Here is a 57,671-nt window from a genome sequence, read left to right as displayed (position 1 = left end):
GGTAATTGACCGCCGGGGATGAAGTCGTTCTGTACGTCGATAACCAGTAGGGCTGCACGTGAAGAAATTGGCATGGGTGGGGTTCCTCCTTGGAAAGTCAGGTGCAAGCATAGTGACAACTTTGCTCGCGTGCTAAGTCGGATTTATTAAATGGCTGCGTTTGTGACAGTGAGGGGCAGTTGGATCGGCGGTGTGGCCTTCGCGGGCAAGCCTCGCTCCTACAGGTTATGTGTCGGTCGCACGTTATGTATCCGACACCATTCCCCTGTAGGAGCGAGGCTTGCCCGCGAAGAGGCCGGTCCAGACGCTAAAGAAGCTGAAGCCAGTCCCGCATTTGGCCGAACCGCTGCCTTACTGCCGGCACTGATGCCTTGTTATAGTTCGGGCCTCATATTCTGCCCGGTAAAGGATCACTGCCATGCCTCAATACACCGCCTTCAGCGTCGAACTGGCCGATAACATCGCCCATGTGCAGATCAACCGCCCGGAAAAGATCAATTCGATGAACGCCGCGTTCTGGAGCGAGATCATCGAGATTTTCCAGTGGATCGACGATACCGACGAAGTCCGGGTGGTGGTACTCAGTGGTGCTGGCAAGCATTTTTCTTCCGGTATCGACCTGATGATGCTGGCCGGTGTGGCCAATGAACTGGGCAAGGATGTCGGCCGCAATGCGCGCCTCCTACGGCGCAAGATCCTCGCGCTGCAAGCGTCGTTCAATGCCGTCGACAACTGCCGCAAACCGGTGCTGGCGGCGATTCAGGGTTATTGCCTGGGCGGCGCCATTGACCTGATCTCGGCCTGCGATATGCGTTACGCCGCCGAGGACGCGCAATTTTCCATCAAGGAAATCGACATCGGCATGGCAGCCGATGCGGGCACTTTGCAACGCTTGCCACGGATAATCGGTGACGGCATGCTGCGTGAACTGGCTTACACTGGTCGCACCTTTGGCGCCGACGAAGCGCGCACCATCGGCCTGGTCAATCGCGTCTACAGCGACACCGCCAGCCTGCTTGAAGGCGTGATGGGCATTGCCCGTGAAATTGCCAGCAAGTCGCCGATTGCTATCACCGGCACCAAAGAGATGATCAGCTACATGCGTGACCATCGCATCGACGACGGCCTCGAATACGTCGCCACCTGGAACGCCGCCATGCTGCAATCTACCGATCTGCGCGTGGCTATGGCCGCCCATATGAGCAAACAGAAACCCGAATTTCTGGATTGATTAAACATGATTTCACGCTGGACCACTGCAGTACTGGACACCGATCAACCCGGCGGTTGGGCCGTGGCACGCAGCCCTGAAGGCTTTTTGTTCGATGACAATGGCGCGCTGTTTCCACGCGAATGGCTCAAGCGCCAGGACCTGTCGATTCTCGCCGAGCATGGCATCGGTCACCTGGATGGCGAACCGGTCTACCTGCTGGAGCTGCGCAGTCACAGCGAAGTGCCGGGCTGTAACTGGAAAGGCCTGCGAGCGTTCATGCTCGAGGGCGATCACACCGTTTACAAGGTTCTAGGCTATGCCGCGCAAATCGGTACCTGGGCCCGTGAACATCGTTTTTGTGGCAATTGCGGGCAGGTGATGAGCCAGGTGCCGCGTGAGCGGGCGATGTACTGTGAACCGTGTGATATACGCCACTATCCGCGCATTTCACCGAGCATGATCGTGCTGGTGACCCGTGGCGACGAAGTTCTGCTGGCCCGTTCGCCACGTTTTGTCACCGGGGTCTACAGCACCTTGGCGGGGTTTGCCGAGCCGGGCGAGTCGGCCGAGGATTGCCTGATTCGCGAGGTCCGCGAAGAGGTGCAGATCGAGGTCAAGAACATCCAGTACATGGGCAGTCAATGCTGGCCGTTCCCGCATTCGATGATGCTCGGTTTTCACGCCGAGTACGCCGGGGGCGAGATTGTCTGTCAGGAAGACGAGATCGAAGACGCCCAGTGGTTCAACGTGCACGAGCTGCCGCCGTTGCCGGCGTCTCGCTCGATTGCCCGTTACCTGATCGACGTCTATGTGGCGCGGCGCTTAGGTCACGCTGAACCAGTGCTGCCAGGCTAACCGGACGGTCAAGCCGAGCACCACGGTGATGAACACCGGGCGAATGAACTTCGCACCGCCGCTGATGGCGGTGCGCGCGCCGAAGAAGGCGCCGACCATCACCGACAGGCCCATGCTCAGGCCGATGATCCAGTCCACCTGCCCGGAAAATATGAACACCGACAGCGCCGCAATGTTGCTGACGAAGTTCATGCTGCGCGCCACGCCGCTGGCCTTGACCAGGTCGATGGGGTAGAGCAGCAGGCTGCTGACGGTCCAGAACGCCCCCGTTCCCGGTCCGGCCACACCGTCGTAGAAGCCGAGGCTGAAGCCTTGGCTCGATTGCCACTTTTTCTTGATTGGTGCGTCGCTGTCCAGCGGCGCCTTCGGTGTGCCGCCGAACAACAGATAAAGGCCGCAGGCGAAAACGATCACCGGCAGCATCTTGTTCAGCCATTCCGCGGGCAAGTAATGAGCGACCACGGCGCCGGTGAGAGCACCCACCAACGTGCCGACGATGGCGTGCGTCCATTGCCGAGGATGGAACAGCTTGCGTCGGTAGAAAGTGAAACTGGCAGTGGCCGAGCCGAAGGTCGAACTGAGCTTGTTGGTGCCCAGCACCAGGTGCGGCGGCAGGCCGGCGGTCAGCAGCGCCGGAGTGGTCAACAGACCGCCACCGCCGGCGATGGCGTCGATGAAACCGGCAATGAAAGCGACGAGGGCCAGAACGGCCAGGGTAGTGAGGTCAACGCTGAGTTCGAAAGGCATGGAATGGGCTTATTCGGCAGGGCGCAGGAAGAGGGGCTGCGAGGAAGGCCGGTATCTTACCCATATCCCAACTCTGCGGCGACCGGTCTGGCGCAATGCATGCGCATGATCGGGTACGGCCCAATTGTCATGGCTGCACACAGTCTCTGTAGGAGCTGGCGAAGCCTGCGATCTTTTGATCTTGATCTTGAAAAAACAGAGCAAAGTCAAAAGATCGCAGGCTTCGCCAGGTCCTACAGGGATTGCGTGCAACCTTAGATTTTGTGCTGCGGCCCATTACCAATCTGCCACACAAACGGCGGTTCAGTCCCGTTAATCGCCCAGTCCCCGACAATCCTCGCCTTGTAGATCACCGGATTGTGCGATGACACGGTCCGCGCATTGCGCCAATGCCGGTCCAGCGATTTGCCTTCACGAACATCCGAAGCGCCCAAGGCATTGAACAGCGCCGTGGTCGCGCGCTGGATCAATTCCGAGACTACTACCTGAGCCTTGGCCGACTCAATCTCCGCTGCCACATTCGCCGCGCGCTCCAGCGCTTCATCCCCGGAGAACCGCGCCAGATAAGCCCGTTGTGCCGGTTGCGCAGCCTTCAACGCACTGGCTTCGGCGGCATACACCCACGCCGCCACTTCACCCACCACCTGCTGCACTTGCGAATCCTCGCTGACCCGTTGTGCATTGCCATGGCTGTAGATGCGTTTACGCTCGCGCACCTGATGCGCCACATCGCGCAACGCGGCACGGCCAATTCCGGCCAGGGTCGCCAGCAGCACCAATTGATAAAACGCCGTCTGGTATTTGAAGCGGGTAGCGAAGTCGATGATGTTCTCGGCGTCCACTTCAGCCTCGATAAACCGCGAGGAGCCGCTGCCCGTGGTGCGCTGGCCGAAACCGTCCCAGTCATCGCTCTGCACAATTCCCGGTTGGCGTGTGCGGACGGCGGCGATCACATCGCCGCCGGTATCGCTGCGCTGGGCATAGACGTCGATCCAGTCAGAGAAAATACTACCGGTGCTGTAGAACTTCTCGCCGTTGAGCCGCCACCGATCGCCGTGGGGCGAGACCTTGGTAATCACATCTCCGATCGTCACGGCGCCGATTTCGGTCCAGGCATTGCCGGCGATGTCACCCTCGACAAAGCGTTTGAACCACAGATCCCGGCCCGGCCCCGGCGGTGAGTTCAAACGGTCCTCGGCAAAGGCGAAATGCCCGCGCAGGGCTTGGGGTACGTTGGAATCGGCTTCGGCCAGTTCGATCAGCAATTCGAACAACTGCGGCAGAGACGCGCCGCCACCGCCGTATTCAACCGGCACCCGCACCGCGCCGAAGCCAGCCTCCTTGAGCCATTGAATCGGTTCGTAAGGCAGGCTGCGGGTTTGTTCGCGTTCAACGGCACCGGCGGCGATGCGCTGGAAGATTGGCCGAAAACGTGCGGCCAGCGCTTCATAGTCGGCGCCGATGGACAGCGGGTTGATTACTTGATGTTCGGTCATGGGACAGCTCCTTGGGACGGCAGTGAGTACCATAGGGGATTGCACGGTCCATGCCGAAGCTCGCAGACCTTGGTTTATTGGATGTTGTGGATGTCGGCGTGGCCTGAATTGTTGCTGTGCCAACAGTGCATCAGCAAATTGCTTCAGGTGCACCCGGATCCCTGTGGGAGCGGGCTTGCTCGCGAAGGCGGTTTAACATTCAACATCTTTATTGGCTGGCATACCGCTTTCGCGAGCAAGCCCGCTCCCACAGGGATCTCGCTCGACTCAAGACGGTAGTGTCACAAATCGTGATTCAGCGCTGGCACGGTTGCTGCTCTGGCCTCAGGACTTCCCTGAAAACCCGAGGACACGCCAATGAGTCAGCAAGCCGTCAAATTTGCCTACTGGGTACCGAACGTCAGTGGCGGGCTGGTGGTCAGCAAGATCGAGCAGCGCACCCACTGGGGCATCGACTACAACCGCAAACTGGCGCAACTGGCCGAAGAGGCGGGGTTCGAATATGCCCTGACCCAGATTCGTTTCACCGCCGGTTATGGCGCCGAGTTCCAGCATGAATCCGTTGCCTTCAGCCATGCGCTGCTGGCCGCCACCACAAAATTGAAAGTCATCGCCGCGATCCTGCCGGGGCCATGGCAACCGGCGCTGGCGGCCAAGCAACTGGCAACCATCGATCAACTCACCAACGGCCGGGTGGCGGTGAACATTGTCAGCGGCTGGTTCAAGGGCGAGTTTCAGGCTATCGGTGAACACTGGCTGGAGCACGATGAACGTTATCGCCGCTCCGAAGAATTTATTCGCGCATTGAAGGGCATCTGGACCCAGGACAACTTTACCTTTCGCGGCGACTTCTACCGCTTCGACAACTACAGCCTCAAACCCAAACCGCTGGGCCAGCCGGAAGTCTTTCAGGGCGGCAGCTCCCGTGCGGCCCGGGACATGGCGGCGAGGGTTTCGGACTGGTACTTCACCAACGGCAACACCCCCGAAGGCATCAAGGCCCAGGTCGATGACATTCGCACGAAAGCGGCCGCGAACAATCATTCGGTGAAGGTCGGCGTGAATGCCTTTGTCATCGCTCGCGACACCGAAGAAGAGGCGCGGGCGGTGTTGGCGCAGATCATCGATCAGGCCGACCCCGAAGCTGTGAATGCCTTTGGCGATGCAGCGAAACAGGCGGGCAGGGCATCGCCCGAGGGTGAGGGCAACTGGGCCAAATCGACGTTTGAAGACCTGGTGCAGTACAACGATGGCTTCAAGACCAATTTGATTGGCACGCCACAGCAGATCGCCGAGCGGATCGTCGCGTTGAAAGCAGTGGGCGTGGATTTGGTGCTGGCGGGGTTTCTGCACTTTCAGGAAGAGGTGGAATACTTCGGGAAGCGGGTGTTGCCGTTGGTGAGGGAGCTGGAGGCCAAAGCGGCTATCAGGCATCAGACTGCGGTCGCCTGAACACCATAAAACCCTGTGGGAGCCGGGCTTGCCCGCGATGACGGTTTCACATTCAACAAATAAGTTGTCTGTAACTTTGCCATCGCGGGCAAGCCCGCTCCCACAGTGGATTTCGGTGAAGTTACAGACCGAGGTCGGAAAGACTTGGGTGATCATCCGGCCGGCGGCCCAGCGGCCAGTGGAACTTGCGGTCGCTTTCCTTGATCGGCATGTCGTTGATGCAGGCGTAACGGTTGAACATCAAGCCGTTCTCGTCGAACTCCCAGTTCTCGTTGCCATAGGAACGGAACCAGTTGCCCGAGTCGTCATGCCATTCGTAGGCATAACGCACGGCGATACGGTTGTCGCCATGGGCCCAGAGTTCCTTGATCAGCCGGTAATCCAGTTCCTTGGCCCATTTACGGGTCAGGAAAGCTTTGGCTTCTTCACGGTTATGGGCGAACTCGGCGCGGTTACGCCACTGGGTGTCCAGGGTGTAGGCCAGGGACACCCGTTCCGGGTCGCGGGAGTTCCAGCCGTCTTCGGCCAGGCGAACTTTTTCGATGGCCGATTCACGGGTAAACGGCGGCAATGGCGGACGAACTTCGGCAGTAGACATATAAAGTCTCCCTATCAAATTAACGTTCAAGCACGTTGTCGGGCTTATTAAAAGTGTTACAGGTCCAATAACTTTCGCGCCATGCATTGCGCATTATCGGCGGCACTGTGATCACCCATCACAAGCGCTACGGTAATGGCACCGTCGATCAGGATCAGCAGCTGTTTGGCCAGCGTCTCCGGGTCGTGTGCGCCATGTTCGGTACAGAGCTTGCGCACGTAGTCGAGCAGCTTCTGTTTGTGGTCTTTGGCGACCAGGCGAACCGGGTCTTGCGCATCGCCGGTTTCGCCGCTGGTGTTAATGAATGCGCAACCGCGAAAGCCTTCGGAGTCGAACCAGGTCTTGAGCACGGTAAACAGGTTGAGCAGCCGCTTGGCTGGGGTTTGCGCCTTGCCGACTTCGCTTCGATACCAATTCATCCAGCGCACATCGCGGCGTTGCAAGGCCGCGACGGTGAGCTCCTCCTTGTTGGCGAAGTAGCGGTAAATACTTTTTCTGGAAACGCCGGCGGTTTTCACCAGAAGATCCATGCCGGTGGCAGCGATGCCACTTTTGTAGATCAACTTTTCGGTGACATCCAGAATGATGTCGCGTGTGTCGTTGCTAGTGATTTCGTTCATGTTGCGAACAGTAGAATGATCGTTCTTCTTGGTCAATAAATTATTTTTGGCGACTGTGAAATTGCCTTCGCGGGCAAGCCTCGCTCCTACAGAGGAATGCAATCAACCGTAGGAGCGAGGCTTGCCCGCGAAGAGGCCATTACAGACAGTAACAAGACCCAAACCCATCCATGGTGTAAGCTCTCGGACTCTTCGGATTCGACCCTTTGCGAGCCCTATGCCGTCGCTTTTCAAACGCTCTCTGCTGCCTAAACTGCGCAGTTTTCCGCTGACCGCCGATGCCGTCACCATCCTCTCTGGCGCCGCCGAGTTCCGTCGTTGCCTGCTGGAACAAATCGCCCAGGCAACCCAGCGCATCTATATCGTCGCGCTGTACCTGCAACAGGATGAGGCCGGGCAGGAAATCCTCGATGCCCTGCACGCCGCCAAACTGGCGCGCCCGGAACTGGACGTGGTGGTGGTCGTGGACTGGCTGCGTGCCCAGCGCGGTTTGATCGGTGCCGGCAAGCAGCCGGGTAACTCGGCCTGGTATCAGGAAACGACCCGCACCCACGAAAGCGTGGTGCCGGTGTACGGCGTGCCGGTGCAGACCCGCGAGCTGTTCGGCGTGCTGCATTTGAAGGGCTTCGTGATCGACGATTGCGTGCTCTACAGCGGCGCGAGCTTGAACAACGTTTACCTGCACAAATTCGACAAGTACCGCTTCGACCGTTATCACCTGCTGCAGAATCATGCGCTGGCCGATTCGATGCAGCACCTGATTCAGCATGGTCTGATTGCCTCAAAAGCGGTGCATCGCCTCGACCTGCCAAACCTGCCGACCACCCGCAGCCTGCGCAACGACATCGGTGACCTGCGCAGCCGCCTCAAGCACGCGGCGTACGACACCACGGTGGGCAGCACGGCGAAGGGCGGTTTATCGGTCAGTCCATTGCTCGGTGTGGGCAAGAACAACCCGTTGAGTCGGGTGATCTGCGAACTGATCGCCAGCGCTCAACATCAGCTGACCATCTGCACCCCATACTTCAACCTGCCGCTGGCAGTGACCCGGGAAATCAACCGGGCCCTGGCTCGTGGTGTGAAGATCGACATCATCGTCGGCGACAAAACCGCCAACGACTTCTACATTCCGCCCACCGAGCCGTTCAAGGTGATCGCGGCGCTGCCGTACCTTTACGAGATCAGCCTGCGACGCTTCGCCAAACGGCATCAGCGCAGCATCGACAGTGGCAAGTTGAACCTGCATTTGTGGAAGGATGGCGACAACACCTATCACCTCAAGGGCATGTGGATCGATCAGCGCTACACCTTGCTGACCGGCAATAACCTCAATCCCCGAGCGTTCCGACTCGACCTGGAAAACGCGTTGCTGATCGATGATCCGAAAGGTGAATTGCTGGAGCCGCGTGATAATGAGCTGACGGAGATTTTCCAGCACACCAGCCGAATCGAGCGGTATCAGGATCTGGAAACGCTGCCGGATTACCCGGCGGGAGTGGCCAAGTTTCTCAAGCGTGTGAGTCGGGTACGGATCGAGCGGTTGTTGTATCGGATTTTGTGAGGGTTAACACGGCGGGGCGGGTGTGTCGCCGGTGAGAATGCCTTCGCGAGCAAGCCCGCTCCCACAGTGAGTTATGTGTCGGTCACACAATTGTGCATCACTCAAATCCACTGTGGGAGCGGGCTTGCCCGCGAAAGCGGTGTGTCAGGCGACATCAATGTTGACTGTTATGGCCCCTTCGCGAGCAAGCCCGCTCCCACATGGATTTAGGCTGCCCACAGGGATCTGCACCGGGCTGGTGGCTGCGCTAATATGCCCACCACTCAAACAACAAGGCTCGCCACGGTCAATGTCGGAAAAAGACACCATCTCCATTCAACTGGTGCGTGAAGCGCTGTTGCAAAGTTGCGCCCCGGGCGCTGCCACCGAAGAGGTGTTGAACAAGGTCGGCATTGATCCGGCGTTGCTGGAAACCACCGACGCCCGTGTTCCGGCCACCGCCTATGCACGGTTGTGGCGCTTGCTGGCCCGGCGCGGGGACGATGAGTTTTTTGGCATGGACCCGCGCAAGCTCAAGTCCGGCAGCCTGGAGTTTCTGTGTCGCTGCTCGATGGTCCAGCCGAGCCTGGCCGCCGGGTTGACTTCGGGCCTGAGCTTCCTGTCGTTGATGCTAGAACGCATGCCCGCGCAACTGGTTCGCCAGCAAAGCCTGGCGGAAATCGTCCTGCTGGAAGACGACGAAGACCCGCGCCGCGCCTTCACCTATTTCACTTACTGGATGATCGTGCATGGCGTGGCCTGCTGGCTGGCGGGGCGGCGGATACCGATTCTGGCCATTGAGTTGCGTTGCCCGGCGCCGGATTTTTGCGATGACTATCGGGTGATGTTCTCCGAGAACCTGCGGTTCGACCGGCCGCGCACGCGGATGATTTTCTCGGCCGATTGCCTGGATTTGCCGATCAAGCGCAGCGCTGAAGAATTGAAGCGATTCCTCGCCCATGCGCCGGCGAACATTCTGGTCAAGTACCGCGATCCGGAGAGTCTGGCCAGTCGGATCAAGCACGATCTGCGGCAACTGCCTGCCGAGCATTGGCCGGAAACCGAGGCGCTGGCGCAGCAACTGTGCATGTCGGCCTCGACCCTGCGCCGCCGCCTGGCTGAAGAGGGGCAGACGTATCAGGGACTCAAGGACAGCGTGCGTAAGGAACTGGCCATTGTCTGGTTGGCCGAACCGGCTATCAGCTTCGCCGAAATCGCTACTCGTTTGGGGTTTGCCGATGCGAGTTCGTTCTACAAGGCGTTTCGCAAGTGGTCGGGGTCCAATCCGGGGCATTATCGGAGTTTGATTCTTAACGAAGCCAGTTGATCCGGATTGTGTGGTGCCTGAGCCGGCGCCATCGCGGGCAAGCCCGCTCCCACAGTGATATGCGGTGACCATAAATGTTGTACACGCCGCAAAACCTGTGGGAGCGGGCTTGCCCGCGATGGCGTCCGTTCAGGCGACGCATCCCTTGAACCTTGGCCAAACCAGTCACACAACTTGATAGCTTTGACCATTGTCCCGCGCCCCGCGCAGAGCGAGTATTTGCCTGTTATTTACGGTTCCCCAACCTAATAAAAATACACAGGGATTCTGGCAATGCGCGATTACTTGTCTGCTACGTCACAGTTCAATTATCAGCACACCGTCGATGCCGCGCTCACAGGGTCGTTGAGTGCGCTCAATGCCTGCGTCGAGTGTTGCGACCGGCATGCCTTGCCGGGGCGCATCGCGCTGTTCTGGGAAGGCCGCGACGGTGCCAGCGCGACCTACACCTTCAGCGACTTGCAGGACAAGGCCGCGCGGTTTGCCAATTTCCTGCTGGCCCAGGGCGTGAAGAAGGGCGATAAAGTCGCCGGCCTCTTGCCACGCAATATCGAATTACTGATCACCGTGTTCGCCACCTGGCGCATCGGCGCGGTCTATCAGCCGCTGTTTACCGCCTTCGGCCCGAAAGCCATCGAACATCGCCTCAACAGCTCCGGTGCCGCCGTCGTGGTGACCGATGCGGTCAATCGCCCGAAACTCGCTGAAGTGGCTGACTGCCCGACTATCGTCACCGTTGGCGGGCCCAAGGGCCAGGGCATCGTGCGTGGCGACTTCAGTTTCTGGGCCGAACTGGCGAACTACTCCAACGTCTGCGAACCGGTATTACTGACCGGCGAAGACCCGTTCCTGTTGATGTTCACCTCGGGCACCACCGGCCCGTCGAAAGCGTTGTCGGTACCGCTCAAGGCGATCGTCGCGTTCCAGAGTTACACCCGTGACGCGGTGGACCTGCGCCCTGAAGACGCGTTCTGGAACGTCGCCGACCCGGGCTGGGCCTACGGCATCTATTTCGGCGTCACCGGGCCGATGGCGATGGGGCATCCGATCACCTTTTACGATGGCCCGTTCACCCTCGAAAGCACCTGTCGGGTGATCAACAAATACGGGATCACCAACCTCACCGGTTCGCCGACCGCGTATCGCTTGCTGATTGCCGGTGGCGACGAGTTCGCCCGCTCGATCAAGGGCAAACTGCGTATTGTCAGCAGCGCCGGCGAGCCGCTGAACCCGGAAGTGATCCGCTGGTTCGCCGATAACCTCGGCGTGGTGATCCACGACCATTACGGCCAGACCGAACTGGGCATGGTCTTGTGCAACCACCACGGCCTCGATCATCCGGTGCACGTCGGCGCTGCCGGTTTCGCCTCGCCGGGTCACCGCATCGTAGTGCTGGATGACGAATACAAAGAGCTCGGCGTCGGCCAGCCAGGAATCCTGGCCATCGACCGTACCCAATCGCCGATGTGCTGGTTCGGCGGCTACGAAGGCGCACCGACCAAGGCCTTCGTCGGCAACTATTACCTGAGCGGCGACACCGTCGAGTGGAACCCGGACGGCAGCATCAGCTTCGTCGGCCGCAGCGACGACGTGATTACCACCTCCGGCTATCGCGTTGGCCCGTTCGACGTGGAAAGCGCGCTGATCGAACACCCGGCAGTGGTCGAAGCCGCCGTAATTGGCAAGCCCGACCCGGAGCGCACCGAGCTGGTCAAAGCCTTCGTTGTGCTCAGTCCGCAATACCGCGCCGAACCTGCACTCGCCGAAGAGCTGCGCCAACACGTGCGCAAGCGTCTGGCGGCGCACGCGTACCCCCGTGAAATCGAATTTGTCAGCGAATTGCCGAAAACCCCAAGCGGCAAATTGCAGCGCTTTATCTTGCGCAACCAGGAAATCGCCAAGGCTCAAGAGGCCACCGCGAAGAACGTTTCAGCTTGAATCCAAGGAAACAATGATGCAGATCGAAAACAAGGTTTTTCTCATCACCGGTGGTGCCTCTGGCCTCGGTGCCGCCACCGCTGAAATGCTGGTGGCTGCCGGCGCCAAAGTGATGCTGGTGGACATGAACGCCGAAGCCGTCGCGGCTCAGGCTGCACGTCTTGGCGCGCAAAGCGTGGTGGCGGATATCAGCAATGAAGCGGCTGCGCAAGCGGCGGTGCAGGCGACGGTCAAAGCCTTTGGCGGCCTTAATGGTCTGGTCAATTGCGCCGGCATCGTTCGTGGCGAGAAGATCCTCGGCAAGAATGGCCCCCATGCACTGGCCAGTTTCAGCCAGGTGATCAACGTTAACCTGATCGGCAGCTTCAACATGCTGCGCCTGGCAGCGGCGGCGATTGCCGAAACCGAAGCCGACGAAGACGGTGAGCGCGGGGTGATCATCAACACCGCATCGGCCGCGGCCTTCGACGGCCAGATCGGTCAGGCCGCGTATTCGGCGTCGAAAGGCGCGATTGTCAGCCTGACCTTGCCCGCCGCCCGTGAACTGGCGCGCTTCGGCATCCGCGTGATGACCATCGCCCCGGGCATTTTCGAAACGCCAATGATGGCCGGTATGACCCCGGAAGTGCGCGAATCCTTGGCCGCCGGCGTGCCGTTCCCACCGCGCCTGGGCAAGCCGAGCGAGTACGCCGCGCTGGTCAGGCATATCATAGAAAACAGCATGCTTAACGGTGAGGTGATCCGTCTCGACGGTGCCCTGCGCATGGCCGCCAAATAAGGAGGATTAAACATGACACTTTCCAACGATCCGATTGTTATTGTCAGCGCCGTCCGCACCCCGATGGGCGGTTTCCAGGGCGAACTGAAGAGCCTGACCGCGCCGCAACTGGGCGCCGCAGCTATTCGTGCTGCCGTTGAGCGCGCCGGTATCGCCCCTGAATCCGTAGAAGAAGTGCTGTTCGGCTGCGTGCTCTCCGCCGGCCTCGGCCAGGCGCCGGCGCGGCAAGCGGCACTCGGCGCCGGGCTGGATAAATCGACCCGTTGCACGACACTGAACAAGATGTGCGGCTCGGGCATGGAAGCCACGATTCTGGCTCACGACATGCTGATCGCCGGTAGTGCCGATGTGGTTGTCGCTGGCGGTATGGAAAGCATGTCCAACGCGCCATTCCTGCTGGACCGCGCCCGCAGCGGTTACCGTATGGGCCACGGCCGCGTGCTCGATCATATGTTCCTCGACGGTCTTGAAGACGCCTACGACAAGGGCCGCCTGATGGGCACCTTCGCCGAGGATTGCGCTGAAACCAACGGTTTTACCCGTGAAGCTCAGGACGCGTTTGCCATTGCTTCGACCACCCGCGCGCAACAGGCGATCAAGGACGGCCGCTTCACCGCCGAGATCGTGCCGCTCACCGTGACCGTCGGCAAAGAACAGGTGCTGATCAGCCACGACGAACAGCCGCCGAAAGCCAAGCTGGACAAGATCGCCTCGCTGAAACCGGCGTTCCGCGATGGCGGCACCGTGACCGCGGCAAACTCCAGTTCGATCTCCGACGGCGCGGCGGCATTGGTGCTGATGCGCCGTTCCGAAGCAGAGAAACAAGGCCTGAAACCGCTGGCGGTGATTCATGGTCACGCTGCATTTGCCGACACACCGGGGCTGTTCCCGGTGGCACCGGTGGGCGCGATCAAGAAACTGATGAAGAAAACCGGCTGGTCCCTGGACGAAGTCGAATTGTTCGAAGTCAATGAAGCCTTTGCGGTGGTCAGTCTGGTGACCATGACCAAACTGGAAATCCCCCACGAGAAGATCAACGTCCACGGTGGTGCCTGCGCTTTGGGTCACCCGATCGGTGCGTCCGGCGCGCGGATCCTCGTGACCTTGCTCTCGGCCTTGCGCCAGAAAGGCCTGAAACGCGGTGTTGCAGCGATCTGCATCGGTGGCGGTGAAGCCACGGCCATGGCTGTGGAATGCCTGTACTAAGGCCCGCATGGTTTCTGTAGGGGCAATTACATTTTTAAGGACTTGGCATGATTCCCAATGACGAACAACTTCAGATCAGCGACGCGGCCCGGCAGTTTGCCCAGGAACGGCTGAAACCGTTCGCCGCCGAATGGGACCGTGAACATCGCTTCCCCAAGGAAGCCATCCGCGAGATGGCCGACCTGGGTTTCTTCGGCATGCTGGTGCCGGAGCAGTGGGGTGGTTGTGACACCGGTTATCTGGCCTACGCCATGGCCCTGGAAGAAATCGCTGCCGGCGACGGCGCCTGCTCGACCATCATGAGCGTGCATAACTCGGTGGGTTGCGTACCGATCCTCAAGTTCGGCAACGACGATCAGAAAGAACGCTTCCTCAAGCCGCTCGCCAGCGGCGCAATGCTCGGTGCGTTTGCGCTGACCGAACCGCAAGCCGGCTCTGATGCCAGCAGCCTGAAAACCCGTGCCCGGCTCGATGGCGATCATTACGTGCTTAACGGTTGCAAGCAGTTCATTACTTCCGGGCAAAACGCCGGGGTGGTGATTGTCTTTGCGGTGACCGACCCGAGTGCCGGCAAACGCGGGATCACGGCGCTGATCGTGCCGACCGATTCGCCGGGCTATAAAGTCGCGCGGGTCGAAGACAAACTTGGTCAGCACGCCTCCGATACCTGCCAGATCCTCTTCGAGGATGTGAAAGTCCCGGTGGCCAATCGACTGGGCGAGGAGGGCGAAGGCTACAAGATCGCCCTGGCCAACCTCGAAGGCGGTCGTGTCGGCATCGCCTCGCAATCGGTGGGCATGGCCCGCGCCGCGTTCGAAGCGGCCCGTGATTATGCTCGCGAACGCGAGAGTTTCGGCAAGCCGATCATCGAACACCAGGCGGTAGCCTTCCGGCTAGCGGATATGGCAACCCAGATCGCCGTCGCCCGGCAGATGGTGCATTACGCGGCGGCGTTGCGCGACAGCGGCAAACCGGCGCTGGTGGAAGCATCCATGGCCAAGCTGTTCGCTTCGGAAATGGCCGAGAAGGTCTGCTCCTCGGCGTTGCAAACCCTTGGCGGTTACGGTTACCTGAACGACTTCCCGCTGGAGCGGATCTACCGCGACGTGCGGGTGTGCCAGATCTACGAAGGCACCAGCGACATTCAGCGCATGGTCATTTCGCGCAATCTTTGAGAAGGAATCCACCTATGAACTACGAAACGATTTTGCTGGAAACCCACGGCCGCGTCGGCCTGATTACCCTCAACCGTCCGCAAGCCTTGAACGCGTTGAATGCGCAAATTGTCAGCGAATTGAACCACGCCCTCGATGGTCTGGAAGCCGACTCGAACATCGGTTGCATCGTGCTGACCGGCTCGAAAAAAGCCTTCGCCGCCGGTGCCGACATCAAGGAAATGGCCGAGCTGACGTATCCGCAGATCTACCTCGATGACCTGTTCAGCGACAGCGATCGCGTGGCCAACCGCCGCAAGCCGATCATCGCCGCAGTCAACGGTTTCGCCTTGGGCGGCGGTTGTGAACTGGCGTTGATGTGCGACTTCATTCTGGCGGGCGACAACGCCAAATTCGGTCAGCCGGAAATCAACCTCGGTGTGTTGCCGGGCATGGGCGGCACCCAGCGCCTGACCCGAGCCGTGGGCAAGGCCAAGGCCATGGAAATGTGCCTGAGCGGACGTTTGATCGATGCGGTGGAAGCAGAGCGCTGCGGCATTGTTGCGCGCATCGTGCCCGCGGATGAGCTATTGGAAGAGGCGCTGAAAGTCGCGGCGCTGATTGCCAAGAAGTCGCTGCCGATTGCGATGATGATCAAGGAAAGCGTCAACCGCGCGTTTGAAGTCAGCCTGTCGGAAGGTGTGCGTTTTGAGCGCCGGGTGTTCCATGCGGCGTTTGCGACGCAGGATCAGAAGGAAGGGATGGCGGCGTTTATTGCCAAGCGGGAGGCGGAGTTCCAGGGTAAGTGATGTAGCGTTCTTGCGGACGCTTTCGCGAGCAAGCCCGCTCCCACATTTGATCTCGGGTGTTCACAAATGCCGTGTACACCGCAGGACTAATGTGGGAGCGGGCTTGCTCGCGAAGCTTTTAAGGCTTCAAACCAGGTAGTGCTTGAGCTCCCGGGCAATCACCATCCGCTGTATCTCGCTCGACCCTTCATAAATCTGCGTGATCCGCGCATCCCGGTAGTAGCGCTCCACCGGGTAATCCTCCAGATACCCATACCCGCCATGAATCTGTATCGCCGACGAGCAGACCTTCTCGGCCATTTCCGAGGCAAACAGCTTGGCCTGTGAGGCCTCCGACAGACACGGTTTGCCAGCACTGCGCAACCTTGCGGCATGCAGGATCAGCAGGCGCGCGGCGTTCAAGCGGGTGTGCATGTCGGCCAGCATGTTGGCGATGCTTTGGTGCTCGATGATCGGCTTGTCGAACTGCACCCGATCGCGCGCGTAAGCCAGCGCTGCTTCGAACGCCGCACGGGCGATGCCTAAGGCTTGCGCGGCGATGCCGATGCGGCCGCCTTCGAGGTTGGAGAGGGCGATGGCCAGGCCTTTGCCGCGTTCGCCGAGCAAATTGGCCTCGGGAACGGTGCAATTGCTCAGGGTCACGGCGCAGGTATCGGACGCACGGATACCCATCTTGTGTTCACTGCGGTCGACGATAAAACCTGCGGTTTCGGTCGGCACCAGGAACGCCGAGATGCCGCGCTTGCCCAGCTCCGGATCGGTCACGGCGAACACGATTGCGAGCTTCGCCCGTTTGCCATTGCTGACGAATTGCTTGGCGCCATTGATCACCCACTGGCCGTCGCGCAGTTCGGCGCGGGTGCGCAGGTTGTGGGCTTCGGAACCGGCTTGGGGTTCGGTGAGGCAAAAGCAACCGATGGCCTGGCCGCTGGCGAGGTCTGGCAACCATTGCTGTTTCTGCTCTTCGGTGCCGTAGTTGAGCACCGGCCCGCAGCCCACGGAGTTATGGATGCTCATCAGCGCACCAGTGGCGCCGTCGCCGGCGGAAATCTCTTCCACCGCCAAGGCGTAGGCGACGTAGTCGACATAAGTGCCGCCCCATTCCTCGGGCACCACCATGCCCAGCAGACCCAGTTCACCCATCTTCGCTACCAGACCGTCATCGATCCAGCCGGCCTTTTCCCAGGCTTGTGCATGGGGCGCGATTTCGCCGCGGGCAAAATCCCGGGCCATGTCGCGGATCATCACTTGTTCTTCGCTCAATTCGATATCGTGCATGACTCAGCTCCAGCTTGGGTCGAACCCGGTGAAAAAACTCGCCACGTGCTCGGCGTCCAGCGCCTGCAGAGTTGGCGGGTTCCAGCGCGGGTTCTTGTCTTTGTCTATCAGTAAGGCGCGCACGCCTTCGATCAGGTCGCCGCGTTCGAACCACTGGCGATCCAGGTGCAGTTCGAGGGCGAAGCACTGTTCCAGGCTCAGGTGCCGACCGCGCCGCAGCATCTCCAGGGTCACGCCCATGGCCAGCGGTGAACGGCTTTCCAGCAAGTCAGCGGTGGCCGTGGCCCACTCATGGCTATCGGCGACGGTCACTTCACGTAGTTGTTCCACCATACTCGGCACATCGGGCAGGGCGAAGAAGTGATCGATAGCCGGCCGCAACGCCGCCAATGGTGCAGCCGGCAGTTGTTGCACGGCGAGTTTCGCCAGCAGACCTTGAAGGTCCTTCAATGGAGTCTCGTGCCATTCGAGCTGATCGAGTTGCTCGTCCAGGGTGCCCAGCTTGTTGCTTTCCAGGTACCAGTCGGCCAGGCCGCAATAGAGCGCATCGGCCGCACGGATTTGCACGCCGCTGACACCTAGGTAAATACCCAGCTCACCGGGAACGCGCGGCAGAAAATGGCTGCCACCGACATCCGGGAAATAACCGATAGCCACTTCCGGCATCGCCAGACGGCTGCGCTCGGTGACCACCCGCAAATCGGCGCCTTGCACCAGCCCCATGCCACCGCCCAGCACAAAGCCGTCCATCAAGGCCAGGACCGGTTTGCGATAGTGATGGATGGCGAGGTCGAGGGCGTATTCCTCGACGAAGAAGTCTTCATGCAGGGTGTCGCCGCTTTTTAAACTGTCGTACAGCGAGCGGATATCGCCGCCGGCACAGAACGCTTTCTCACCAGCGCCGCGCAACACCACCGCATGCACCTGCGGATCCTGTGCCCAGGCATCGAGCTGCTGCTGCAGGCTGCGAACCATGTCCAGGGTAATGGCGTTGAGGCCGGCGGGGCGATTGAGGGTCAGGTGACCGATGTGATTGCGCACCTCGGCCAACACTTCGTTTTGCGTGGCATCCATGGGCTGTGTGGTCGGGGATGAAACCTGAGCAGTCATCACTAACTCCCTGCTTTTATTGTTCTTTATAGAGAAGCTCGCGCGCGAGCGATGCTGGATCGTATCAGTGCAAATTTGTGATGTACAACCGGGATACGTGCAGGTGCTGTTTGCATTTTTACCTTAGGGCAAAAACAAAAGATCGCAGCCTTCGGCGGCTCCTACGTGATCGATGTTCAACGTAGGAGCTGCCGAAGGCTGCGATCTTTTGATCTTTCTTTTGATCTTCAACCCTTGCTGGAAAATACATCCCCGATGCTACGCCGCTTGGCATGCAATTCACTGGCATGGATCAGTTGTTCGAGGTCTTCGGGGGTGACGTCGTAGAAGGCCTCCATGTCGGCAAGTGCCAGTTTCAGATCCGCGGCAGTGATCGCCTGGCTGTCTGGGACGGACATCATCGGTGCCGGTTCAGCGGGACGTTTTGGGTAGCGAATGCGCGTCAGGTTGTTGTACGCCAGTGCGCTGAGCAGCATTGTCGAGCCACTGAGCATCACCGGGCCGAGGGCTTTCCAGTCTAGGGCAATGGTCGCCGGGTCTGCCAACACCAACAGCAACGCCAACGCTCCCGCAGGCGGGTGCAGGCAACGCAGCCAGCACATCAGAATCAGCGCCATGCCCGCCGCCAGGCAGGCGCTGCCGAGGGTGCGTCCGAGTACGTGAGCGACCAGCAGAGAGACCACCCCGGCACTCAAATAACCGCCAAGAATCGACCACGGCTGGGCGAGGGCGCCTGAGGACACGGCAAACAACAATACTGCGGACGCACCCAGCGGGCCGATCAGGTGCTGCGCCACTTCCATGCCAAATACCTGACTGCAGAGCCAGACGCTGAACATCGTCCCCAGCGACATGCCGATGGCGGCGCGGCTCCATTCTGAAGGACGGGTATTGATGGCGGCAGGGAACCAGCGAGCAAACATGAGGCAAACAATCCGTAAAAATCGAGGCAAAAAAAAGGCTTAGCTGGGATACCCAGAAAGCCCTTGAAGTAGTTCCAACTATTGGGGGAGGAACGCCGCACAGTGTGCCGATCATTCCTGATGCTGACAAATTCATATTAATGCAGTTTCAATGCATTATTTTTGCAGTATTGCCACGCGCCGACCGCTCATGAAGCAGAGAAAACCGCCCATTGCCGTCAACGCGCTCAAGGCATAGAACATGGTGGGTGCGGGCGTGTGCATCAGCAGATAGCCACAGATCACCGGGCTCAGCGCACCGCCGAGGGCCGCGAGGTTCTGCGCGCCGTAATAGCTGCCGCGCAGTTCTTCCGGGGCCAAGGTGTCGACAAAGAGGAATTCGGCGGGGTAAATGATCATTTCGCCGAGGGTGAAAATGAACATCGCCACGCACCAGCTCACCAGGCTGTCAGCCAGGCTGAAACCGATCAACCCGAGGATGAACAGGCTGGTGCCGCCAGCAATCCAGTAACGCAGTTGTTCACGTTTGAGGAACCGGCCGATCTGATATTGCAGCAGGATCACGCTGATGGCGTTGCAGGCGAGCAGGGCAGCCATGGTTTCCAGGGCACGTTTGGTGTCTTGCGTGACCAGCAGGTATTGCGACAAGTACAGGGTGAAACGACCGTGCACCACGGTGCTGAGCAGGCAGCCGCAAGTGAACATGATCAGCGTGCGGTCGTTCTTCAGGGTGATCAGGGTTTTGAGGAAACTCTGGGGCTGGCCGATGGCGGGTATCTGGGCCGGGTCTTTGGGAATTCCGCTCATCAGGAAAATACTGAAGAATGCGATGCCGCCGGCAATCAGGAACGGCGCCAGCGGTTGCACTCCGGCGATCACCACACCGAGCATGGGGCCGGTGGCGTAGCCGATGTTGGTCAGCGTGTAGCGCAGCGAAAAAGCCTTGGCGCGCTGGCCCATAGGCAGGTTCTCGCTGAGGATCGCCTTGGACCCGATCAGGAACAGCGCCGAGGCGGTTTCGGTAATCACTAGGGTGGCGGTGGTCAGGTAAAGGTTTTCGGCGAAGGTCAGCAGCACAAAGCCGATGGCACTGGAGAGCATGGCCAGGATCAGCAGCCGACGTTTTTCGAGGCGGTCGATGATGTAGCCGCCGTAAAGGGCGAGCAGGGTGGCGATGAACACCGCGATGCCCAGCAACAGGCCGACGTCCTGTTGGTTGAGGCCGAGTTTGTTGCTCAGAAACAGGGTGAGCAACGGGCTGGTAATGGCGCGGCTGACGACGATGGTCAGCGAAACGATCATCAAGCGGCGGATAACGAGGGAGTAAGTGGCCACGGTGGGGCAAATGTCCTTATTAAGATTCTGTAGTGTCCGACACAAGACCGAGTCGTTGCCAATCGCGGGCAAGCCCGCTCCCACAGGTTTTGTGTCGATCATTTAATCGTGGCTCGACGCGAACCTTGTGGGAGCGGGCTTGCTCGCGAAGAGGCCGGATCAGGCAACGCCATACTCAAGTCAGCCATCGATCAAGCACCCGAACCGACTCCAGTTCTTCCAGCCGCCACAACTGCGCAAACAATTCTTCCGCCCGCTGTCGCGGCATCACCCGGCTAGCCAAGCTGAAAAACTTCTCCTCCAGCGCCTCATCACTCAGCGGATTGCCCGGAGCACCCAACGGCACCTCAACACACAGGCTCGCTTGCCGACCGTCCACGGTCTGCAGGCTATACGTCCCTATGTAAGAGCTGCCGCAGGCTGCGATCCTTTGATCTTGATCTTCAACAACATCGAAACCACCAAAAGATCGCAGCCTTCGGCAGCTCCTACAAGGGAGGCGTGTGCAGCAGGACGTAATCGTTTTTATCGAAACGCCCGCTCAATATCGGCGCCTGGGCTCCCAGCGGTGTGCCTTGCAGGGCGTGGTAGTCGCTCCGATCCATCATCAGCCAGGCCGGTCCTGGCAGCGCTTCGAGTTCTTGAATTGATTCGGTGAACACCGGTTGCAGATCCTGCTCGATATTGACCATGAACTTGATCGCCTTGGCGTCTTTGCCCATGCCGTGCAGCACCAGCGGCGCCGGGTCTTTCTGAACCTGTGCGAATGCCGCTCGGCTGAAGGTTTGCGTGTCGTAAAGCTGACGCTCGGCCGGTTCGAACACCAGGATGTAAACCGACCACAGCGCCAGGACTGCACAACCGGCCAATACTTCGGCCCGCCAACGAGATCGGAACCACGCCACCAGCGCGATGATTTGCAACGCGGCAAGCACGATCAGGACCGGAACAAAGGCAGCCGGTGGCGTTGGCAGACGCCGCTGCGCGATCAGTAATCCGACGATCAACAGCCCTGGAATCAGCAACCACAGCCCTTGCATCAAGGTCCGCAACCAACCGAACACCCGACCCTGCGCCACCTGAAACGGATACGCTGCAATGATCGCCGCCATGGGCAGCATCGGCAGTAGATAACGAGCCTTTTTAGCCTGGGGAATCGACAAACCAATCATCACAATCAACCCGGCCGCCGTGCAGTACTGCAACAGACGCAATGCCGGACCGGCCTGCCGTGGATTCGTCAGCCAGACCGCGGCCAACACCAGCAACGCCAGCGGATAGGCGAGCGCATAGTTACCCAGCGAACGGGTGAAGTAATACAGCGAACCGCTGGCCCCTTCGCTGCCATCCATACGCCCCAAGAACTGCATGTGCACCACGTCCTGCATGAATGCCGGTCCGCCGCTGGTTTCGGCCAGCCATAGCAGCACGCCGACACACATCGCCAGCAACACGGTCGCCAGCAAGCCGAAACCGAACAACCGTGACCATTGGCGATTGAGCAGGTAATAACTGCACAGCATGCCGGTGGGGATTATTAGCCCGATCGGCCCGCGAATGCCGAAGCCCAGCAGCAACAAGGCAAGCAGTAACGGCAACCGACGAGGCATCGCAAAATGATCGGTGGCGTACCCCAGGTAGAACACCGAAAACGCGACGGCCGCCAGCATCAAATCCTGGGAAACGGCACGGGTTTCAGTGACAAACGTACTGGTCAGCAACATCAAGGCGATGCTCAGCAGCGCCCAACGTCTGGAGTACGGCGCGAGCAACCGGTACATCAACGTGACGATCACCGCGGCAGCGATGGCGCTCGGCAACCAGGCGCTGAGGCTGTTGACCTGCCCGAACGGCAGGGACAACAACCAGATGAACAGCGTCGAAACCGCTGAATAATCGGCATAGGGCTGGCCGTAGGTAGTCGGAAAAACCGATGGCCCGTGGCGCAGCATCTCCTGGGCGAACAGCACGAACCGTGAGTCGAAACCGATCGCCGCTTGCTGATAAACCCCGGCGATGAACAGCATTAGCGCCAGCAGCCCAACCCCCAGGGACTGCCGACGAATGCCGGGCGAAACCGTGTTCACGCCACGACCGAGGCCGCTGGCCATTGCTGATGGGGAATCGGCAGGTTGCGCGATTCACCGCGGCCCATCGGGAAGTACAGGAAACCGCTGCGGGCCAGGCGCTCGGCGTCGTACAGGTTGCGCCCGTCGAAGATCACCGGCGCGTTAAGCCGTTGCTGGATCAGGTTGAAGTCCGGCGCCTTGAACTGCTGCCACTCGGTGCAAATGATCAAGGCGTCGGCCCCGGTAAGAACCGATTCTGGTGTGCCCATAAGCATCAGCTTAGATTCGTCCGGGTAAAGGTGTTGGGTTTCCTGCATGGCTTCCGGGTCGAACGCCCGCACATGAGCCCCGGCAGCCCACAGCGATTCCAGCAGCACCCGGCTCGGCGCGTCGCGCATGTCGTCGGTATTGGGCTTGAAGGCCAGGCCCCACACGGCGAAGGTCCTGCCACGCAAATCGCCTTTGTAGAAGGCGTTGATGCGTTCGAACAGTTTGTGTTTCTGCCGCTGGTTGATGGCTTCCACCGCTTGCAGCAGGTCGCTGGAGCAGTGGGCCTGTTCGGCACTGTGAATCAGCGCGCGCATGTCCTTGGGGAAACACGAGCCACCGTAACCGCAGCCGGGATAGATGAAGTGATAACCGATGCGCGAATCGGCGCCGATGCCCAGCCGCACAGATTCGATGTCGGCGCCCAGGTGTTCGGCCAGCTCGGCGATCTGGTTGATGAAACTGATCTTGGTCGCCAGCATGCAGTTGGCAGCGTATTTGGTCAGCTCGGCGCTGCGCAGGTCCATGAACATGATGCGGTCATGGTTGCGGTTGAACGGGGCGTAGAGGTCGCGCATTACATCGCGCACGTCATCGCGTTCACAACCGATGACAATGCGGTCCGGGCGCCGGCAATCGGCCACGGCCGACCCTTCCTTGAGAAATTCGGGGTTGGAGACAATATCGAACTGTAGCAACCGACCGACTTTGAGCAGGCACTTTTCGATATGCGCGCGCAGCGTATCGCCCGTGCCCACCGGCACCGTGGATTTCTCCACCAGAATCACCGGTTGTTCACGGTGACGCGCCACCGCTTCACCCACCGACAGCACGTAGCGCAGGTCCGCCGAACCATCGTCCCGGGACGGCGTGCCGACAGCGACGAACAGTACCTGGCCATGTTGCACCGCGAATTTTTCGTCCGTGGTGAACTGCAGCCGTTTGGCTTCCAGGCTCTCACGCACCAGGCTGGCCAGCCCCGGTTCGAAGATGCTGACGTGGCCTTGTTGCAGCAGCGCGACTTTTTCCTCGTCAATGTCCATGCACACCACGTCGTGGCCGACTTCAGCCAGGACGGCAGCTTGCACCAGGCCAACGTAACCGCTGCCAAATACACTGATTTTCATGGAGCTCTCCTGATAGTGGGCGTGTGAGCGGGTCGCGAGTTGATGGTGACGACACCGAGGATGACCAACGCCACCCCCAGGGTTTTCGAAAGGCTGAAGGTTTCGTTGAACAGCGGCAGGCTGGCGGCCAGCACATACACCAGCGCGTAGCTGATGCTCAGCAGTGAATACGCCCGACCCAGGGGCAAATCCCGCAGGGCGGCGAGCCAGGTGAACATCGACACGGCATAGGCGAGGATGGCGGCCAGCACGACGGACACGGCGGTCGCATCGACGCTGCCGTTGCTCAAGGCGCTTATCAACTGTTCGGGATGGGGCAGGCGGGTCATGCTCCAGCGCATGCCCAACTGCGCGGCGCTGCCCAGCAGCACGCTGGCCAAGGCGAAGACGAGTCCGCGACGCAGGCTCATGCGTGTTGCCCCAGCAAGACCACACCCGCGATCACCAGCGCCACGCCCAACCAGTGACGGCGGTCGATGGTTTCGTGGAAGACGAAGCGGGCGACCAATGTGATCAACACGAAATTCAGGCTGAGCATGGGATAGGCGACGCCGACTTCGAGGCGTTGCAACACCAGCAGCCAGACCAGCAAGCCCAATCCCAGAGAGGCGAGCGCCAGCCACAGCCACGGCGAACGCAGCTTCTCACCCCAGCCCGACGCCTTGCCGCGCCAACTTTCCACGGCGTATTTCTGGGCGATTTGGCCCAGGCAGGTCAGCAGGCAGGCAGTTAAAACGAGCAGCAGGCTCATGACGCCTCCTGAGGAAAGATCAGAATCACCAGGTTGCCTTGCTCATAACGTTTGCCATCCTTGGGCAGTCGTTCGATTTCTTGCAGCTCGCCATCGCCCTTGACCCGCATCACCACGCCGACCGAACCACTCTGGCGGGCTTCGCGCATCCACTGTCGAACCTTGTCCGGGTCGACTCGCTGCTTCACTGAATCAGGATAGGCGAGGCCATATTTCAATTCGCCTATCGTGTTGTACAACGCCACGTCGGGGCGTTTCAGGCGCCAGGCCAGGGCTGAAGCGGCGCCCAGATCATTGCTCAACAGCTTGCCGCTTTGCGCCAGTTCCTCGGCGTGTTCGAGGACGAACTGATCGGGCATCTTGTTTGCCACCACCGAATCGGGCATCCCGGCCGGCAGCACGCCGATCAGCAGCAAACTGCCGAAGGCCGGTGCCGCCCAGCATTGCAACGGGCGGAACGCTTGCAGCAGGTTTGCCATGATCCAGCCGATCAAACCGATGAACACCAGCACCAGGTTGTGCAGTTCATGGGCGTACAGCGGGTTTTTCAGTTGCAGCCAGACCAGCGTAATCAGGGTGATCAGGCCCAGCGTCAGGTTCAGCAGGCCATTGATCCCCAGTACCCGGCCCTGTTCCAGCTTCAAATGGTCTGCCAGTGCATGGCCCAGCAACAATGCGAGGGGCAGCAGGCAGGGCAAGATGTAGGTCGGCAATTTGCCGTTGCTCAGGCTGAAAAACGCCAACGGCATCAGCAGCCACAGCAACAGGAAAGCGATGCCTGCCTGATGCCGGGTCTGCCACGCCTGTTTCAGCGCCGACGGCAGCAACGCCGCCCACGGCAGACTGAACGCCACCAGCAGCGGCAAATAGAACCACCACGGTGCGTCATGCTGGGCGTCATCCCCGGCGAAGCGACGAATGTGTTCATGCCAGAAGAAGAACCGCCAGTAATCGGGTTCCTGCGTATGCACCGCCAGGGCCCACGGCAGGCTGACCGCGATGGCCACGACAATCGCCACCGCGCCGTAAGTCAGCAGCTCGCGCCAGCGTTTTTGCCAGAGCATCCAGGGCAGGGCGATCAGCACCGGCAGCAGCCAGGCGAGGAACCCCTTGGTCATGAAACCCAAACCGCAGGCCAGCCCCAGCATCGCCCAGCCGAGCAGACGCGGGCCACGGTTGACGCTGTCCAGCGCAAACCACAAAGCCACCAGACTCAGGTTGACCCAGAAAGTGAATTGCGGATCGAGGTTGGCGTAGCCGGCTTGTCCGGCGACGATGGTAAAACTCATGTACAGCAGCGCGCAGGCGAAGCTCTTGCGCGGCTCGTTCCACAGCCGTCGGGCGATCAGATAACACAGCAACACGCTCAACCCGGTGCTCAGCGCCGAGGCGATACGCACACCAAACAGGTTGTCGCCAAACAGCGCCTGACCAATGGCGATCATCCAATAACCGGCCACTGGCTTTTCGAAGTAACGCAGGCTCATGAAGTGCGGCGACACCCAGTTACCGCTCAGGAGCATGTCCTGGCTGATCTGGGCATAGCGTGTTTCGTCGGGAATCCATAAACCGTGAGTACCCAGTGGCAGCAAATACGCCAGCGCCAAAACGACCAGCAAAAACGGCAGTGCCCAGCGCTGGCTCATGCGCCTTGTACCCCCAGCCAGCCTTCACGGCCTTCGAGGGTGCCGCGCACGACTCGGCCGACCGGCAAGGTGGCGGGTGCCTCTGGCAGCAGATTGCCCAGGGGTTGGAAATGAATGTTCTGCCGGCGCGCTTCGGCCAGCAGTTGACGGAAATCGTTGGCCATAAGAATCCCTTCTACTTCGGCATGGATCGTGTAGACGTTGAGTGTTTGCGGGGTGAACCGCTCAAGAATGAAAGCATTGAAGTCCTTGGCCGCGACGGTCGGGCCGACCACCTCATCGAAGGTCGGCAGGTCCACCGGAATCTGCGGGGTCCCCGGACTGCCATCGGCCAATGTCGGCCGGAACAGGTTTTGGCCCCGACAATCGCTGTTGTAGCGAAAGCCGAAACCCTGCTTGGCCTCGATCACACGCTCGTCCGCCCGCCAGCCGGCAGACGCCGAGCACTCGACTTTTTGCCCGAGGATGTCGCTGAGGCTGTCGACGCCACGGCGAATCTGCTCGATCAACTGCGCCTCGCTCCAGCGCCCGGCATTGGCCTGCCAGCCGTGATGGTCCCAGGCGTGCAGGCCGACTTCATGCCCACCCGCCAGGGCCTGACGCATCAGGTGTCCGAGGTCTCGGCCAATGGGTTTGCCCGGCCAAGCGGTGCCGGCCAGCACAATGTCCCAGCCATACAGGCCGGCGGCGTTGGAACGCAGCATTTTCCAGAGAAACTGCGGGCGGATCAGGCGCCACAAGTGGCGCCCCATATTGTCTGGCCCGACACTGAAGAAAAACGTCGCCTTGACCTGAGCCTCATCGAGCATGTCCAGCAGCCGCGGCACCCCCTCACGGGTGCCTCGGTAAGTGTCGACATCGATTCGTAGGCCTGCCTGCATCAGCATGATTCTTCTGTAGATTGCTCCGCCCGTTCGAGCATGGCCTCGCGCAAGAAGAAATCCAGCGTGTTGCCGATGGTCTCGCTCATCTGCACCGTTGGTATCCAGTCAAGCAGACGTTTGGCGTTGGCGATGCTCGGTTTGCGATGAGACACGTCCTGATAGCCAGTGCCGTAGAAGGCTTTGCTTTCGATATCGCGGAAGCCGGCGAACGGCGGGAAGTTGTTGCGCAGCGGGTGCGCCTCGAACTGGCGCAGCAGTTCTTCGCCCAACTGACGAATGCTGGCTTCGTTGTCGGGGTTGCCTATGTTGATGATCTGGCCGTTGCAGGCGTCGTTCTCGTTGTCGATGATCCGCGCCAGAGCTTCGACGCCATCGGCGATGTCGGTGAAGCAGCGTTTTTGCTCACCGCCATCGAACAGACGAATCGGCGTGCCTTCCACCAGGTTCAGGATCAGTTGGGTGATGGCCCGGGAGCTGCCGATGCGTGCCGAGTCCAGCCGGTCCAGGCGTGGGCCCATCCAGTTGAAAGGGCGGAACAGGGTGAAATTCAGGCCTTTCTGGCCGTAGGCCCAGATCACCCGGTCGAGCAACTGCTTTGAGGTCGAATAGATCCAGCGTTGCTTGTTGATCGGCCCGACCACCAGGTTGGAGCTGTCCTCGTCGAAATTGCCGTCCTGGCACATGCCATAGACTTCGGAGGTCGACGGGAAGATCACGCGCTTGTTGTATTTGACGCAGAAGCGAACCAGTTTCAGGTTCTCTTCGAAGTCCAGTTCGAACACGCGCAGCGGATTGCGGGTGTATTCGATCGGCGTGGCAATCGCCACCAGCGGCAGGATCACGTCGCACTTCTTGATGTGGTACTCGATCCACTCCGAGTGGATGCTGATGTCGCCCTCGACGAAGTGGAAGTTCGGATGGCTGCGCAGCCGCTCAATGGCGTCCGAGCCGATGTCCAGGCCGTACACTTCATAGCGGTCGTCACGCAGCAGGCGTTCGGACAGGTGATTGCCGATGAAACCGTTGACGCCGAGGATCAGCACCCGGGTGCGACGTGGCCCACGGCCCGATTCGGCGCCACGCAATACCGAACCATCGACCAGCCCCAGTTCGTTGGCCAGTTGCGGGCCGCTCAGGTACAGACCGTTGTCGTTACGCTGGCCAGCGTTGATCACCAGCGAGTCTTCGCCACAGGCGATTCGCAATGGATCGACGCTGATGACCCGGCCCGGTGCCAGGCCTTCATTGCCCTTTGCCACGTCGGCGCTCCAGACAATCAGCTTGTGCTCGCCCACCGCGCAGAACGCGCCCGGATAAGGCTGGGTCACGGCGCGGACCAGATTGAACAGCTGTTCAGCGGGTTTGTTCCAGAGCAGTTTGCCGTCCGCCGGGGTGCGACGGCCAAACACCGTGGCTTGGGATTCATCTTGTGGGGTTTCACTGACTTTGCCCTGAAGCAGCGCCGACAAGGTATCGCGCAGCAGATCGGTGGCAGACACGCGCAATTTGCCGTGCAGGATCAGCGCGGTGTCGCTGCGCTCGATCGCCACCCGTTGCTGAGCGATGATCGCGCCGGCGTCGGCACGTTTGACCATGCGGTGCAGGGTCACGCCGGTTTCGGTTTCACCGTTGACCAGCACCCAGTTGGCCGGTGCCCGGCCACGGTAGCGAGGCAACAACGAACCGTGCAGGTTGAACGCGCCTTTACTGGCCGTGGCCAACAGCGGTTCGCTCAACAGATTGCGGTAGTAGAACGAGAACAGGTAATCGGGGTTGAGCTTGCTGATGCGCTCGATCCACAGCGGATGGTTGGCATCTTCCGGGGCGTGCACCGGGATGCCTTTGCGGGCGCACAGTTGTGCAACCGAGCTGTAGAACGCATTTTCCTTCGGATCGTCGGGATGGGTGAACACGGCGGCAATCTCGTAACCCGAATTGAGCAGGGTTTCGATGCCGGCACAGCCAATATCGTGATAGGCGAAGACAACAGCTTTTGCGCTCATGAGAGAACCTGATCTGAAGAAGTGGAAGTGAGGCCGTCGACGGTGACTACGGGAGCAGGGGTAGAGGGGTGGCTGCGCAGAACCTTTTCGATGAAGAACCGTGGGCGCGCCCGGACGTCGCTGTACATGCGGCCCAGGTACTCGCCCAACAGGCCCATGCCGATGAACTGCCCACCGGTGAAAACGAACAGCACCGCAAACAGTACAAACAGCCCGTCGCCGGCCCACTCGGCGCCGAAGACCAGGCGCAGGACGATCAGCATGACGGCGAACAACAAACCGAGGCCGGCCATGCCGAAGCCGACGATGCTCAGTAATCGCAGCGGTGTGGTGGTCATGCAGGTGATCAGGTCGAACATCAGGCTGATCAGGCGCATCGGGCTGTATTTGGATTCGCCGTGTTCGCGCTCGGCGTGGGTCACCAGAATTTCCGTGGTGTGCCGGGCGAAGCTGTTGGCCAGGATCGGGATGAAGGTGCTGCGTTCGCGGCAGGCGAGCATGGCGTCGACGATGGTCCGGCGATAGGCGCGCAGCATGCAGCCGTAGTCGCTCATGGCGACGCCGGTGGAACGCTGCACGGCGAGGTTGATCAGCTTCGATGGCCAACGACGCAAGGCAGAGTCCTGACGATTGTTGCGCACCGTGGCGACCACGTCGTAACCCAGTTCGGCCTGAGCCACCAGCCGCGGGATTTCTTCCGGCGGGTTTTGCAGGTCGGCGTCTAGGGTGATGACCACATCACCTTTGCACTGTTCGAACCCGGCCATGATCGCTGCGTGCTGGCCGTAGTTACGATTAAGAATGACCGCCACCACCGGGCTGCACTCGCGACTGGCAGCGTCCTCGAGGATCTGCGCCGAGTTGTCGCGACTGCCGTCATCGACCAACACAATTTCGTAATCCTGATGCAGTTGCCGGCACGCCGCTTCGGTGCGCCGGAGCAACTCGGGCAGGCTGTCTTGCTCGTTGTAGACCGGGATGACGATTGACACGCAACGGATCGGATAAGGTTTCACAGGCTTTTGTCCAATGTGTTTTCAATGGCGCCGACAACACGATCGACGTCATCGGTGGTCATGTCGGGGAACAACGGGATCGAACACAGCCGCGCCGAATTCCATTCGGTGTTAGGCAGGTAGATGTTGGGGAAACGGCGGCGGTAGAAGGTGTGCAGGTGCGTGGCGATGAAGTGAATGCCGGTGCCGATGTTCTGTTCCTGCAAAGCCTTCATGAACGCCTCGCGGTCCAGCCCGCAACGTTCGGTGTCGATGCGCAGAATGAACAGGTGCCAGGCGTGCTGCTGCGCATACGCCGGAATGGCCAGCGGTTGCACCGGCAAGCCTTCCAGGCGTTGCAGATAGGTCTGGGCCAGCTCCGTGCGCTTGGCGTTGATCGCGTCCAGACGCTTCAATTGCACCAGGGCAATGGCCGCGTTGATGTCGGCCAGGTTGTACTTGAAGCCAGGCTCAATCACTTGGGCCTGAGGTTTGCGGCCGTGGGTCAGGCGGTCGTAGGCATCCACGCCCAAGCCATGAAATTTGAGCATGCGCACTCGAGCGGCCAGGGCTTCATCGTCGCTGACGAACATTGCACCCTCGGCGCAGGTCATGTTCTTGATCGCGTGGAATGAGAAGATCGCCGTGCCTTGGGCGCCGACGTGACGACCTTTATAGAAAGTGCCCGCCGCATGCGCAGCGTCTTCGATGACGGCGATGCCGTGTTTGTCGGCCAGCGCGTAAAGCGGATCGAGGTCGAACGCGGCTCCGGCGTAATGCACCGGAATGATTGCCCTGGTGCGCGGCGTGATTGCCGCTTCGATGCTCGCCAGGTCGCTCATCAACGTGTCGCGATCAACGTCGACGAAAACCGGCGTCGCGCCGAGCAGGCAGATCATGTTGGCGGTCGATACCCAGGTCTGGGACGGTGTGATGACTTCGTCGCCGGGACCAATTCCCAATGCCAGTAACGTGATGTGCATCCCGCCGGTGGCTGAAGACAATGCGACGGCATGGCGACAGCCGACATAGTTGGCGAAGTGCTCTTCCAGTTGCTGGTTTTTCGGCCCGGTAGTGATCCAGCCGGAGCGCAGTACTTGTTCTACCGCGGCTATTTCTTCATCGCCGATACTGGGGCGGGAGAAGGGGAGAAACGCCTGATTCATAGTAATCTCCGGGCGAACGAAGCCCTTCAGCGAAATCGCCGAAAGAAGCGTGTTTTCAAAGGCTTAGCCGATAAGCCAAGAAGCCATCAATTGACTTTGCCGGCCATGACCGGCAGCGTGACGGCCCCGCGGGCTCGTCGAATGAAGGGAAGGTTATGCCCGTTTTTGTCAAAGGAACATCAAAAAGCGGTGGGCGAATCGTTTATCTGAAGCTCATACAGCCACTGTTCAGACTTGTGCCGTTTATCCCGTTTTTTAGCGTAAGAGCGCGACAGAAGTGCCGCGCTTTATATTAAGTAGATTTCATTGTTTAGTTATTTTGTTGAACTTTATTCATTTTCAAGGCCGTTTCATTGATTGACTTACCTGCTACTGAATCCATTGTTTCCAAAGCCAACCCGTTGACCCTGTATCTGGCGCGTCTGGCGCCGTCCAGCCAGTTGACCATGCGTTATGTATTGCAGGACGCCGCCGACCGTCTGGACTTCGAAGACATGAACATCGAAGAGATTCCCTGGCATCAACTGCAACCCGAGGATGTCGTTGCACTGGTGGCGACCTTGCGCGAAGACGGCTACGCGCCGAACACCTCGTCGCTCTACGTTAACGCGGTGCGCGGGGTGATGAACGAAGCGTGGCGCATGAGCCTGATCAGTCAGGAGCACCTGCTGAAAATGCGCTCGGTCAAAGGCATTGCCGGCACGCGACTGTCCCAGGGGCGCAACCTCAAGCGCACCTTGATTCGCGACTTGATGGAGGTCTGTGCCGCCGACTCTCGGCCACAAGGGCTCCGGGACGCGGCAATCATCGGGATTCTGTACGGTTCGGGGATGCGCAAATCGGAATCGGTGAATCTGGACTTGGCCCAGGTGGATTTCACCGAACGCAGCCTGTGCGTCACCGCCAAGGGCAACAAACAGCTGATCAAGTACGCGCCAGCCTGGGCCTTCGCCAAACTGGATGCGTGGCTGGAGTTGCGGCGTTCGCAGTTGAAGGAGGGCGAGACGGATGATCTGTTCCTGTTCAACCGCATCCGCCGTGGCAGCCACATTACCCGCGAGCGCATCACCAAGCATGCGATCTACTACATCGCCCGGCAACGCGGCGCACAGGTCGGGGTGAAAATCATGCCGCACGATTTCCGACGGTCGTTCATTACCCGAGTGATTGAAGAGCACGATCTGTCGATTGCGCAGAAACTGGCCCATCACAGCAACATCCAGACCACCGCCAATTACGATGTGCGCGACGACAATGAACGCCGTCGCGCAGTGGATCGCTTCGACCTTTGACGGCGGGTTTCAGACGATATCGTCGATCAGAATGTGGCTTTGGGCACGGCTGCATTTCTCGATCCGCGCTTCGACTTTGTAGACCTCACGCAGCATCTGCTCAGTGATCACTTCATCGCTGGGCCCGCTGCCGTGGCTGGTACCGTTGGCGATGACCAGCACCTGATCGGCGAAGCGCAAGGCCTGATTCAGGTCGTGGATCGCGATGAACACGATCACCTCGCGTTTGCGCGCCAGTGCGCGCATGAAGTTCAACACTTGCACCTGTCGATGCATGTCGAGGGCGCTGGTCGGTTCGTCCATTAGCAGGATTTCCGGCTCGCGCACCAGGGTTTGTGCAATCGACACCAGCTGTTGCTGGCCGCCGCTGAGTTCGCCGAGGTTGCGAAAGGACAGGTCGGTGATCCCTAGCGCGCCGAGAATATCGTCCACCAGTCTCAACTCGTCGTTGTGTACGACCCAGCCCGGCGTCAGCTGTTTGCGCGCCAGCAGTACTGATTCGTAAACCGTCAGGCGGGCGCTGGCATTCAGGCCTTGGGGCATGTAGCTGATGCCTTGTGAGCCTTTTTTCGAGTCTTGCAGAATGACTTGGCCTGGCCCATCGATCAGCCCGGCCATGCGTTTGAACAGGGTCGACTTGCCCGCCGCGTTCGGCCCGACCACGGCGACCACCTGGCCACCGGTGAAGGTCGAGGTGGTCACGCCGCAAATGATCTCGCGCAGGCCGTAGCGGGCGCCGAGGTTCTCAAGCTGGATCTTCACCATGAGTTTTTCTTCCCGCTGAGAATCAGAGATATGAAGAACGGCACGCCGATCAGCGAGGTGACCACGCCAATGGGAAATATCGCGCCCGGGATCAGGGTTTTACTGACCACTGAACTGGCGGACAGAATCAGCGAGCCGGTCAGCAGCGAGGCGGGTAAAAAGAACCGCTGATCTTCACCAATCAGCATCCGCGCGATGTGCGGCCCGACCAGCCCGATAAAGCCGATGGTGCCGACAAATGCCACCGGAAACGAGGCGAGCAGGCTAACCATGATCAGCGTTTGAAAGCGCAGGCTGCGCACGTTGATCCCGAAACTCGCGGCCTTGTCATCGCCCAGGCGCAGGGCGGTCAAAGCCCAGGCACGTTTGGCGAAAATCGGCAGGGTGATCAGGATCACCAGGCAGATCACCCCGAGTTTTGGCCAGGTGGCTTTGGTCAAACTGCCCATGGTCCAGAACACCACCGCCGCGACCGCTTGTTCGGTGGCGAAGAATTGCACCAGCGCCAACAGCGCATTAAAGGTGAACACCAGCGCAATGCCGAGCAGCACGATGGTTTCTGCAGTCACGCCACGGCGCATGCTCAGGAAGTGGATCAGCAGCGCGGACAGCATCGCCATGATGAAGGCATTCACTGGCACCATGTACTGCGCCGCCAACGGAAACAGCGCCACGCCGAAGGCCAGGCCCATGGCCGCGCCGAAACTGGCGGCGGCGGAAATACCGAGGGTGAAAGGGCTGGCGAGGGGATTGTTGAGGATGGTCTGCATCTGCGCGCCGGCCAGCGATAACGCCGCGCCGACCGCCACCGCCATCAGCGCCACCGGCAGACGGATTTCCCACATCACCACCCGCACTTGCGCCGATGCGGTGTCCGGTGAAAACAGTGCATTGAGTACTTCGCTCAAGCTGTAAGTGGCGGGGCCCAGGGCCAGATCCAGCAACACGCTGCACACTAGCAACACCACCAACGCCGCGAGAATCAGCCGTTTGCGCAGCACCAATTGACGATACGTGTCGCGTTGTACGATCTGCGCTTCGCCCAAGGAGCTCATTGACGGCTCTCCTTAAGGCTGACGAAGTAACCCGACTCGTACGGTACCGGCAGGAATCGCTCATGCAGTTCGCGAAACGAGGCGTCGGGATCGAGGTCGGCAAACAGTGTCGGGTGAAACCATTTGGCGAGTTGCTGGATGGCCACGAATTGGTAAGGGCTGTTGTAGAACTGGTGCCAGATCCCATGAAACGCTTGGGTGCCCTGAGCCTTGATCCCGGCATAAGCCGGGCGCTGGGTGTACCAGGCCAGTTTGCGTCGGGCCTCTGTGAGGTCGGCGCCCGGGCCAACGCCGACCCAACGGCCGTTGGGCGCAAAGGCTTCCCAGTTGGCGCTGGTCACGACCACCTGATCCGGGTTGGCGACAATCACCTGTTCAGGGTTCAACTGGCCAAAGGTGCTCGGAATGATTCCTTTGGCGATGTTCTTGCCGCCGGCCATCTCGACGAAACGACCGAAGTTCTCGTTACCGAAACTCAGGCAGCAGTCGTCGGTATAACCGCCGATGCGTTCGATGAACACGTTCGGGCGCGGCGCTTGGCTGGCCTTGATGACGTCGGTGACGCGGCGGATCTGCTGGTTGCGAAAATCGATGAACGCCTCGGCGCGCGCTTCCTTGCCGAACAGCTTGCCGAACAGGCGCATGGTCGGTTCGGTGTTGGCCATCGGGTTGTTGCGAAAATCGACATAGACCACCGGAATGCCCAAGGCGTCGAGTTTCTCGATGTAGCGGGCGTCTTCGGTGGCGTGTTGGGCTTCGATGTTAAGGATGATCACGTCGGGCTGCTGGGAGATCGCTTGCTCAATGTCGAACGTGCCGTCTTCAAAGCCGCCGAAGGTAGGGATCTTTGCAATGTCGGGGAATTTGCGCAGGTAGGCGCCGTAGGTGTCCGGGTCAGACTGAATCAAGTCTTTGCGCCAACCGACGATGCGCTCGATCGGGTTCTGCGTATCCAGTGCGGCGACCAGGTACAGCTGACGACCTTCGCCGAGAATCACTCGTCTGACTGGAAGGTGAACCTTGACCTTGCGTCCCAGCAAGTCGGTCACCGTGACTGCTGCAGGGTCCTGAACCGCGGCAACCGCGTTGCGCGGCGCCAGTGAAAAAAACAACGCCACGCCCAGCAGTCCTGCCAATAGCAGGGCAACGAAGGCGTGGCTGTGTCGATGAACAGATGCCATGGTTGAAGCCTTTACAGGGTCAGCCCGAGCAGCGGCTCAGGCCACTGCTCGGGCTGAACGTTTTCAGAAATCGACGGTGGCCGACAGTTGCAGGGTGCGCGGCGAACCTTGGGAGAAGGCGCCGTAAGACGCGACACCGGACCAGTACTCACGATCGAATACGTTCTGCACCGTCGCCCGGAACGTGGTCGGGTGTTCCGCGATGCGCGTGGCGTAACGCGCTCCGACATCGAAGCGGGTCCATGGATCGAGTTCCTGGGTGTTGGCCTGGTTCACGTATTGGCTGCCGGTGTAGATCGCGCCGCTGGTCAGCGTCAAACCTTCGACCCACGGGGTGTCCCATTCGGCCCAGAGGTTGGCCTGAACCTCGGGTACGCCCACCGGTTTGTTGCCACGGTTGGCGGCAGTGCCGGTTTTGGTCAGTTCGGCGTCGAGCAAGGTCACGCCACCGAGCAGCCGCGTGCCCTGGGCGATTTCACCGAACACGTTCAACTCCACGCCACGGTTGCGTTGTTCGCCTTCCACCGAGAACACGCCGTTGGCCAGTTCGCCGCTGGGCTTCTTGATCTGGAACAGGGCGAGTGTGGAGGTGAAGGTACCGTAGTCGACCTTGACCCCGACTTCCTGTTGACGGGAGATGTAAGGCGCGAAGATTTCACCCGAGTTCGAGGCCGTGGCCGGTGCGATGTCGCCTTTGCTCAAGCCTTCGATGTAGTTGTAGTAGAACGAAACGTGATCCCAGGGTTTGACCACCACCCCGAACAGCGGCGTGGTTTCGCTTTCATCGTACGAGGTGGTGACCACACCGGCGGTGTTGTAGTTATCGGACTTGATGTTCTGCTTGCGCAAGCCGAGGGTGACCTGCAAGCGTTCGTCCATCATCGACAGGGTGTCGGCCAGGGCCACACCGGACAGTTCGGTCTCGGAGACTTTCAGCGCATCGGGGCTGGCAATCGACGGTTTCGGACGGTCGACCGGGTGATACATGTTCGACAGAACCGCCGGCCCGGAGTTGATGCCCCGGGACAACTCGTCACGGTAACGGGTGACTTGCACGGTGGTGCTGTGGCTGATCGGGCCGGTGTCGAAGCGCAGGCGGGCACCGGCATCGACGGTGTAGCGCTCGACTTCGAATTTGTAATAGCCGGGAACCGACCGCGTATCGCCAGCGCTGTTGAGGATGGTCGGGGTCTGGTCGGACATTCGCGCGACATCCGACTTGCCGCCGCCGGCGTGGGCGAACACGGTCAGGGCGTCGTTGAGGTCGTACTCGGCGCCGAGCAGGGCCGATTTGTCACGGGTTTCAGACCAACCCCAGTCCTGGCTGACGTTGGTACGGCCATTGGCTGCGGAAGGAATGTCCACGCCGGAAGCAATGAGGAACGGCCGTGACGCGCCGTCGAACTCCTCCTTCTGGCTGATCAGGTCCAGGGTGGTGCGCAGTCGCTCACCCTGATAATCCAGCGAGATCGAACCGATATCGACATCACGGGATTGATCGTCGATGGCGGTGTCGCCTTGCTGGGTGCTGCCGTTGATGCGCACGCCGAACTGGCGTTCCTCACCGAAGCGCCGACTGACGTCGATGTGCCCACCGATCTGCGAGTCCATGGCATAGCCGGCGGTGAACCGGGTCAAGTCTTCATCGAGAGAGCGCTTGGGCACCACGTTGATCACGCCACCGACGCCGCTGTTGGGTGACATGCCGTAGAGCAGGGCGCCAGGGCCTTTGATTACTTCGATGCGTTCGGCGTACTCGGTGAACACCCGATAGTTGGGGGCCACGCCATACACACCGTCGAACGCCAACTCACCGAGGTTGCCTTCACCCACCGGGAAGCCGCGGATGAAGAACGAGTCGACGATGCCGCCGGTCTGGCCTGTGGAGCGTACCGAGGAGTCGCGCTCCAGCACATCGGCCACGGTGACCGCCTGCTGATCCTTCATCAGTGCCGAGGTGTAGTTGCTGACGCTGAAGGGCGCGTCCATCACATCCTTGTTGCCCAGCAGACCGAGGCGCCCGCCACGAGCGACCTGACCGCCAGGATAAGCCGGCGGCAGGCTGTTGGTACGAGCGTCGATGCCGTTGACCGTGGTTTCGTCAAGGGTCAACCCGCCTGCACTGTCGGCCGGACGCGGTGCCAAGGTGTAGCTGCCGTCATTGCGCGAGACGATTTCCAGGCCACTGCCGGCCAGCAATCGGCTGAGCGCTTCCTGCGTCGAGTAAGTGCCCGACAGGCCCGGGCTGGTCAGGCCTTCGGTCATCGAAGGTTGAAACGACAGGGCAATGCCGGCGTCGACGGCAAATCTCGACAACGTTGCACCCAATGGCCCCGGCGCGATGTTGTAGGCACGGGTGGCGGTGGCATCCTGTTGTACCGGCGCGGCGGCGGAGGCAAACGGGCTGGCGACACCGGTCAGGGCAAGGCTTAGCAACGCGCTACGGACAGCCAGTTTCAATGAGCGATCCGAACACTGAGGGCGTGCAACGAACATGGAGTGATGACCCTTTCGACGAGGTTGAGAAGTTCTTCCTTCCCTAGCCAGTCGAGATCAAAAAAAGTATCACCTGCGCCGCAATTTTTTTTGCGGGGCGTTTTTGCAAAGCGTTTTGGCGAGACTTTTTTCGAGCTTAGGCAGGAGAAAGCGTGACCCAATAGCCGCTTAAATGCCCGGTGGCGATCACCGGGTACGTTTGCACGAGCATGTTCAGGGTGCGTTGGGTGTCGCTGATGGGGAAGGCGCCTGAAATGCGCAGATCGGCAATGCCCGGGTCGCAGCGTACGAAGCCTTTGCGATAGCGCGCCAGTTCGGCGAGGAAGTCGGCCAGACGTACGTTGTCAGCCATCAACATGCCTTGAGACCAGGCGCTGACGGCGCTGTCCACCGGGTTCAACCGGCCAAAGGCTTGCGCGGAAAAATCGGTGCGTTGCCCGGCATTGACGATTAATGGGGCGACGTGGCTGTCACGGGGCAATTCGACTCTGATTGCGCCGTCCAGCACGGCAAGGTGGGTGCGGGTCTGCCATTCGCGAACGGTAAACCGTGTGCCCAAGGCCTGCATGCGCCCCTGACGGGTGCTGACCAGAAAGGGCCTGGCCTGGGGCAATACATCCGGCGCGGTTTGCACCAGAATTTCGCCTTCGCGCAAGTTGATCAGTCGCTGGTTAGCGTCGAACAGCACGTCGATGGCGGTGTCGGTGTTCAGGGTGATGCGCGAGCCGTCGGCCAGGGTCATTTCACGACGTTGGCCCACGGCAGTTCGGTAGTCGGCCGTCCATTGCTGCGATTCCATCAGCTTCCAGCTGCCCCAGCCGGCGGGGAGTACCGCGAGGATTGTTGCCAGTTTTGCCAGTGCGGTGCGTCGTTCCGGATTGCTTGGGCGGTCCAGCGCCGACATCGCAAGCGACGGCGGCAGCCCGCCGAGCTTGCTTTGCAGCAATTGCGCACGAGCCCAGGCGCGATGCCGTTCGGGGCTGCTGACCCGCCAGCATTCCCACTCGGCACGCTCGGTTTCATTGAAGTCGCTTTCGCTCAGACGCATCAGCCACTCGGCAGCTTCTTCGAGAATTCGCGGATCGATTTGCGCGTCACCGTGGCGAGTCGACATTCACTCCACCAGCATCAGGCATTGTACGAAGGCCTGCTTCATGTAGCGCTTGACGGTAATCAGCGAGACGCCCAGTTGCGTGGCGATGTCCTCGTATTTCAGCCCGCCGATTTGCGACAGCAAAAACGTACGTTTTACCAGCGGCGGCAGCGAGTCGAGCATCGCGTCGATTTCGTGCAGGGTTTCCAGCACCATGAAGCGCAGTTCGGGGGAGGGCACTTCAGGCGCGGGCAACAACGCCAAGGCATCCGGGTAGGCGCGTTCGAGCGCCTTGCGCTGATACCAATTGACCAGAATGCCCTTGGCCACGCAGCTCAAGTAAGCCCGGGGCTGCTCAATAACCGCGACCCGGGAAGCAAGTATGCGAGTGAAGGTGTCCTGTGCAAGATCAGCCGCATCCATGGCGTTGCCCAGTTTTTTGCGCAGCGTGGCGTACAGCCAGCCGTGATGGCCGCTGTACAGGGCCTCGATCATGCGCAGATGATTGTTGTGGGTCGCGGGCAGGGTATCGCTCATGGATGATAATTTTTAGCGATTGAGAAGTATTCCCAATGCTAGGTTACTGTGGCCCTGCGGCGCAAGAGGCGCCTTCAGGATCAATCGCCGGGAGGCACCTGGCTCGGCTGCATCACCACCGGCCGATAGCGCAGGGCGATAATCGGAATCAGCGCAACCATGTAGGCCAGGCAAACAAACAGATAGGTGTACTGCAAGCCATAAACCTGGCTGAGCAAACCACCGGCCGAGATGCCCGCGATGGAGGCGAATTGCGCGGTGCTTTGGGCAATCCCCAGCACATAACCCTGCTGTGAGCTGTCGGCGGTTTTCGAGATCAGTGCCATCAGCACCGGCGTCGTCGCCCCCAGCAGCACGCCCCACACGAAGTAGGCAATGACAAACACCGCCGGGTTGCGGGTGATGCCGGCCATGGCGGTCAGGCCGATGCAACCGATAACAATGTAGGTGATGCGGTGCAGGGTTTCCTGCTGGCTACGGTGTTCGAAGTAGCGCGACCACGGCGTCGCCGAGATGATGAAACCCAGGGCCAGCAAGCCGTAGCACAGGCCAACCACCGAGTTACTGACCTCGAATACCGAGCTGACATACAGCGAGAACGAAGTCTGCGGCAGCATCCGCGCCAGCAGCAGAATCCCCATCACGCCCAGCAACGACAGCAGCGGTGAACCTTGCCACACGCTGCGTGAGCGGCTGACTGGCGCCGCGGCATCCACCACCGGGGTTTTCTTCACTGGCGGCACATCCGGCAAGGTCACGGCCGCCACCACGGTGCAGATCGCACAGAGGGCCGCGGCAATGATATTGATCCAGAAAAAGGTCGCGTAATCGAGGATCAGCCCGCCGGCCACGGCACCGAGCAACGAACCGACGTTGGTGGATATTTGCAGGATTGCAAACAGCCGCGCCCGACGTGAAGGCGCTTCGATGCTGACGCCGTAAGCCTGGGCCGGGGCGATGTACCCGGCGAACGCGCCCTGCAAAAAGCGCAGGAGCAGGATCACCCAGATATCGCTGAAGAGGGCCAGCCCAAGCTGGGTCAATGACAAACCGGCCAAGGCGCGGATCATCATCAACTTGTGGCCATACCGGTCGCCGATACGGCCCCAGAATGCACTGGTCAGAATAATGCCCAGCATCGGCCCGACGTAGACGGCGATGCTGGCGAAGCTGAACACCGACTCCGACGACGTCAGCCCACGCAGGTGGACGGGCCAGAACGGCCCGCTCATTTCCATCGCGCCCATGGAGATGAGCTGGATCGCGAACAGAAGATAAATCAGGACTCTTACGCTCGAACCCTGAAGGGTACCTGTATGGGACATCGGTCAGCCTCGGTGGTTGGACGGCATCCTACGTGCTTTGCCATCGAGGGAAAACCACACCGGCATTTCTTGCGCATTCGCTACTTGACCGACGGACAGCCCTGCGAAGCGCCCATTACGGATTGGCTAATGGCAGCAGCTAACCGTTTCACATTGTTCTGATGGGCTACCACCAGATCGTCGATGCTCGGGCCGGAAGGGGTCTGCAATGTGCTGCGACAGGTGACCATTGCGGCATCGCCGTTGCCGAGACTGCGCAGGCGCCATCTGACGTCGATCAACGCATATTGGCCGGGAATCGAATCAAAGCGCTGAACGTCCAGACGCAACGACACTCTGCGTTGCAGGTTATTGTTGACCAGTTGATCGACAAGGGCGCTGCGTAGTTCGTCCACCAGACTCGCGCCCCACCATTCTGTTTCGAGGATTGCGAGGCCGGCGTTGCCCTGACGAATGACGATCTGCGGGCGGTCGACCTGGGGCGGCACGGTGATCGCTTCGATCTGAACTTCCGCGCCGCTGCTGCTTGCGACGCCCGGTTGGGCCGGGGTCAGGGTGTGGAACCGAATCGGCTCGCTGCTGCACGCGGTGAGCAACAACAACGCGGTGACCAGCGTGATCTTTAGCGAAAAAGCCATGGTGTTGCTCCTGTGGTCAGTTGCGCGGTGGCGGCTGCAAGTCTATCGGCGCGGCATTGTCGGGACGGCCGCGAATCAGCGATTCCGGGTTCCGGCCCAGATAATCCGAGAGTTCACGCAACGAGCGTGACATGCGCCCGAGTTCGTTCAGGGTGTCGTTCAGTTGTTCCCGTTGCGGCGAATCGTCGGCGAGGGTCGAGCTGGCCGATTGCAAAGTCTTGCTGACGTCCGCCAGGGTGGTTTGCACGCCGGGCAGGGTCCTGGCGTTGAACTGTACGAGGCCCTTGCGCAGTTCGACGAGGTTGCTGTCGAGATTGCCGGCGATGCGTTCGATTGGCAGCTGATTGATCTTGTTGACCATGCCTTCCAGTTTTTCCTGCAACTGCTCGAGGCTGCCAGGAATGGTTGGAATAACGACGGGGCGGGCGGTTGGGTCGAACACGACTTTCTCGGCTTTGGGGTAGAAGTCGAGCGCGATGTACAGCTGACCGGTCAACAGATTGCCGCTACGGGCCTGGGCCCGCAGGCCGTTTTCGATGAAGCTGCCCATGAGCTTTATGCTAGCGGCTTCGTCTTCAGGATTATGCTTCAAGGCCTCGAGCATTTTTAAATGAGCCTGGCCGAGGCGTTGCGGGTAGATCACGATGCCGACATTGAGCGGAAAGCTGCGTTTTTTTGCGTCGAAATCCAGATTGATCGACACGACTTTGCCGAATTCCACGCCGAGAAACTCCACCGGTGCATCGATCTTGAGCCCGCGCAAGGCCTGATCGAAACGCAAGCTCAAGTACTGCCCCTTACCGTGGGGCGGGGCGAGGGCGGTTTGCGGATCCTCGAACAGGTCGAAGGTCTTATTCTCGCTGGCCGGCTGATCGTTGGGGCTGTATTCCGGTGCGCGAAACGCGATGCCGCCCACCAACAAGGACGACAAGGACTCGGTACTCACCGCAAAACCGTTGGCGCCGACGTTCACATCAATACCACTGGCGTTCCAGAACCGGGTGTTCTCGGTGACGTAGGCGTCATTGGGCGAGTGCACGAAGATTTCGATGTTCACCCCTTTGCCGTCGGCATCGAGCGCATATGCGACCACTTGCCCGACCGGGATCTTACGGTAGTAAACAGGGGAGCCGATATCCAGCGAGCCGAGGTCCTGAGTGTGCAGCATGAAGCGTTTACCCGGTTCGCCATAGGTAATGGGCGGCGGGTTTTCCAGACCAATAAAGTGTTTGGAACGGGCATTGGCCTGGCCGATGTCGGCGCCAATGTAATCGCCTGACAGCAGGGTATCGATGCCCGAGACGCCACCGGCACCAATGCGTGGTCGCACGACCCAGAATTGCGAATCTTCGCGGGTGAAGCTTTCAGCCTGTTTGTCGAGTTTGATCGTGGCGTTAACGCTTTTTTGATCGTCGCTCAGCTTTACTTCCGACACATGGCCGATGACCACATTGCGATACTTGACCTCGGTCTTGTTGGCCGTAAGGCCGCTACCGGTCTTGAACGTGACAGTGATGGTCGGGCCTTCCTGCATCACGTTGTGTATCACCAGGGAGATCCCCACCAGCACCGCAACGATCGGCACGATCCACACCAGCGAAACGCTGAAGCGACGGGTTTTGATACTGGCCTGGCCAGGGGCTTGCGGCCCATCAGTGGCTTGCGACTTCATCCGTGAGCTCCTCGTTTTGTGGTTTTCCCCGCGCCTTATCCCAGATCAATCGCGGGTCGAAACTCATCGCCGACAGCATGGTGAATACCACCACCAGACCAAAAAACAGAATGCCCAGGCGCGGTTGAATATCGCCCAGAGCCTGGAATTTAACCAGTGCGGCGACCAGCGCGACCACAATCACATCGAGCATCGACCAGTAGCCGATCAGCTCGACGAAACGGTAAAGCTTCGAACGCTCCTTGCGCGCCCAAAGGCTGCCGCGTTGCACCGTGATCAGCAGCAGGGAGAGGGCAACGAACTTGATGCCCGGTACCGCGATGCTGGCGATGAAAATAATCAGGGCAATGTCCCACGCACCATGTTCCCAGAACTCCAGCACACCGCTCATGATGGTGCTGTCGGAACCGCTGCCAAACAGGCTGGTGTTCATGACCGGCAGCAGATTGGCCGGGATGTAAAACACCAATGCGGCCAGCAGATAGGCCCATGTGCGGGTCAATGAATCGGCTTTACGGGCATGCAGTGGCGCGCCACAGCGTTTGCATTCATGAGGGTTGTCGGTGATGTCGCAAGCCAGGCCGCAGCTATGGCACAGGCACAGATTGAGTTCGCTGGCGAGCGGTGGCCTGTTCATAGGATGTCCCACAGTTCACGGACATCGCGCCCGGCGATGCGAATCAACAGCAGGCTGAGAACGGCCAGGGCAAACAGGCCGATGCCGGGGATGACATCCAGCAACCCTGCGAGTTTGAACACCGCGACCATTGCGCCCAGCAGGCAGACCTCGAGCATGCTCCAGGGCCTGAGGGTTTCCAGCCAGCGCATGCACACTTTGAAACCGGGCGAGCGCCGATGTACGAGGGCGAAGCTCAGGACCCAGATCAGCAACACCAGTTGAAAAAGCGGCGCGATGATGATGGATATCGCCGCCACCAGCGCAATAAAGGTGATCGGCCCCTGGCTCAATGCCAATACCGAATCCCACAGCGTCGCACTGTTTTTCAGGCCCTTCATGCTGATGCTCATGACGGGATAGAAGTTGGCGAAAATCCACAGCATCGCCGCCGTGAAGGCCAAGGCCAGACGCTGCTCCACTGATAACGCGTTATAACGCTGGAGCACGCCGCCGCAGCAGGTGCACAGGGCTTTTTGATGTTTGGCGAGCGTGACTTTTTCATACACGCAGTCGCAGTGCTCGCAGATGATCAGTTGGTCAGTCGTAGCCATAGGCCGCACTCGCCAGGAGACAGGAAAGTCAGAGCACCCCCTCAATATAGAAGTGACTCGCGATTGAGCAAATTAAAAGACTGATCAAGGCAGGCAATGAGTTCCCTGTAGGAGCTGTCGCAGGCTGCGATCTTTTGACTTTTAAAAGCAAGATCAAAAGATCGCAGCCTGCGGCAGCTCCTACGGGGGAGTTAGTCAACCGGGGAATTTCCGGCAGCTCCTGTAAGGGTAGTCAGCCGAGCAATTCGCGCAGGCGATACCAGAACATGCCGAGGGCCAGCAGCGGTGAGCGCAGGGCTTTTCCACCGGGAAAGGTCATGTGCGGCACGGCGCTGAAAACGTCCAGCCCTTTGCTGTGCCCGGCATGAATCGCTTCGGCCAGTAACCGTGCGCACCAATGGGTCACGTTCAAACCATGACCGGAATAACCCTGGGCGTAGAACACGTTCGGGTACTGGCTCAAGCGTCCGGCTTGGGGAAAGCGGTTGGCGGTGATGCCGATCATGCCGCCCCATTGATAATCGATGCGCACGTCCGCCAACTGTGGGAAGACCTTGAGCATTTTTGGCCGCATGTATGCGCCGATGTCCTCCGGATCACGCCCGGAATAATGGCAGGCACCGCCAAACAGCAAGCGTCGATCCGCCGAGAGCCGATAGTAATCGAGGCCGACTTTCTGGTCGCACAGCGCCAGGTTCTGCGGGATCAGTTGCGCGGCAACCTCAGGCGTCAAAGGCTCGGTGGCGATGATGTAGCTGCCCGCCGGTAAAACCTTGCCGCTCAGGTGTGGTTCGAGTTCTTCCAGGTGTGCGTTGCAGGCCAGCACCAGACTGCCGGCGCGTACCGTGCCGCCAGCGCATCGAACCTGCACGGTGCTGCCATGGATCAACTCCAGCACCGGGCTCTGCTCGAATATTCGCACCCCGAGAGATTCGGCAACGCGCGCTTCGCCGAGCACCAGATTCAGCGGATGCAAATGACCCGACCCCATGTCGATCAGGCCACCGGCATACACATCGGAGCCCACCACTTGCTGGCGGATCTGCTCGGGGCCGACGAGTCGGGTTTCGTGGGCATAACCCAGTTCGGCGAGGCTTTGCAGTTCCGTCTTGAACGCCTCGAACTGCGCCGGGGTATTGGCCAGCTCGCAGAAGCCCCAGCGCAGGTCGCAATCGATCCCATGCTCGCGGATGCGGTTGCCCACCAGTTCCACCGACTCTATGCCTGCACGCTCCAAATAGCGCACGCCGTCCTGACCGACATATCGGGCGAAACCGCTGACATCGTGACCGATGCCGCGAATCAACTGCCCGCCATTACGCCCGCTGGCGCCCCAGCCGATCCGTCGGCCTTCCAGCAAAATCACCGAAAGCCCGCGCTGCGCCAGTTCAATCGCGGTGTTGACCCCGGTAAAGCCGCCGCCCACCACGCAGACATCGGCCTCAAGATCCGAGTCCAGCGTGGGGTAGGGGGTCATGCCCTTGGCCGATGCAGCGTAATAGGAGTGAGCGTGTTTGTTGTCGTACTGATTCATTGGTTGGACTTCACTTTGCTCCAGGAGCGGGTCATCAGACGCATGATCGGCTGGGGCGGGGTGGTGGAGATGTAGAGTTTGTCGAGGACTTCCTGAGGAGGATAGACCTCTGGATTATTGACCAGCTCGGGGTCCATGTATTGCTTGGCCGCCGGGTTCGGATTGGCGTAACCGACCGAGGCGCTGACCTTGGCGATTACCTGCGGATCCAGCAGGTTGTTGACGAACGAGTGGGCCTCTTTCGGGTTGCTGGCGTCGGCGGGAATCGCCAACAGATCGAACCACAGATTGCTGCCTTCCTTCGGGATCGAGTAGGCGATGTTCACGCCATTCTTCGCTTCCTTGGCACGGTTCGCCGCCTGGAACACATCGCCCGAATAGCCGAACGCAACGCAAATGTCGCCATTGGCCAGGTCCGACACGTACTTGGACGAATGGAAATAGGTGATGTAAGGCCGGATGGTCAGCAGTTTGGCTTCGGCCTTTTTAAAGTCCGCGGGATTTTCGCTGCGTGGGTCCATGCCCATATAGTTCAGGACCGCCGGGAACACTTCATCGGCCGAATCCATCATCGACACGCCGCACTGACTGAGCTTCTTCAGGTTCTCTGGCTCGAAAAACACCGCCCAGGAATCGATGCGATCGATGCCCAGCACTTGCTTGACCTTGTCGACGTTGTAGCCAATGCCGTTGGTGCCCCACAGGTACGGTACCGAATGTTCATTACCCGGATCGTTTTTTTCCAGCAAAGCCAGCAATTTCGGGTCGAGGTTTTTCCAGTTGGGCAGCTGCGAGCGATCCAGTTTGAGAAACGCGCCGGCCTTCACCTGGCGTGCGAGGAAATGGTTGGAGGGCACCACCACGTCATAACCCGTGCGGCCGGCGAGCAGTTTGCCCTCCAGGGTTTCGTTGGAATCGAATACGTCGTAGATCACCTTGGTCCCGGTTTTCGCCTGGAAGTCGGCGAGGGTGGTCTCGCCGATGTAATCGGTCCAGTTATAGACGCTCACGCTTGGCTGAGCTTGTGCAGTGGCGCTGAACAGCAACGCCAGCGCGACCGGAACCACGGATTTCAATAGACGCATATCGACACCTCTTTTAGTTATTGGGTTTTTGTGGGAGCGGGCTTGCCCGCGATAGCGGTCTGTCAGTCAACGATGATGTCGAATGTGCTGGCCTCATCGCGGGCAAGCCCGCTCCCACAGGGGACTAGACACTGAGCAGCAGGAACTCGCGCTCCCAGGAGCTGATTACCCGCTTGAAGTTCTCGTGCTCCGCACGCTTGACCGCGACGTAACCCCGCACGAATTTGCTGCCCAGGTAGCGTTCGATGGTTTCGCACTCTTCCATGCGCGTCAGTGCGTCCTCGATGGTGATCGGCAAGCGCAGGTTGCGGCGTTCATAGGCGCGGCCTTGTACCGCTGCGCTCGGTTCAATGCGTTCGACCATGCCCAGATAACCGCACAACAGGCTCGCGGCAATCGCCAGATATGGGTTGGCATCAGCGCCCGGCAGGCGGTTTTCCACGCGCATGGCGTCCGGGGTGGAGGTCGGTACGCGCAGGCCGACGGTGCGGTTTTCTTCGCCCCATTCGACGTTGACCGGCGCCGAGGTGTCGGGCAGGAAGCGGCGGAACGAATTGACGTTGGGCGCGAACATCGGCAGCACTTTGGGAATGTACTTTTGCAAGCCGCCGATGTGGTGCAGGAACAGCTCACTCATCTGCCCGTCGGCATCGGCGAAAATCGGCTGGCCAGTGGCGATGTCCACCACGCTTTGATGGATATGCATGGCACTGCCGGGTTCGTCACCGATGGGTTTGGCCATGAAAGTCGCGGTGACGTTGTGCTTGAGTGCCGCTTCGCGCAGGGTGCGTTTGAACACGGTGATCTGGTCCGCCAGATCGAGGGCGTCACCGTGACGGAAATTGATTTCCATCTGCGCCGGGCCGTCTTCGTGGATCAGTGTGTCGAGGTCCAGGCCCTGGAGCTCGCACCAGTCGTAGACGTCTTCAAACAGTGGATCGAACTCGTTGGCGGCGTCGATGGAAAACGACTGGCGACCGCTTTCCGCACGGCCCGAGCGTCCCAGTGGCGCCTTGAGCGGCAAGTCCGGGTCTTCGCAGCGCTGGGTCAGGTAGAACTCCATTTCCGGCGCGACAATCGGCTTCCAGCCTTTGTCGGTGTAGAGCTTCAGGACTTTTTTCAGGACGTTGCGTGGCGACAGTTCGATGGGATTGCCGAACTTGTCGAACGTGTCGTGGATCACGATGGCAGTCGGCTCGATGGCCCATGGAATGACGTAAACCGCGTCGGCGACGGGCTTGCAGACCATGTCGATGTCGGCCGGGTCGAGCAGGTCGTAGTAGATGTCATCGTCGACAAAGTCCCCGGTTACCGTTTGCAACAACACACTTTCCGGCAGGCGCATGCCTCGCTCATGCAGGAACTTGTTGGTGGGTGCAATCTTGCCGCGAGCAATGCCGGTCAAGTCGCTGACCACACACTCGACCTCGGTAATCTTGTGATCTTTCAGCCACGTGAGCAGCTGATCGAAAGGGACATTCATAAAGACCTCGTTGTTGGTTTTATTGACGCCGGGGAAAGCGGCTTCATCCACCGAACACTTCCCCTGTGACGCGTTGACGACTATCTTGGGTGAGCCTTGCCGTTCCATCTATCCACTTTAAACAGCACAAAGCGCACCAAAAGAGTGCGTAAGGCGCCCCATGACAGCGTGCAATCCGTTACAGGTTCAAGCGTTCAACACCGCCGACGTGGCCGAGCAAATCCGCGCCACACCGGGTTGGGTGCAGCACTATCAGCAGATGTCTCCGGGGCATTTTGCCGGGCGGGTGCGCTATCTGGACCTGCAAGGCGTAGAGATTTACGAGGAACAGATGAACACCCGCGTCGAGCAGAATTTCAGCGCCCCGGAAGGCGCGCTGGCGTTCTGTTTCGATCGCAGCGACAACTCGCTGTACGTGCTGAACGGTGAAAGCCGCAACATCTGGATCACCCCGGAGAACTACCAGGAGATCGCCGTGGTGTTCGGTCCGGAATTCGTTCAGCGGCATGGCCTGGACGTGGCGCGGCTCGAAGGTTTGTTCATGTCGCCGCTCAATTCAGGCCAGAACGCACTGTTCAGCCGCTGGTTGAGTGGGACGTTGACGCGGCTGACGCAGACGCTGGATCCGCCGAGCAAAGAGGCGTTAACCCAGCAACTATTGGAGGACTGTTTGTACATCCTCGATAACGCTTGTGTGTGCCTGGATCGCGCAGGTTTGCAGCGTCGGGCGGAAGAGCGAACGATCATGAAGCGCGTCGCCGAATGGGCCGCCGATACACCGGAAGAAACCCTCAATTTGCTGGAGCTGTCCCAGGTGGCCGGGGTTTCGCTGCGTCAGTTGCAGCATGCGTTCAAGGCGTATACCGCAATGACACCCACGCATTGGCTGCGCTTGCGTCGACTCAACAGTGCGCGCCGCGAATTGCTCAGGCGAACGGCCGGGGAAACGACGGTCGCGCAAGTGGCGATGGATTGGTCGTTCTGGCATTTGGGGCGGTTTTCCAGCAGTTATCGGGCCTTGTTCCAGGAACTTCCCAGCCAAACGCTGGCCCGCAAACACTGTGGACCGTGTCGGAGGTCATCATGAGTCGGTTATCGTCTTTCAGCCTGTGTGTCCTAATGTCGATGGTCTATACGCAGGTGCAAGCCGAAACGGTCGTGCCCTTGAACGGGCAGAACTCGCAACAAGTCCAGCTGGATATAAGTGATTGCAGCAACGTCACGGCGAGCCAGAGCACCTCAAGCCCGCCACCCTCGGAGGGTGCTGCGGTGGATGCTGCTGCCGGGGCGCCGGATGCGGAGGTACGAGGACGTCAACATGACGAATTTTATGAGCCGGTCGAGGACGTGAAACAGCACTATCACGGCTGCCTGCAAGGACGGGGTTATCAGGTCACTCCGTGAGCTGAGTGACGCCTGGATTGCGCTGCCGCCGATCGAGTAAATGAACCATCAGCAAGGCATAGAGCGTGAGGGCGATAAACAATCCCATGCGTACGACGAAGGCGGTATAGACGTCTTTCCCGGCAAGGCTGTCCTGAACCGATTGACCCAGCAGGATGATCAGTGTGATCAGGCTGTTGAGCCAGAACCCCGGGGTTTGTCGGGTCGGGCTCAGGGCATAGAGCTTGCGTGCCAACAGCAAGCCGAACAGGAGCATCCACAGAAAGAACATCCACAGGTGCACAAACAGGCTGAGCGCGCACCAGAACATAATAGCCAACAGCCCGCCCATGAAGGTCGAGCCGAGCAGTTCATGAGCAGCGTTGCGCGCCGTTGTCGTCGAACTCTGCTGACCAAGGCTGACCGCTTTCAAAATGATCGGCAGGTAGCTGGCCGGGTCGATCAGTGCCAACAGGAACGCCGGTATAACAATCAGGGTCGCACGCAGTGCAACCCGGCCCACTTCCTGCGCAGGCAAAGCGCTGGCGGCGGGTGGAGAGGGGGCATTGGCCGGGTCGGGAAACAACCAATGACTGAACGCCACGACGATGACGGCGAGGATCAAGCCCATGACCAAGGCACCAATGACCATCATCGCCAGATCGAAATCGGCAACGCCGGCCGAGGAAATCATGGTCAGGCCAATGATCAGGAAAGTCATGATCAAGGTGTTGCCGCCGCGCAGGCCAAAACCAAAGGCCAGGAACAGACTGACTCCGATCAGCAGCACGCCGCAGAAGGGGTAATAGCGCAGGACGGGGATCAGCAACAGACCGATGCCGGTGGTCAGCATCGCGGCCACCGCAAGCACCAGTCCGGCCTTGAATGGCAAAGGCCGATTGAGCGAGGCCAATAGCAACACGGCGAGCACTGGCGAAATAAAGGGGATCGGCAGCGCCAGGCCGTAGCTGATGGCCAGGCACAGCGCCGTGCCGGTGGCGAGACGCAACGCCCGTTGAACACGAGGCGTGCGCTGAGTAGGCGCGCCCTTAATAGGCATAGCTCAGCCAGCTCATCAGCCCCACAAACAATCGGCCGAGCAGATTCAGCGGATTGTCTTCGGTAGGAAACGCCATCACTTCAGCCTGCCCACCGGCACGGATGGCGCGACTGTCGAACAGCGTTTTCCTCGATTCCTCCGAAAACTCGATAATCACCGGAAAACGCTGGGCCGGACGCAGCCAGTCACGACTGTTCTGCACACTGGGGAGGCTGCCGGGCGCAGTGGTCTGCCCCACGCTGACGCCGTAGCCGACACTGCGCACACGGCCGTCGAAAACCTTTCCCGGCAGGGCATCCAGAACGATCGAAACAGGGGTGTCGACCTCGACCAGGCCGAGGTTGTTTTCGGTCATGTCCGCGCTGATCCACACATCATGGATGGCAATCAGGGTCATGACCGGGCTGCCGGCAGTGGCGAACTGTCCGACATCGGTGCGCAGATCGGTAATCAGCCCCGCTGACCGTGCGCGTATCTGCGTGTTGGACAAGTCCAGTTCGGCTTTTGACAACGCCGTGGCAGCGCTACGCAACAGCGCGTTGTCGTCCTCGCTGCCGCCTTCCTGTTCCCGTGCCCGCTGGACTTCGGCATGGGCTGCGGCGACCTGACTGACGGCCTGTTCACGGCTGGCCCGAGACACCTCAAGCAGGCGCACGGAAATGGTGCCGGGGTCTTCGCGGTACAAACCTTCAAGACGCTGATTGTCCTGTCGCGCCTTGAGTTCATTGGCCTGGGCGGCGCGCAAATTGGCTTGAGCCGAAGCAATACCGGCGGTGCTGGCACCGATCTGGCGGCGTGTGGACTCCAGGTCTGCGCGGGCGCGGTCGACGGCTATTTGATAGGGCTGCTGATCCACTTCAAACAACACATCGCCCGCTTTGACGTCCTGATTGTTGCGCACATTCACACGGATCACCCGACCGGCCACTTCGGATGCCACCGGAATGACAAAGGCGCCCACCCGAGCCTGTTGCGTATACGGCGTGAACCGGTCAGCCAACAAGTACCAGGCCAGGCTCAATACGATCAGCAGCATCACCCATTTGATGCCCTTTTTTGCGGGATCGGCAGCAGGCTCTGGCGCCTTGGGGGAGGGTGCCTCAGTGGAGGGCGGCGAGGGTTCAGTCATCGGCTTTGACCTTCTGGCACAGGATAGGATGCTTGCGAAGGGGCCGGCTCATTCAGCAGGTTACCCCAGTCGGTGCGTTGTTCCATTTGCTGGCGAGTTTCTTGATCGACTGTCGTCTGGGCGCTGTACCAACCACCGCCAAGGGCTTTGTACAGGGCGATCAGGTTGCTCACCGCATTACTGCGGCTGAGCAGGTAGTTGTCCTGCTGTTCGAGCAATGCGCGTTGAGCATCCAGCACGCGCTGGAAGTCCGAGTAACCTTCCCGGTATTGAGTGCTGGCCAGGCTCAACGAACGCGCGGCGGCGATCTGTGCTTCACCCAGGATGCGCTCGCGCTCCAGTGATTTGATCAGACTGCCGGCGGCATCATCGGCCTCCCGTGCGGCCTGGCGGACTTTGTCGCGATAAACCTCAATCAGCTGCTGTAACCGCGCATCTTGTACACGCACGTTGTTGCTGATCTGGCCGTGGTCAAACAGGTTCCAGCGCAAACTGGGGCCGCCGATCAGGTCCAGGCTGTTGGAGGTGCCGCTCAACGTGTCGGTGGTCCAGACGATGCTGCCCAGCAAGGTCAGCGACGGATAGAAGTCGGTTTCCGCTACACCGATCAGTGCCGACTGGGCCGCGACATTGAGCTCGGCGGCGCGCACGTCCGGTCGACGCAACAACAGGTTGGCCGGCACGTCTTGCAGCACGGCTTGGTCCACCAGCGGGATCAGCCCTTCATTTTCGAGCAATTGGGGCAGGGCACTGGGTGGCCGGCCGATCAGCACGGCCAACGCGTTGCGGGTGCGCAGTACTTGCGCCTCAAAATCCGGAATGCTGCTCAAGGTGCCCAGGTATTGGGTCTTGGCTTGTTGCAAGTCGAGTTCGGCGCTCTGGCCACTGTTGAACAGTTTCTCGGTGATCTCAAAGTTGCGCTTCTGCTGTTGGGCGTTTTCGCGGGCAACGCGCAAACGCGCTTCGGTGGTGCGCAACGAAAAGTAGGTATCGGCCACCTGAGCACGCAGCAGTACAAGTACGTCTTCATAGTTGGCTTGAGCCGCAAAGTAACTGGCATCGGATGACTCGATGGCTCGACTGAAACGCCCCCAGAAGTCCAGTTCCCAGCCAACGTCAAAGCCCGCGCTGTGTTGCCAGAAGTGGCTGTCTTGCGGGTTGTTGCCGCCGGACTGCTGGCGGTTGAAGTACAGGCTGTCGGCGCTGGCCTGTTGCAGTTGCGGATAGCGTCCGCTTTGCGCAATGCCCAACCGCGCACGGGCTTCCATGACGCGAAGGCCGGCAATTTTCAGGTCTGAATTGTGCGCGTCCGATTCGGCGATCAGCGCGTCGAGGACCGGGTCGGCGAACACTTGCCACCACTGGCGAAGGTCGGGATTCAGGCTTCGTTGGCTGGCCTGCTCAAGCGCGGGGCTGCTCCAGAGTTTTGTCCAGGCTTCGCCCGGGTGCTGAAAATCCGGCCCTAGACGGACACAACCGCCAAGGCCAAGGGCGACCAATAGAAGCAGAGGACCTGAGCGCGTTAGCATCGGTGCACTGATAGTAGATCTTGGGAAAACGTCATCCGAACATCCCTGGCATTGAAATGGCGTTGGTTACCGGTTCGCTTAGGTTAGTACAGCCCGGACAAATACAAGGTCATGTTGAATGATCATAGGATCGACCAACTGCTACGCTTCTGAAGATCTATTAATTGCGGCCAGAAAAGAAGGTTAAGAAGACCATGAGCAACCCTCAGGATGACAATGTATCCAGCTCCACCGGATGGCGTTTCAAAGTGGGCATCGCGATTATCTGTTTGATGCTGGGATCGTGGCTGATGGTGCCTCTCGCTGCCGCGGCGGATGTATCAGGTTCAAAGATTGCGGCCCTGACCGGCGTTTTATTTATCAGTAACAAAATTCTGTTGATTCTCGCGATTGCGATCATGGGCAAAGCCGGCTTTCAGCAACTCAAGCGCAGCCTGTTTGGTTACGTCTCCGCGCTTGCACCGGCGACAGACGTGGAAGTAGGCCCGGCTCGCCATAGAATCGGTCTTGTAATGTTTTGCCTGCCGCTGATCTCGGCATTTCTCGAACCTTACATAGACACTCTTTGGCCGGGGCTGAGACCGAATCTCTGGCAGCTCCAGGCGCTGGGCGATGCCATGCTGATCGGCAGCTTTTTCGTACTTGGGGGAAATTTCTGGGACAAGGTACGCGCGTTGTTTATTCGCACGGCACGTGTCGTTAATACGAGTGCGGTGTGAATCGCCTCTAGCGCGAAATGATCCCGTGATCGATCGCGTACTTTACGAGGGCCGCGGGTTTGTCGATGTTGAGCTTGCGACGGATGCTCAGGCGATGGGTTTCTACAGTCCGGACACTGATGTCCAGTTCGCGAGCCATTTCCTTGTTGTTCAGCCCCTGAGCCATCTTGTACAGCACCTGGCTTTCGCGCGGAGTCAGCTCGTTGTCGGTACTTTTATCGGCAATGAGCCGCTGTGCGATTTCGGCACTGTAGAACGTCCCGCCACTGACAATGGCTTCGATCGCCGCAATGATTTCCCGTGAAGGCGCGTTCTTCAGCACGTAGCCGCTGGCACCCGAGCGAACGGACTCACTCACGTATTCATAGTTGTCATACATGCTCAGCACCAGCACCTTGAGCGACGGGTACTGACTGCGTAACAACCGCGTCAGCTCGAGGCCATTGATGTCCTTCAGGCTGATGTCGACCAGCAACAGATCCGGCTGGCAGCGCCCGACCATCTCGATGGCATCGACGCCATTCTCGGCTTCTCCCACCACTTCCAGCTGCGCCATGACCGCCAGCAGCGATTTGATTCCGTCGCGGACCAGGGAGTGATCGTCGACCAGGGCGACGCGGATCGGGTAGGGCAGGTTCATCGCAGGCATTCACTCTAATTGTTATGGGTTGAGTCAGCGTTCTGTACCGGGCAGTTTCATCGGCAGCAGCACGTCCAGCTCACTTCTTCCCGGCATCGATGTCAGGTCGAATCGACCGCCAAAATGCTCGACACGTTCACGGATGTTGCGCAGGCCAATGCCAGCGTGACTACGTTCGACCTGGGCGACGTTGAAACCGACACCGTCATCGACCACCGTCAACCGTACGGACTTTTCACAGCCGTGCAGGGTAATGATGACGTTTTTTGCCTGTGCGTGGCGTTCGATATTGGTCAGGCCTTCTTGCACGATGCGAAACAACGAGACGGCAGCGCCATCGACCAGGTGACAGTCGAATTCGTTATCGTCAAAGGTCACGACAAGACCGCTGCGCTGCTCGAATTCTGCGGCGAGTTGACCAATCGCCGCCGGCAGGCCGAGGGTGTCGAGCAGCGACGAGCGCAAGTCGTGAGAGAGGCTGCGAACCTCGCCAATCGCTTCCCCCAAGCGCTCCGTGGCGTCTCTTAAAATGCTTAAGCCCTTGTCTTGTCCATTCTCCAGCACATGGCTGGCCAGTTCGAACTGAAACTTGATAGACACCAGTAGCTGACTGATGCCGTCGTGCAGCTCTCGGGAAACCCGCGACCGTTCTTCCTCCTGCAAGCTGACGATGCGTTGAGTCAGGCGCTGGAGTTTCTTGTCGGCGAGGCGATGTTCGCTGACGTTCAGCGTCATGCCGCTGGCGAACACAAACAGCACCGCCACAAGGGCCACCGCGGCAATCGCCAGCATGGTTTTGCGAATGCCCTGAGCCACTTCGGCGCGTGCTTGTTGGGTGGCGTGTTCGACGTCTTCAAGGTAGATGCCGGTGCCGAGCATCCAGCCCCAACGATCCAGCATTACTACGTAGGCGAGCTTGTCGGTCACTTGGCCGGAAGAGGGTTTGTTCCAGGCGTAACGCTGAAAGCCTTCGCCGGATTGCGCACTTTTGAGCAACGCCTGGATCACGGGTAAACCGTGAGGGTCGGTCATGTCCCACAGGTATTTGCCCACCAGCTCTGACTGGCGCGCGTGCATCAGACTGCGGCCCTCGCGGTCGTAGACGAAGAAGTAGCCGTTGATGCCAAAGCTGAGCTTGCGCAGTTCTTCGAGCACTTGTTGTTGCGCGCGCTCATCGCCCCGACCGTCGTCGTACAGCGGCGCGATCAGACTCTGCGCCATTTCGACGTAGTTTTTCAGTTCTGCGCGCTTACTGGCCAGAATGCTGTCTTCGATCAGTTGCGCCTGTTGATCACCCAGTTGGCGGTTCAGGGAAATCACCAGCGCGCAGATGACCGCGATCGCCAACACCAGCGGCAGAATCCCGAGCGCGACGATTTTGTGTTTGAGCTGCATCTCTACTCCTGGCCAGACCGATGGAAGGCGAAGGCCCGGCATCATATGCCAAAGATACGTGCCTCCAGTAGCAGTGCTGGACGGAATGACCTGCGGCCGTCATGAAACGCAAAAAACTGTGGGAGCGGGCTGTGGCGAGGGGGCTTGCCCCCGTTTGAGTGCGTAGCACTCACAAGATATTTGGTACATCAGAGATTTTTTGGGGCTGCTTCGCAGCCCAACGGGGGCAAGCCCCCTCGCCACGCCCGCTCCCACAGGTTTTGCATTTCAACGGACGGATCAGCGGTGTCTACGTAGAACTACGTAGGCGCCACGTACGTAGTAACGCGGATTTATTTGTCGACAGCATGGGCGGATATTGGGCCCGCTCCGCAATGCGGACACAATTATAATAATTACCGCCGCAGCCACTGGTTGTCGGCAGGAGACACGCTATGCCCCGTCTGGCTAAACACCTCGCCTGGTTTGCCGTGGCTGTCTTGGGAGCGTTTGCGCTAAGTGTCGTGGCCCTGCGCCGCGGCGAAGCCATCAACGCCCTCTGGATCGTAGTCGCAGCAGTCGCTATCTATCTCGTCGCTTACCGCTATTACAGCCTGTTCATCGCCACCAAGGTGATGCAACTCGATCCCAATCGAGCCACTCCCGCCGTACTCAACAATGATGGTCTGGACTATGTGCCGACCAACAAACACGTACTCTTCGGTCACCACTTCGCGGCCATCGCTGGCGCGGGGCCGCTGGTCGGCCCGGTATTGGCGGCGCAAATGGGCTATCTGCCCGGTACGCTGTGGCTGATTGCCGGCGTAGTGCTGGCCGGTGCGGTTCAGGACTTCATGGTCCTGTTCCTGTCCACCCGCCGCAACGGTCGTTCTTTGGGCGATATGGTCCGTGAAGAAATGGGCCGCATCCCCGGGACTATCGCGCTGTTTGGCTGCTTCCTGATCATGATCATCATCCTCGCGGTGCTGGCGCTGATCGTGGTCAAGGCCCTGGCCGAAAGCCCGTGGGGCATGTTCCCCGTAATGGCGACCATCCCGATCGCGATGTTCATGGGCTTCTACATGCGCTACATCCGCCCAGGCCGCATCGGTGAAATCTCGGTGATCGGCGTGGCATTGCTGCTGGGTTCGATCTTGCTGGGCG

At 59.9% G+C, this 57,671-nt stretch carries 52 protein-coding genes and 1 pseudogene (1 of these 53 running past the window's edge); 15 read left to right on the top strand and 38 right to left on the bottom strand.

Annotated elements, in window-relative coordinates:
- Positions 1-74 carry the 5' end (the start) of a bifunctional nicotinamidase/pyrazinamidase gene (gene pncA, locus F6R97_RS01355; RefSeq protein ID WP_315865877.1) on the bottom strand. It extends 556 nt beyond the left edge of the window, so 74 of the gene's 630 nt are visible here — the first part of the coding sequence; its start codon is at positions 72-74; its stop codon lies beyond the left edge, outside the window.
- A 344-nt stretch (positions 75-418) separates the two neighbouring features.
- On the opposite strand from pncA, the gene F6R97_RS01350 reads away from it, so the two are divergent.
- Positions 419-1,231, top strand: a complete 813-nt coding sequence (locus F6R97_RS01350; RefSeq protein WP_315865876.1) for a crotonase/enoyl-CoA hydratase family protein — start codon at positions 419-421, stop codon at positions 1,229-1,231.
- A gap of 6 nt (positions 1,232-1,237) precedes the next feature.
- Complete coding sequence (nudC, locus tag F6R97_RS01345) at positions 1,238-2,068, top strand: NAD(+) diphosphatase (RefSeq protein WP_123361213.1); 831 nt, start codon at positions 1,238-1,240, stop codon at positions 2,066-2,068.
- Here the strand turns inward: nudC and F6R97_RS01340 are convergent.
- Together F6R97_RS01340 and F6R97_RS01335 are read right to left on the bottom strand one after the other, a co-directional pair.
- The gene (locus tag F6R97_RS01340; RefSeq protein ID WP_315865875.1) at positions 2,036-2,815 is read right to left on the bottom strand and encodes a TSUP family transporter; all 780 of its coding nucleotides are present in this window, start codon (positions 2,813-2,815) and stop codon (positions 2,036-2,038) included. The genes nudC and F6R97_RS01340 overlap by 33 nt on opposite strands.
- A gap of 254 nt (positions 2,816-3,069) precedes the next feature.
- Positions 3,070-4,311 carry an acyl-CoA dehydrogenase family protein gene (locus F6R97_RS01335; RefSeq protein ID WP_315865874.1) on the bottom strand — a complete coding sequence of 414 codons (1,242 nt, stop codon included), beginning with the start codon at positions 4,309-4,311 and terminating at the stop codon, positions 3,070-3,072.
- A gap of 357 nt (positions 4,312-4,668) precedes the next feature.
- Here F6R97_RS01335 and sfnG point away from each other — a divergent pair, with 357 nt between their 5' ends.
- Positions 4,669-5,763 (top strand): dimethylsulfone monooxygenase SfnG, encoded by a 1,095-nt coding sequence (gene sfnG, locus F6R97_RS01330; RefSeq protein ID WP_315865873.1) that lies wholly within the window; start codon positions 4,669-4,671, stop codon positions 5,761-5,763.
- Positions 5,764-5,884: 121 nt separating this feature from the next.
- Here sfnG and F6R97_RS01325 read toward each other — a convergent pair whose 3' ends face one another.
- Positions 5,885-6,361: a nuclear transport factor 2 family protein gene (locus F6R97_RS01325; RefSeq protein ID WP_258622504.1), complete on the bottom strand. Its 477-nt coding sequence runs from the start codon at positions 6,359-6,361 to the stop codon at positions 5,885-5,887.
- A 56-nt stretch (positions 6,362-6,417) separates the two neighbouring features.
- On the bottom strand, positions 6,418-6,981 hold the full coding sequence (locus F6R97_RS01320; protein WP_315865872.1) for a TetR/AcrR family transcriptional regulator: 564 nt from the start codon (positions 6,979-6,981) through the stop codon (positions 6,418-6,420).
- A gap of 217 nt (positions 6,982-7,198) precedes the next feature.
- Between F6R97_RS01320 and pssA the strand changes: the two genes are divergently transcribed.
- From pssA to F6R97_RS01285, 7 genes are all read left to right on the top strand, one after another.
- Positions 7,199-8,542 (top strand): CDP-diacylglycerol--serine O-phosphatidyltransferase, encoded by a 1,344-nt coding sequence (pssA, locus tag F6R97_RS01315; protein ID WP_315865871.1) that lies wholly within the window; start codon positions 7,199-7,201, stop codon positions 8,540-8,542.
- A gap of 289 nt (positions 8,543-8,831) precedes the next feature.
- Positions 8,832-9,848 (top strand): AraC family transcriptional regulator, encoded by a 1,017-nt coding sequence (locus F6R97_RS01310; RefSeq protein ID WP_315865870.1) that lies wholly within the window; start codon positions 8,832-8,834, stop codon positions 9,846-9,848.
- 273 nt (positions 9,849-10,121) lie between these two features.
- Positions 10,122-11,786 carry an AMP-binding protein gene (locus tag F6R97_RS01305; RefSeq protein ID WP_038983235.1) on the top strand — a complete coding sequence of 555 codons (1,665 nt, stop codon included), beginning with the start codon at positions 10,122-10,124 and terminating at the stop codon, positions 11,784-11,786.
- Positions 11,787-11,802: 16 nt separating this feature from the next.
- On the top strand, positions 11,803-12,564 hold the full coding sequence (locus F6R97_RS01300) for an SDR family NAD(P)-dependent oxidoreductase (RefSeq protein WP_315865869.1): 762 nt from the start codon (positions 11,803-11,805) through the stop codon (positions 12,562-12,564).
- Between the two features lie 12 nt (positions 12,565-12,576).
- Positions 12,577-13,770 (top strand): acetyl-CoA C-acyltransferase, encoded by a 1,194-nt coding sequence (locus tag F6R97_RS01295; protein WP_315865868.1) that lies wholly within the window; start codon positions 12,577-12,579, stop codon positions 13,768-13,770.
- A 47-nt stretch (positions 13,771-13,817) separates the two neighbouring features.
- A complete protein-coding gene (locus tag F6R97_RS01290; RefSeq protein WP_258622486.1) occupies positions 13,818-14,945 on the top strand; it encodes an acyl-CoA dehydrogenase in 1,128 nt (375 codons plus the stop codon).
- Positions 14,946-14,959: 14 nt separating this feature from the next.
- On the top strand, positions 14,960-15,733 hold the full coding sequence (locus tag F6R97_RS01285; RefSeq protein WP_030131385.1) for an enoyl-CoA hydratase: 774 nt from the start codon (positions 14,960-14,962) through the stop codon (positions 15,731-15,733).
- Between the two features lie 126 nt (positions 15,734-15,859).
- Here F6R97_RS01285 and F6R97_RS01280 read toward each other — a convergent pair whose 3' ends face one another.
- The 14 genes and pseudogenes from F6R97_RS01280 to arnB form a co-directional block, all read right to left on the bottom strand.
- Positions 15,860-17,011, bottom strand: coding sequence for an acyl-CoA dehydrogenase family protein (locus F6R97_RS01280; protein ID WP_038983238.1), 1,152 nt, complete (start codon positions 17,009-17,011; stop codon positions 15,860-15,862).
- Between the two features lie 3 nt (positions 17,012-17,014).
- Entirely contained in the window at positions 17,015-18,121 is a 1,107-nt protein-coding gene (locus F6R97_RS01275) for an enoyl-CoA hydratase/isomerase family protein (RefSeq protein WP_315865867.1), read from the bottom strand.
- A 227-nt stretch (positions 18,122-18,348) separates the two neighbouring features.
- Positions 18,349-19,044 carry an HPP family protein gene (locus F6R97_RS01270; RefSeq protein ID WP_315865866.1) on the bottom strand — a complete coding sequence of 232 codons (696 nt, stop codon included), beginning with the start codon at positions 19,042-19,044 and terminating at the stop codon, positions 18,349-18,351.
- 156 nt (positions 19,045-19,200) lie between these two features.
- Positions 19,201-20,379, bottom strand: coding sequence for an MFS transporter (locus F6R97_RS01265; protein WP_315865865.1), 1,179 nt, complete (start codon positions 20,377-20,379; stop codon positions 19,201-19,203).
- Between the two features lie 175 nt (positions 20,380-20,554).
- Positions 20,555-20,770, bottom strand: a pseudogene (locus tag F6R97_RS01260) (MmgE/PrpD family protein); the annotation flags it as partial.
- 97 nt (positions 20,771-20,867) lie between these two features.
- Entirely contained in the window at positions 20,868-22,490 is a 1,623-nt protein-coding gene (locus F6R97_RS01255) for an ArnT family glycosyltransferase (RefSeq protein WP_315865864.1), read from the bottom strand.
- On the bottom strand, positions 22,463-23,842 hold the full coding sequence (locus F6R97_RS01250) for a UDP-glucose dehydrogenase family protein (protein ID WP_038983243.1): 1,380 nt from the start codon (positions 23,840-23,842) through the stop codon (positions 22,463-22,465). The genes F6R97_RS01255 and F6R97_RS01250 overlap by 28 nt, the downstream gene beginning before the upstream one ends.
- Positions 23,839-24,252 carry a 4-amino-4-deoxy-L-arabinose-phosphoundecaprenol flippase subunit ArnF gene (gene arnF, locus F6R97_RS01245; RefSeq protein WP_038983244.1) on the bottom strand — a complete coding sequence of 138 codons (414 nt, stop codon included), beginning with the start codon at positions 24,250-24,252 and terminating at the stop codon, positions 23,839-23,841. The genes F6R97_RS01250 and arnF overlap by 4 nt, the downstream gene beginning before the upstream one ends.
- The gene (gene arnE, locus F6R97_RS01240) at positions 24,249-24,593 is read right to left on the bottom strand and encodes a 4-amino-4-deoxy-L-arabinose-phosphoundecaprenol flippase subunit ArnE (protein WP_038983245.1); all 345 of its coding nucleotides are present in this window, start codon (positions 24,591-24,593) and stop codon (positions 24,249-24,251) included. Before arnE ends, arnF begins: the two co-directional genes overlap by 4 nt.
- Positions 24,590-26,239, bottom strand: coding sequence for a lipid IV(A) 4-amino-4-deoxy-L-arabinosyltransferase (gene arnT, locus F6R97_RS01235; protein ID WP_315865863.1), 1,650 nt, complete (start codon positions 26,237-26,239; stop codon positions 24,590-24,592). The genes arnE and arnT overlap by 4 nt, the downstream gene beginning before the upstream one ends.
- The gene (gene arnD, locus F6R97_RS01230) at positions 26,236-27,120 is read right to left on the bottom strand and encodes a 4-deoxy-4-formamido-L-arabinose-phosphoundecaprenol deformylase (RefSeq protein WP_315866130.1); all 885 of its coding nucleotides are present in this window, start codon (positions 27,118-27,120) and stop codon (positions 26,236-26,238) included. The genes arnT and arnD overlap by 4 nt, the downstream gene beginning before the upstream one ends.
- Positions 27,120-29,126 (bottom strand): bifunctional UDP-4-amino-4-deoxy-L-arabinose formyltransferase/UDP-glucuronic acid oxidase ArnA, encoded by a 2,007-nt coding sequence (arnA, locus tag F6R97_RS01225; protein WP_315865862.1) that lies wholly within the window; start codon positions 29,124-29,126, stop codon positions 27,120-27,122. Before arnA ends, arnD begins: the two co-directional genes overlap by 1 nt.
- Positions 29,123-30,142, bottom strand: coding sequence for an undecaprenyl-phosphate 4-deoxy-4-formamido-L-arabinose transferase (gene arnC, locus F6R97_RS01220; protein WP_038983248.1), 1,020 nt, complete (start codon positions 30,140-30,142; stop codon positions 29,123-29,125). Before arnC ends, arnA begins: the two co-directional genes overlap by 4 nt.
- On the bottom strand, positions 30,139-31,287 hold the full coding sequence (gene arnB, locus F6R97_RS01215) for a UDP-4-amino-4-deoxy-L-arabinose aminotransferase (protein ID WP_038983249.1): 1,149 nt from the start codon (positions 31,285-31,287) through the stop codon (positions 30,139-30,141). The genes arnC and arnB overlap by 4 nt, the downstream gene beginning before the upstream one ends.
- Before the next feature lie 353 nt (positions 31,288-31,640).
- Between arnB and xerC the strand changes: the two genes are divergently transcribed.
- Positions 31,641-32,579 (top strand): tyrosine-type recombinase/integrase, encoded by a 939-nt coding sequence (gene xerC / locus F6R97_RS01210; RefSeq protein WP_038983250.1) that lies wholly within the window; start codon positions 31,641-31,643, stop codon positions 32,577-32,579.
- Between the two features lie 9 nt (positions 32,580-32,588).
- On the opposite strand, the gene F6R97_RS01205 is transcribed toward xerC, so the two are convergent.
- From F6R97_RS01205 to F6R97_RS01140, 14 genes are all read right to left on the bottom strand, one after another.
- The gene (locus tag F6R97_RS01205) at positions 32,589-33,344 is read right to left on the bottom strand and encodes an ABC transporter ATP-binding protein (RefSeq protein WP_038983251.1); all 756 of its coding nucleotides are present in this window, start codon (positions 33,342-33,344) and stop codon (positions 32,589-32,591) included.
- The gene (locus tag F6R97_RS01200; protein ID WP_315865861.1) at positions 33,338-34,399 is read right to left on the bottom strand and encodes an iron ABC transporter permease; all 1,062 of its coding nucleotides are present in this window, start codon (positions 34,397-34,399) and stop codon (positions 33,338-33,340) included. Before F6R97_RS01200 ends, F6R97_RS01205 begins: the two co-directional genes overlap by 7 nt.
- A complete protein-coding gene (locus tag F6R97_RS01195; RefSeq protein WP_038983253.1) occupies positions 34,396-35,580 on the bottom strand; it encodes an ABC transporter substrate-binding protein in 1,185 nt (394 codons plus the stop codon). Before F6R97_RS01195 ends, F6R97_RS01200 begins: the two co-directional genes overlap by 4 nt.
- Positions 35,581-35,643: 63 nt before the next feature.
- Entirely contained in the window at positions 35,644-38,076 is a 2,433-nt protein-coding gene (locus F6R97_RS01190) for a TonB-dependent receptor (RefSeq protein ID WP_038983254.1), read from the bottom strand.
- 136 nt (positions 38,077-38,212) lie between these two features.
- Complete coding sequence (locus F6R97_RS01185; RefSeq protein WP_038983255.1) at positions 38,213-39,190, bottom strand: FecR domain-containing protein; 978 nt, start codon at positions 39,188-39,190, stop codon at positions 38,213-38,215.
- The gene (locus tag F6R97_RS01180) at positions 39,191-39,706 is read right to left on the bottom strand and encodes a sigma-70 family RNA polymerase sigma factor (RefSeq protein WP_315865860.1); all 516 of its coding nucleotides are present in this window, start codon (positions 39,704-39,706) and stop codon (positions 39,191-39,193) included. It lies immediately after the preceding gene.
- 80 nt (positions 39,707-39,786) lie between these two features.
- Positions 39,787-41,031, bottom strand: a complete 1,245-nt coding sequence (locus F6R97_RS01175; protein WP_038983257.1) for an MFS transporter — start codon at positions 41,029-41,031, stop codon at positions 39,787-39,789.
- A gap of 80 nt (positions 41,032-41,111) precedes the next feature.
- Positions 41,112-41,669, bottom strand: a complete 558-nt coding sequence (locus F6R97_RS01170; RefSeq protein WP_038983258.1) for a membrane integrity-associated transporter subunit PqiC — start codon at positions 41,667-41,669, stop codon at positions 41,112-41,114.
- Between the two features lie 16 nt (positions 41,670-41,685).
- Entirely contained in the window at positions 41,686-43,341 is a 1,656-nt protein-coding gene (locus F6R97_RS01165) for an intermembrane transport protein PqiB (protein ID WP_038983259.1), read from the bottom strand.
- Positions 43,322-43,978, bottom strand: a complete 657-nt coding sequence (locus F6R97_RS01160) for a paraquat-inducible protein A (protein WP_038983260.1) — start codon at positions 43,976-43,978, stop codon at positions 43,322-43,324. Before F6R97_RS01160 ends, F6R97_RS01165 begins: the two co-directional genes overlap by 20 nt.
- Positions 43,975-44,571 carry a paraquat-inducible protein A gene (locus F6R97_RS01155; protein WP_038983261.1) on the bottom strand — a complete coding sequence of 199 codons (597 nt, stop codon included), beginning with the start codon at positions 44,569-44,571 and terminating at the stop codon, positions 43,975-43,977. Before F6R97_RS01155 ends, F6R97_RS01160 begins: the two co-directional genes overlap by 4 nt.
- A gap of 232 nt (positions 44,572-44,803) precedes the next feature.
- Positions 44,804-46,105 carry an FAD-binding oxidoreductase gene (locus F6R97_RS01150; protein WP_315865859.1) on the bottom strand — a complete coding sequence of 434 codons (1,302 nt, stop codon included), beginning with the start codon at positions 46,103-46,105 and terminating at the stop codon, positions 44,804-44,806.
- A complete protein-coding gene (locus tag F6R97_RS01145; protein ID WP_050682022.1) occupies positions 46,102-47,190 on the bottom strand; it encodes a polyamine ABC transporter substrate-binding protein in 1,089 nt (362 codons plus the stop codon). The genes F6R97_RS01150 and F6R97_RS01145 overlap by 4 nt, the downstream gene beginning before the upstream one ends.
- Positions 47,191-47,314: 124 nt before the next feature.
- Positions 47,315-48,673, bottom strand: a complete 1,359-nt coding sequence (locus tag F6R97_RS01140) for a glutamine synthetase family protein (protein WP_038983727.1) — start codon at positions 48,671-48,673, stop codon at positions 47,315-47,317.
- Between the two features lie 160 nt (positions 48,674-48,833).
- On the opposite strand from F6R97_RS01140, the gene F6R97_RS01135 reads away from it, so the two are divergent.
- Together F6R97_RS01135 and F6R97_RS01130 are read left to right on the top strand one after the other, a co-directional pair.
- Positions 48,834-49,760: a helix-turn-helix domain-containing protein gene (locus F6R97_RS01135; protein ID WP_038983264.1), complete on the top strand. Its 927-nt coding sequence runs from the start codon at positions 48,834-48,836 to the stop codon at positions 49,758-49,760.
- Positions 49,757-50,077, top strand: a complete 321-nt coding sequence (locus F6R97_RS01130; protein WP_038983265.1) for a hypothetical protein — start codon at positions 49,757-49,759, stop codon at positions 50,075-50,077. Before F6R97_RS01135 ends, F6R97_RS01130 begins: the two co-directional genes overlap by 4 nt.
- Here F6R97_RS01130 and F6R97_RS01125 read toward each other — a convergent pair.
- The 3 genes from F6R97_RS01125 to F6R97_RS01115 are packed head-to-tail and all read right to left on the bottom strand — an operon-like array spanning position 50,067 to position 53,774.
- Positions 50,067-51,116 carry a DUF2955 domain-containing protein gene (locus F6R97_RS01125; RefSeq protein WP_038983266.1) on the bottom strand — a complete coding sequence of 350 codons (1,050 nt, stop codon included), beginning with the start codon at positions 51,114-51,116 and terminating at the stop codon, positions 50,067-50,069. The two genes, F6R97_RS01130 and F6R97_RS01125, sit on opposite strands and share 11 nt — an antisense overlap.
- Positions 51,106-52,245, bottom strand: coding sequence for an HlyD family secretion protein (locus F6R97_RS01120; protein ID WP_038983267.1), 1,140 nt, complete (start codon positions 52,243-52,245; stop codon positions 51,106-51,108). Before F6R97_RS01120 ends, F6R97_RS01125 begins: the two co-directional genes overlap by 11 nt.
- Positions 52,242-53,774, bottom strand: a complete 1,533-nt coding sequence (locus F6R97_RS01115; protein ID WP_048393367.1) for an efflux transporter outer membrane subunit — start codon at positions 53,772-53,774, stop codon at positions 52,242-52,244. Before F6R97_RS01115 ends, F6R97_RS01120 begins: the two co-directional genes overlap by 4 nt.
- Before the next feature lie 194 nt (positions 53,775-53,968).
- Here F6R97_RS01115 and F6R97_RS01110 point away from each other — a divergent pair, with 194 nt between their 5' ends.
- Entirely contained in the window at positions 53,969-54,493 is a 525-nt protein-coding gene (locus F6R97_RS01110) for a transporter suffix domain-containing protein (RefSeq protein WP_315865858.1), read from the top strand.
- Positions 54,494-54,500: 7 nt separating this feature from the next.
- Here F6R97_RS01110 and F6R97_RS01105 read toward each other — a convergent pair whose 3' ends face one another.
- Both F6R97_RS01105 and F6R97_RS01100 read right to left on the bottom strand, forming a co-directional pair.
- On the bottom strand, positions 54,501-55,133 hold the full coding sequence (locus F6R97_RS01105; protein ID WP_008015035.1) for a response regulator: 633 nt from the start codon (positions 55,131-55,133) through the stop codon (positions 54,501-54,503).
- A gap of 33 nt (positions 55,134-55,166) precedes the next feature.
- Positions 55,167-56,528 (bottom strand): cache domain-containing protein, encoded by a 1,362-nt coding sequence (locus tag F6R97_RS01100; protein ID WP_038983270.1) that lies wholly within the window; start codon positions 56,526-56,528, stop codon positions 55,167-55,169.
- Positions 56,529-56,962: 434 nt separating this feature from the next.
- Between F6R97_RS01100 and F6R97_RS01095 the strand changes: the two genes are divergently transcribed.
- On the top strand, positions 56,963-57,671 hold a 709-nt coding region (locus F6R97_RS01095; RefSeq protein WP_315865857.1), incomplete at its 3' end, for a carbon starvation CstA family protein.

The organism is Pseudomonas sp. JV414 (assembly GCF_032424305.1).
GTDB lineage: Bacteria > Pseudomonadota > Gammaproteobacteria > Pseudomonadales > Pseudomonadaceae > Aquipseudomonas > Aquipseudomonas lini.
Note: the sequence above shows the minus strand (reverse complement) of the source record. Positions and strands in the feature narration are given on the sequence as shown.

Coding starts and splice junctions, on each gene's coding strand:
- F6R97_RS01325 (WP_258622504.1), bottom strand. CDS start 6,361: ATGTCTACTGCCGAAGTTCGTCCGCCATTGCCGCCGTTTACCCGTGAA.
- F6R97_RS01320 (WP_315865872.1), bottom strand. CDS start 6,981: ATGAACGAAATCACTAGCAACGACACACGCGACATCATTCTGGATGTC.
- F6R97_RS01115 (WP_048393367.1), bottom strand. CDS start 53,774: ATGCTAACGCGCTCAGGTCCTCTGCTTCTATTGGTCGCCCTTGGCCTT.
- F6R97_RS01145 (WP_050682022.1), bottom strand. CDS start 47,190: ATGCGTCTATTGAAATCCGTGGTTCCGGTCGCGCTGGCGTTGCTGTTC.
- F6R97_RS01160 (WP_038983260.1), bottom strand. CDS start 43,978: ATGAACAGGCCACCGCTCGCCAGCGAACTCAATCTGTGCCTGTGCCAT.
- pssA (WP_315865871.1), top strand. CDS start 7,199: ATGCCGTCGCTTTTCAAACGCTCTCTGCTGCCTAAACTGCGCAGTTTT.
- F6R97_RS01165 (WP_038983259.1), bottom strand. CDS start 43,341: ATGAAGTCGCAAGCCACTGATGGGCCGCAAGCCCCTGGCCAGGCCAGT.
- F6R97_RS01195 (WP_038983253.1), bottom strand. CDS start 35,580: ATGGCATCTGTTCATCGACACAGCCACGCCTTCGTTGCCCTGCTATTG.
- F6R97_RS01270 (WP_315865866.1), bottom strand. CDS start 19,044: ATGTTTGCTCGCTGGTTCCCTGCCGCCATCAATACCCGTCCTTCAGAA.
- F6R97_RS01135 (WP_038983264.1), top strand. CDS start 48,834: ATGACAGCGTGCAATCCGTTACAGGTTCAAGCGTTCAACACCGCCGAC.
- F6R97_RS01200 (WP_315865861.1), bottom strand. CDS start 34,399: ATGAGCTCCTTGGGCGAAGCGCAGATCGTACAACGCGACACGTATCGT.
- arnB (WP_038983249.1), bottom strand. CDS start 31,287: ATGAATCAGGCGTTTCTCCCCTTCTCCCGCCCCAGTATCGGCGATGAA.
- F6R97_RS01185 (WP_038983255.1), bottom strand. CDS start 39,190: ATGTCGACTCGCCACGGTGACGCGCAAATCGATCCGCGAATTCTCGAA.
- F6R97_RS01155 (WP_038983261.1), bottom strand. CDS start 44,571: ATGGCTACGACTGACCAACTGATCATCTGCGAGCACTGCGACTGCGTG.
- F6R97_RS01335 (WP_315865874.1), bottom strand. CDS start 4,311: ATGACCGAACATCAAGTAATCAACCCGCTGTCCATCGGCGCCGACTAT.
- F6R97_RS01305 (WP_038983235.1), top strand. CDS start 10,122: ATGCGCGATTACTTGTCTGCTACGTCACAGTTCAATTATCAGCACACC.
- F6R97_RS01290 (WP_258622486.1), top strand. CDS start 13,818: ATGATTCCCAATGACGAACAACTTCAGATCAGCGACGCGGCCCGGCAG.
- F6R97_RS01175 (WP_038983257.1), bottom strand. CDS start 41,031: ATGTCCCATACAGGTACCCTTCAGGGTTCGAGCGTAAGAGTCCTGATT.
- F6R97_RS01295 (WP_315865868.1), top strand. CDS start 12,577: ATGACACTTTCCAACGATCCGATTGTTATTGTCAGCGCCGTCCGCACC.
- F6R97_RS01280 (WP_038983238.1), bottom strand. CDS start 17,011: ATGCACGATATCGAATTGAGCGAAGAACAAGTGATGATCCGCGACATG.
- F6R97_RS01125 (WP_038983266.1), bottom strand. CDS start 51,116: ATGCCTATTAAGGGCGCGCCTACTCAGCGCACGCCTCGTGTTCAACGG.
- F6R97_RS01170 (WP_038983258.1), bottom strand. CDS start 41,669: ATGGCTTTTTCGCTAAAGATCACGCTGGTCACCGCGTTGTTGTTGCTC.
- F6R97_RS01100 (WP_038983270.1), bottom strand. CDS start 56,528: ATGCAGCTCAAACACAAAATCGTCGCGCTCGGGATTCTGCCGCTGGTG.
- arnA (WP_315865862.1), bottom strand. CDS start 29,126: ATGAGCGCAAAAGCTGTTGTCTTCGCCTATCACGATATTGGCTGTGCC.
- F6R97_RS01250 (WP_038983243.1), bottom strand. CDS start 23,842: ATGAAAATCAGTGTATTTGGCAGCGGTTACGTTGGCCTGGTGCAAGCT.
- F6R97_RS01120 (WP_038983267.1), bottom strand. CDS start 52,245: ATGACTGAACCCTCGCCGCCCTCCACTGAGGCACCCTCCCCCAAGGCG.
- F6R97_RS01255 (WP_315865864.1), bottom strand. CDS start 22,490: ATGGCCAGCGGCCTCGGTCGTGGCGTGAACACGGTTTCGCCCGGCATT.
- F6R97_RS01150 (WP_315865859.1), bottom strand. CDS start 46,105: ATGAATCAGTACGACAACAAACACGCTCACTCCTATTACGCTGCATCG.
- sfnG (WP_315865873.1), top strand. CDS start 4,669: ATGAGTCAGCAAGCCGTCAAATTTGCCTACTGGGTACCGAACGTCAGT.
- F6R97_RS01140 (WP_038983727.1), bottom strand. CDS start 48,673: ATGAATGTCCCTTTCGATCAGCTGCTCACGTGGCTGAAAGATCACAAG.
- arnT (WP_315865863.1), bottom strand. CDS start 26,239: ATGAGCCAGCGCTGGGCACTGCCGTTTTTGCTGGTCGTTTTGGCGCTG.
- nudC (WP_123361213.1), top strand. CDS start 1,238: ATGATTTCACGCTGGACCACTGCAGTACTGGACACCGATCAACCCGGC.
- F6R97_RS01350 (WP_315865876.1), top strand. CDS start 419: ATGCCTCAATACACCGCCTTCAGCGTCGAACTGGCCGATAACATCGCC.
- arnD (WP_315866130.1), bottom strand. CDS start 27,120: ATGCAGGCAGGCCTACGAATCGATGTCGACACTTACCGAGGCACCCGT.
- F6R97_RS01130 (WP_038983265.1), top strand. CDS start 49,757: ATGAGTCGGTTATCGTCTTTCAGCCTGTGTGTCCTAATGTCGATGGTC.
- F6R97_RS01105 (WP_008015035.1), bottom strand. CDS start 55,133: ATGAACCTGCCCTACCCGATCCGCGTCGCCCTGGTCGACGATCACTCC.
- arnE (WP_038983245.1), bottom strand. CDS start 24,593: ATGAGCCTGCTGCTCGTTTTAACTGCCTGCCTGCTGACCTGCCTGGGC.
- F6R97_RS01310 (WP_315865870.1), top strand. CDS start 8,832: ATGTCGGAAAAAGACACCATCTCCATTCAACTGGTGCGTGAAGCGCTG.
- F6R97_RS01340 (WP_315865875.1), bottom strand. CDS start 2,815: ATGCCTTTCGAACTCAGCGTTGACCTCACTACCCTGGCCGTTCTGGCC.
- F6R97_RS01180 (WP_315865860.1), bottom strand. CDS start 39,706: ATGAGCGATACCCTGCCCGCGACCCACAACAATCATCTGCGCATGATC.
- F6R97_RS01110 (WP_315865858.1), top strand. CDS start 53,969: ATGAGCAACCCTCAGGATGACAATGTATCCAGCTCCACCGGATGGCGT.
- F6R97_RS01190 (WP_038983254.1), bottom strand. CDS start 38,076: ATGTTCGTTGCACGCCCTCAGTGTTCGGATCGCTCATTGAAACTGGCT.
- F6R97_RS01285 (WP_030131385.1), top strand. CDS start 14,960: ATGAACTACGAAACGATTTTGCTGGAAACCCACGGCCGCGTCGGCCTG.
- F6R97_RS01275 (WP_315865867.1), bottom strand. CDS start 18,121: ATGACTGCTCAGGTTTCATCCCCGACCACACAGCCCATGGATGCCACG.
- arnF (WP_038983244.1), bottom strand. CDS start 24,252: ATGAGCCTGCGTCGCGGACTCGTCTTCGCCTTGGCCAGCGTGCTGCTG.
- F6R97_RS01205 (WP_038983251.1), bottom strand. CDS start 33,344: ATGGTGAAGATCCAGCTTGAGAACCTCGGCGCCCGCTACGGCCTGCGC.
- F6R97_RS01300 (WP_315865869.1), top strand. CDS start 11,803: ATGCAGATCGAAAACAAGGTTTTTCTCATCACCGGTGGTGCCTCTGGC.